This window comes from Streptomyces sp. NPDC045678, from assembly GCF_056432085.1.
Map to the genome: position 1 here is coordinate 1,038,020 of NZ_JBWKJS010000001.1, position 57,014 is coordinate 1,095,033.

Consider the following 57,014-nt stretch of genomic DNA (forward strand, 5'->3'; position numbering starts at 1 on the left):
GGTGGGCACCATTGGGTTGGTGGGGGGGGAGGGAGGGGGGGGGGGGGGTTCCTTAAGAGGAAAGAAGGGGTGTGCCCCCCCTCCAGGGGGGGGGTTCCCCCCCCCACTGTTCTGACGCTACGCCAGAGGATCGGCCGAGCGGTGCACACGCGGTGCGCGCTCAGGGTTGCCGTCCGGGTCGCCCGGACTACCCGATCTCTAGATGTCGAAGTAGAGCTCGAACTCGTGCGGGTGCGGGCGCAGCTGGATCGGGGCGATCTCGTTCGTGCGCTTGTAGTCGATCCACGTCTCGATCAGGTCGGACGTGAAGACGCCGCCGGCCTGGAGGTACTCGTTGTCCGCCTCGAGGGCGTCGAGGACCGCGGGGAGGGACGTCGGGACCTGGGCGACGTTCGCGTGCTCCTCGGGGGCGAGCTCGTAGAGGTCCTTGTCGATCGGCTCCGGCGGCTCGATCTTGTTCTTGACGCCGTCCAGGCCCGCGAGGAGCAGCGCCGAGAAGGCCAGGTACGGGTTCGAGGACGGGTCCGGCGCGCGGAACTCGACGCGCTTCGCCTTCGGGTTCGAGCCCGTGATCGGGATACGCATGGCCGCGGAGCGGTTGCGCTGCGAGTAGACCATGTTGACCGGGGCCTCGAAGCCGGGGACCAGGCGGTGGTACGAGTTCACCGTCGGGTTGGTGAAGGCGAGGAGGGACGGCGCGTGCTTGAGGATGCCGCCGATGTAGTAGCGCGCGGTGTCCGACAGGCCCGCGTAACCCTGCTCGTCGTAGAAGAGCGGGTCGCCGCCGGACCAGAGCGACTGGTGGACGTGCATGCCCGAGCCGTTGTCGCCGAAGATCGGCTTCGGCATGAAGGTCGCGGTCTTCTCGTTGCGCCAGGCGACGTTCTTCACGATGTACTTGAAGAGCATCAGGTCGTCGGCCGCGGCGAGCAGCGTGTTGAACTTGTAGTTGATCTCCGCCTGGCCGGCCGTGCCGACCTCGTGGTGCTGGCGCTCGACCTGGAGGCCGTTCTTGTCCAGCTCGAGGGAGATCTCGGCGCGGAGGTCCGCGAAGTGGTCCACCGGCGGGGCCGGGAAGTAACCACCCTTGTAGCGGACCTTGTAGCCGCGGTTGTTCTCGACGGCGCCCGTGTTCCAGGCGCCCGCCTCGGAGTCGATGTGGTAGAAGCTCTCGTTCGCCGACGTCTGGAAGCGGACGTTGTCGAAGACGTAGAACTCGGCCTCCGGGCCGAAGTACGCCGTGTCGGCGATGCCGGTCGAGGCCAGGTACGCCTCCGCCTTCTTCGCGACGTTGCGCGGGTCACGGCTGTACTGCTCGCCCGTGATCGGGTCGTGGATGAAGAAGTTGATGTTGACGGTCTTGTCCCGGCGGAACGGGTCCACGCGAGCCGTCGACAGGTCGGCGCGGAGCGCCATGTCGGACTCGTGGATGGCCTGGAAGCCGCGGATCGACGAACCGTCGAAGGCGAGCTCCTCGTCCGGGTCGAACGCCGCCGCCGGGATCGTGAAGTGCTGCATCACACCGGGCAGGTCGCAGAATCGGACATCGACGAACTTCACGTCCTCGTCCGCGATGTACTTCTTTGCGTCGTCGGCGTTCTGGAACAACATCCAACTCCTCCTACTCCCGCCCGAGGCGGGACGGGGTTGCAGCTCGTTGTGCGGCCAGTGCGGGTGGCACACGCTGGGACCCGACCATAAGGACGGGGGATTTCTCAAGCATGACCCATTTGTTTCGTCGAAGTTAACCGAGCCGGGTGTGGTGTGCACCCTTGCGCCCCTCGCGTGCCTTGTCCCCTGCCTCGCGTGCCTTGTCCCCTGCGCGGCATGTCCCACCCCGGCCGTCCCGGGGGGACGAGCCGCGCAGTACCGTGGACAGGTGGACAAGAGGCAAGCAATCGGATCGTGGCTGTCCGGCCCCCGCGCCGCCGCCGAGGACGCCGGAGTCGACTTCGGATACCGGGGCCAGCAGCTCGGCCTGCCCGAGGAGGGGCCGGGATCGATCGCACGCCCCGGCCGCCGCATCGGTGGCATCGCCGTGGACTGGGGCCTGTGCATGGTGATCGCATACGGTCTGTTCGCGGGCGGTGACCAGCAGGCCATGGGCAACTGGGCCCTCGGGATCTTCTTCGTCATGAGCGTGCTGACCGTCGGCACGGTCGGCTGCACCCCGGGCAAGGCCCTCTTCCGGCTCCGCGTCATCTCCGAGAGCGGCGGCCGCCTCGCCCCCGGCTGGGTCCTGCTCCGCAGCGTCCTGCTGTGCCTCGTCATCCCCGCCCTGATCTGGGACCGCGACGGCCGCGGCCTCCACGACCGCCTCTCCCGCTCCGTGCAGGTACGCGTTTAGAAGTCCCGCCACGAGGACGTCCCTCTGCGACGACGTCGCTCTACGACGATGAGGGCCCCGGAACCGATCGGTTCCGGGGCCCTCATCGTCGTAGAGAAGGAGTTACTTCGCCTTCGGGCCGCCCCTTGGCATGCGCATGCCCTTCGGCATGGGCCCCTTCGGGAGCGGCATGTTCGACATGAGGTCACCCATCGCGCGCAGGCGGTCGTTCGTCGCCGTGACCTGCGGGCCCGTGAGGACGCGGGGGAGCTTCAGAAGCGTCGTGCGGAGCTTCTTCAGGGAGACCGTGCCCTCCGTCGTGCCGACGATGACGTCGTGGACCGGGACGTCCGCCACGATGCGGGCCATCTTCCTCTTCTCGGAGGCCAGCAGGCTCTTCACGCGGTTCGGGTTGCCCTCGGCGACCAGGACGATGCCGGCCTTGCCGACGGTGCGGTGCACCACGTCCTGGCTGCGGTTCATCGCGACCGCGGGGGTCGTCGTCCAGCCGCGGCCGATCTTGTCGAGCACCGCGGCCGCCGCGCCGGGCTGGCCCTCCATCTGACCGAAGGCGGCCCGCTCGGCCCTGCGTCCGAAGACGATCGCCATCGCGAGGAAGGCGAGCAGGAAGCCGAGGATGCCCAGGTAGATCGGGTGTCCGACCCAGAAGCCGATTGCGAGGAAGACACCAAAGGTGACGATTCCCACAGCCGCGATGATGAGACCGATTTTGGAGTCGGCCCGCCGGGTCATCTTGTAGGTCAGAGCGATCTGCTTGAGTCGCCCTGGCTCCGCGGCCGCATCCGCCGCGGTGGATTCCTTCCTCGCCATGCGATGAAGTCTACGTGGCCCCGGCGGCGGCTACGACGTGCGGGTTGCCGTCCCGGCCTCTTCGAGCACCCGCAGGGTCTCGACCCGGTCCTTCGCGCGGCGCCGGTCCTCGAGGACGGAGGTCCAGGCGTTGCGCCGGGCCGTGCGCTGGCCGCCGCTCATCAGCAGTGACTCGACGGCGCGCAGAGCGTCGGCGACGGACGGAATCGCGGTGGCGCGGACGGGCGTGGCGGTCGTGCGGGCAGCCTGCCTGGCGGTCGTGGCGGTCGTGCGAACCTGCGTGGCGCGAACGGGCGCGGCCTGCATGATGGGGCCCTCCTGGAGAGCGGCTCGAGACGGGGGGAGCGGCTATGGGTAAGGCTGTACGTGCGGTAGTACCAGGGTCACTGATTGGTGTTACCAGGGCGTGACCGGGTGGTCAAACGCCGATGAAACGTTGACGCGGGGGACCGCGGGGGACCGCGGGGGGCCCAAAACGCTGACGCGGCCCATACGGTCCCGTTCACCTGCGGGGATCGTATGGGCCGCGTCATTACGGCCACTACTGGACGGTAGGAGCTTGTGCGCCGATTCACACGGTGTGTGGGGGCGCGGCATGTGCCCGCGTCACGGTGTCGGTGACGCCGTGACTCACACCGCCTGCGACGCCACGTACGCGCCGCGCTTCTCGATCGCCATCTGGTACAGGCGGCCGGCGCGGTACGAGGAGCGGACCAGCGGGCCCGACATGACGCCCGAGAAGCCGATCTGCTCGGCCTCCTCCTTCAGCTCCACGAACTCGGCGGGCTTCACCCAGCGCTCGACGGGGTGGTGCCGGGGGGTCGGGCGCAGGTACTGGGTGATCGTGACGAGCTCCGTGCCCGCCTCGTGCAGCTGGCGCAGCGCCTCGCTGACCTCTTCGCGGGTCTCGCCCATGCCGAGGATGAGGTTGGACTTGGTGACCAGGCCGGCCTCGCGGGCCTTCGTGATGACCTCGAGGGAGCGCTCGTACCGGAAGCCGGGGCGGATCCGCTTGAAGATGCGCGGCACCGTCTCGACGTTGTGCCCGAGGACCTCGGGCTCGGACGAGAAGACCTCGGCCAGCTGGTCGGGGTCGGCGTTGAAGTCCGGGATGAGCAGCTCGACCTTGGTGTAGCCCTCGGCGCGCTCGGCCGTCATCGCGTGGATCTGGCGGACCGTCTCCGCGTAGAGCCAGGCGCCGCCGTCCTCCAGGTCGTCGCGGGCGACGCCGGTGATCGTGGCGTAGTTCAGGTCCATCGTGACGACGGACTCGCCGACGCGGCGCGGCTCGTCGCGGTCGAGGGCCTGCGGCTTGCCGGTGTCGATCTGGCAGAAGTCGCAGCGCCGGGTGCACTGGTCGCCGCCGATGAGGAACGTGGCCTCGCGGTCTTCCCAGCATTCGTAGATGTTCGGACAGCCCGCCTCCTGGCAGACCGTGTGCAGGCCCTCGGTCTTCACGAGCTTCTGCAGGGCGTTGTACTCGGGGCCCATTTTCGCCCGGGTCTTGATCCACTCGGGCTTGCGCTCGATGGGGGTCTGGGCGTTCCGGACCTCCAGGCGCAGCATCTTGCGTCCGTCGGGTGCGACTGCGGACACATCGGCTCCCTGTAGCTTCGATTCTTCGGCGCACACCAGGGTACGCCCGTGATGTCGTTGGGCTTACTTCTGGCCAACCTCTGGCCAAGGGGGTCCATTCCCCGAGCCCGGTGTCGACCTAGGCGGAGGCGGGCTCCACGGAGGCGGGCTCCACAGTGGGTGCCGCGGCAGGCGGCGCTGCGGGCGCCGCGGCGGACTCCACCGCACGCGGCTTCAGCTCCGCGTTCTCCAGTACGTCCCGCAGATGCCGCTCCGCGACGGGCAGGACGTCGGCGATGGTGATCTCGCGGTCCAGCTCGTACGAGAGGGAGGTCACGCCCGCGTCGCGGATGCCGCACGGGATGATCCGGTCGAACCAGGTGTTGTCCGGGTTCACGTTCAGCGCGAAGCCGTGCATCGTCACGCCCTTGGCGACGCGGATGCCGATCGCCGCGATCTTGCGGTCCTCGCGGCGCTGGCCCGCGTTCGAAGGGGCGTACTCCGGACCGTTGAACCGGGCGTCGAACTCGTCGTCCTGCAGCCGCGGGTCGAAGTCGAGGGAGAGGCCGCCGAGCGCGGGGCGCCGCTCCACCGGGTCGCCGAGGACCCAGACGCCGCTGCGGCCCTCGACGCGCGTGGTGTCGAGGCCGAACTCCGCGCAGGTGCGGATGAGCGCCTCTTCCAGGCGGCGTACGTGCGCCACGACGTCCACCGGGCGCGGCAGCTTCTGGATCGGGTAGCCCACGAGCTGGCCCGGGCCGTGCCAGGTGATCTTGCCGCCGCGGTCCACGTCGACGACGGGGGTGCCGTCCAGCGGGCGCTCGCTGTCCGCGGTGCGGCGGCCCGCGGTGTAGACCGGCGGGTGCTCCAGGAGGAGACAGGTGTCGGGGACCTCGTCGGCGAAGCGGGCGGCGTGCACGCGGCGCTGCTCGTCCCAGGCCTCTTGGTACTCCACGGAGTCCGGGCCGAAGCCCAGCCGGACGAACCGAAACTCACTCACGGCAGGTGCCTCCCTGAACGTTCACCGTGCACATATCGCGCCCCTGCCACTGTACGGGCCCCCTCCGGCGGCAACCTCGGCCCGGGTTCCTCACACGATCGGATGAATGGCTCCGCAAGGTGCGTACACGGGCTGCCACGGCCGCTACATTCGCGCCGTTCACGAGGCCATAAGGGCTGCTCAAGGCAGGCCCGAAAGGCAGGAGACCGCACAGCCGATGACGGAACGACCCCCGCAGCGCACCCCGAACCGACAGCTAGCCGCGCTCATCTCGGAAGCCGGATTCTCCAATGCGGGCCTCGCCCGCCGCGTCGATCAGCTGGGCCTGGAGCACGGCCTCGACCTGCGATACGACAAGACGTCCGTGACCCGCTGGCTCCGCGGCCAGCAGCCCAGGGGCACCACACCCGCGCTGATCGCCGAGGTCTTCACGAGACGGCTCGGGCGTCGGCTCTCCGCCCAGGACCTCGGGCTCGACGCGTGTGCTCCGGTGTATGCCGGTCTCGAGTTCGCGGCCACCCCGGAGGAGGCCATCGACATCGTCGGCGGGCTGTGGCGCAAGGACTCGGGGAGCCACGCGGAGCTCCGGAAGATCGCGTTCACCCCGGCCGGGCTCGTGGTGCCGAGCCGCGACTGGCTGATCGGCCGCGCCGACGAACGCGTCGGCCGCGGGGACGTCGATCCGCTCCAGGCCCGCGTCCCCGTGCAGGGCCGCCCCGCCGTGCCCCGGCAGCGGCAGGGCCCCGAGCGGGGCCCCGGCCTGCGGGTCAGCAACGGGGACATCGCGGCGCTGCGCTCCGTGGGCGAGCTGTTCCGCGCCCTCGACCACGCGTACGGCGGCGGGCACGCCCGCCAGGCCCTCGTCCGCTATCTGGAGCACGAGGCCGAGCCGATGCTCCGCGGTGTCTACGGAGAGCAGGCCGGACGCAGACTCTTCGCGGCCGCCGCCGACCTGACCCGCCTCGCGGGATGGACCTCGTACGACATCGCGGCCCACGGCCTCGCCCAGCGGTACTACGTCCAGGCGCTGCGCCTCGCGCAGGCGGCGGGCGACCGGGCGTACGGCTCGTACGTCCTGGTCACGATGAGCCGCCAGGCCGTCTACCTCGGCCACGGACGCGAGGCCGTGCAGCTCGCGCGGGTCGCCCAGCAGGGCGTCGGCTCCGCGGCCCCGCACGTCGTGCAGTCCCTGCTGTACGCCGCGGAGGCGCGGGGCCACGGGGTGCTCGGCGAGGTGCGGGCCTGCACGGCGGCGCTCGTGCGGGCCGAACGGTCGCTGGAGGCGGCGCGGCCCGGCGACGAGGTGCCGCACTGGGCGCGGTTCTTCGACGAGGCACAGCTGGCGGACGAGTTCGGGCACAGCTACCGCGACCTGCAGCAGTACCGCGCCGCGGCCCAGCACGCCGAGCGCTCGCTTCAGTTGCGCGCCCCCGCCTTCGCGCGCAGCAGGCTCTTCTGCCGGGTGGTGCTCGCCACCGCGCGGCTCGGCCTCGGCGAGCTGGAGACGGCCTGCCAGCTGGGCTCCGAGGCCGCGCAGGCGGCGAGCGAGATGCGGTCCGCGCGGGCGTACGAATACGTGCGCGAGTTCGAGCGCCGCCTGGAGCCCTACCGGGACGCGGCGCCCGTGCGCGGGTACCGCGACAGGGTCGCGGCGCTCGGCTGAGGCCTCCCGGCGTCCCGCACGCCCCGCCCCGGCCGTCCGCTCATTCCAGGCGGGCGACCTCGGCGGGGCTCAACGCCTCGTCCCACGTCACCAGTTCGTCCAGGTCGCCTCGCAGGCCGGTCTTCTCCGTGCCGAGGGAGCGCAGGGGGAGGGGGATCGAGGCCGCGACCGACCCCACCCGCTCCCCGTCGGCGTACAGCGTCGTGCTGCCCGGCACGGCCACCCAGGTCAGCCGCGTCCAGCGGCCCAGTGGCAGTGTGTGGTCGAAGCTGAAGTCCGCGTCGCCGTACCGGGTGAAGCCGACCTCGCCCGTGCCGTGCTGCATCAGCTTGAGGGCGCCCGCCCTGGAGCTGAGCAGGACCTGGTCGGCGGTGCGTGCGCCGGCGCGGACCCGGACCGAGACGGTCCACGGCTCGGCGACGTCCAGGCCGCCGAAGCCCACGCCGTCCCGGTCGGAGTCGAAGCGCCAGGCCTGACCGCGCGGGCCCGGCACGGGTGTCGGGTTGTCGATGATGTACGAGGTGCCGGGCAGGTCGCCGGCCCGGTCCTCGGCGAAGATCGTGTTGCCTGGGCTGCCGGCGTACGTCCAGCCGCTCGGGTACGACGCGTCGTCGAAGGTCCAGTGGTGGCTAGGCCTGCCCTCGACGCGGGGCGGCACGGGCGCGGGCGTGGTGCCGGGAGGGTCGCCGACGCGGGCGGCGCGGGTCCGGAAGCCGGCGAGCGTGTCCGGGGTCGCCGAACCGTTCCACGCGCGGTCGGCGAGGATCGCGCGGGCGCCCGCCATGTGCTGTTCGAAGTAGCCGTCGTCGGCCCAGAAGTTGTAGTCCGCCCAGTTCGCGACGCCGGAGCCGAGCATGTCGGGGCTGGTGCTCGGCGCCCAACCGCCGTACATCCAGGGCTCGTCCGGATACAGGTGGTGGTAGTTGTTCGGCGTGGTGTAGAAGGGGCCGATCGCGATCTCGTCGTGGCCGGGGATCTCCGGCTCGGCGCCCGTGCCCTCCCAGGTGAGGAAGACGACCGGGGCGTGCACCTTCTGCCGGGGCGCGGGCAGGTGCTCGGAGCCGTTGTAGACGGCGGTGCGCCTGCCGTGCGAAGTGACCACGTCGTCGAGCGAGTTGATGTAGCGGTTCAGGAGATCGCCGAGGGTGGAGACGTCGGGCGAGGACGCCAGGTACTCCTTCACGCGCGGGCACTCCGCGAGCTGCCCCGGCACCTCCTCCGCGCCGATGGAGAAGAGCGGCGCGTCGAACCAGCCCGCGAACTCGTCGACGATCTCCTTCGACTTCGCGAGCGCCTTGTCGCTTGTCAGATCGACGACCCAGTCGGGCGTGAGGTGGGAGTGCGTGTGCGCGCCCGTGCAGGGGGAGGGGCCCGAGCCGAAGCCGATGCCGAAGGCCTGACTGATCGCGGTGGCGTGGCCGGGGAGTTCGAGGCCCGGCATCAGCTGCACGTGGTGGCGGGCGGCGAAGGCTTTGAGGTGCTCGATGTCGGCGCGGCTGTAGCTGTGCTCGGGGTCGGCGAGGCCGGGGAACCTGGGGCTGTGGAGGCGGAATCCCTCCGACTCGGAGAGGTGCAGCAGGAGCGTGTTGAGTTTCTGGTCGCCCATCCGGCGGATCAGGTTCTCCAGGTAGGGGATCCGCCAGTACTTGCGGCCCGCGTCGAGGTGCACCATGCGGATGGCCTGCGCGGGTCGGTCGGTGGCGGTGGCGCGGGGCACCTGGCGGTGGTCGTCGGCCGTGGCGCGCAGGAGCTGGAGGAGGGTGCGGGTGCCGTAGAAGAGGCCGTGTGTGGAGGCGGCCTCGATGCGGACGGGGCCCCTGCTGTCGAAGCGGTATCCCTCCGCGCCCGGCGCTCCCTTGTCGGTGAGGGTGAGCACGATGTCTCCGGGGGCTGGGCGACGGGCGTCGGAGACGCGCGGGGTGACGCCGGTGACCTGCCCGATCTCCGTACGCAGTTGGCCGGCGAGCCCGCGTACGGACTGCCGTGCCGGGCCCGGGAGTTCGGCGCGTCCGGCGGGCAGCGCGGTGGCGGAGGCGGTGCGCGGGTCGATGATGACGCGGGTGGCGCGGGTGAGCGCGGTGCGGCCGCCGTGTGCGGTCCAGTCGGTGGGGCGGGGGACGACCGAGGGCGGTGCGGCGGCACCGGACGGCTCCTCGCGGGGAGCGTCGGCTTGGGCGGAGGGCAAGGCCAGAGCTCCAATGAATAGGCCGAGGATGAGCGATGTCACCGGCAAGGTGCGACGCACTGCTGTCCTCCCGCTGCTGGTCGATCCGGCAGGACCGTAGCCCCGTACTACCGCATTGGCAAGGGAAGTTGCAGGGGCGGGAAGCGGCGGGAAGCCCCCGCGTGGGGGCACGGGGGCTTCCGGGGGGAGCGGGGCATAGATCGGATGGGTCAGGCGGCGGTGGGCAGCGCCTCCTGGGCGTACGAGGGCGCGATGCCGAAGTCCGTGAGGACGGCGTGGGCCGCGCGCCGCCCCGAGTGCAGGGCGCCCTGCACCGTGCTGGTGTCGCGGTGGTCCCCGCAGACGTAGAGCCCCGAGAGCAGCCGCACGGGCCGCCGGATGTCGTGCGGCGGCGCCATCACGGGCACGGCGTCGCGCGTGTGGTGGACGGCAAGGCGTTCCCAGCGGTCGGTCGGTGTGCCGTACAGCGCGGCGAGGTGCGCGCGGACGGCGGACTCCTCGGGAGGCGGGCCGAGGACGGTGGAGGAGACCAGGACGCGGTCCGCGGGCGCGCGCGACGGGTCGACCTGGCTGATGACCGCGGTGTGCGCGACCGGGCCCGCGCGGTCCGCGTCCAGGAGCAGCGCGGGCCCGTCGAGCGGCGGTTCGGGCGCGGCGTGGTGGACGACCGTCACCTCGTGGAACGGCGGTACGCGCAGGCCGGGAAGGAGTTCGGCGGCGGCGCGCGCGTCGGTGGCGAGGAGGACGGCGCGGCAGGTGAACTCGCCGTGCTCCGAGGTCCCGACGGAGCTCGTGGAGACCGAGGTGACGCGGACGCCGGTGCGGACCACGCCGGGCGGCAGGGCGGCGGCGAGGTGTTCCGGCAGGGCTTCGGCGCCGCCCTCGGGCAGGCAGAGGCGGCCGCGCGCGAAGGCGTGCAGGGCGAGGTCCGCGCACCGGCTCGACGTGGTGAGGCCGGGGTCGCAGAGCAGCGCGGAGAGCAGGGGGCGCAGGAAACCCTGGATGGTGCGGGAGGGCAGTCCGCGTGCGGAGAGGGCGTCGGCCGCGGGGAGTTCGGGACGGTTGAGGAGGCGGTCGACGGGCGTCGCGGCGATCCGGGCCAGGGCGGAGCCGAGCCGTGCCTGGTCGAGCGGGGTGCCGAGCGGGGCGGGGCGTGAGGGGGTGCCGGAGGCGGTCCGCGCCGGAGCGCGCGCTGCCAGCGGCGCGAGGGGGGCGCTCGCGAGGGCGCGTGCCGTGGTGAGTGCGCCCCTCGCGCTCCGTGCGGGCAGGCGCTCGGCCGCCCGGTGGTGGCGGCCGTCGCTGTGCACCAGGATGCCCGGCGCGAAGGGACGCAGCACGAGCGAGTCGAGCCCCGGGGTGCGGCGCAGTTCCGGATACGAGGTGGTGAGGAGCTGACCGATTCTGTCCAGCCGGAACCCGTCGACCTTCTCGGTCGACATCCGGCCGCCGACGCACGGGGTGGCCTCCAGGACGACGGTCGTCACACCGGCGCTGGTCAGCCGGTGTGCTGCCGAGAGGCCCGCGGCCCCGGCTCCCACGATGACGACATCCGCATGGTGCGCATGCTCTGGCACGTGCCCCTCCCGAGGTCGCGCGGCTGGTGGGGTGCTGATGCCCCCAACAGGGCTCCGGAATACCCGCGTCGGTCACGAGGGTAGGAGCGGTTCCGGTCAGCGGCAGTCGCGCATGCACCCGGGCACGGTCGCACGAAGGTCGCACGGCGCCCGGGCGGTCACCTCACCGCAGCGCCGCCCTGATCGCCTCGTCGATGCCGGGATACGCGAACGAGAAGCCCGAGTCCAGGAGCCGGGTCGGCAGCACCCGCTGGCTGCCGAGGACGTCCCCCGCCATCTCGCCGAGCACCAGGCGCAGCGCGGGTGCGGGCGCGGGCAGGAGCGCGGGCCGGCGCAGCACGCGTCCCATCGCGGCCGTGATCTCGCGGTTGGTGCGCGGATCGGGCGCCGTCAGATTGAAGGGCCCGGACAGCGTCTCCGTGTCGATGAGGTGGCGGAGCGCGGCCACCTCGTCGTGCAGCGAGATGTAGCTCCAGTACTGCCTGCCGTCGCCGAGGCGGCCGCCGAGCCCCGCCTTGAACAGCGGGAACATACGGCCCCAGGCGCCGCCCTCGCGGCCGATCACCAGGCCGTTGCGGGCGAGGACCGTGCGGACGCCGGCGTCCCGCGCGGCGGCCACCGAGTCCTCCCACTCCACGCACAGCTCGGGCAGGAAGCCGTGCCCCGCCGGGGCGTTCTCGTCGACCGCACGCCGGCCGGTGTCCCCGTAGTAGCCGATCGCGCTGGAGTTCACGAACACCCGCGGCGGCTCGTCGAGCGACGCCACGGCGGCGGCGAGCGCCTTGGTGCCCAGCACCCTGCTGTCCCGCAGCTCCCGCTTGTAGGCGTCCGTCCACCGGTGGTCGCCGATGCCCGCGCCCGCGAGGTTGACCACGGCGGTGCAGCCCGCGAGCCCGGCCGTGTCGACGTACCCCTCCTTGGGATCCCAGCGCACCTCGTCCTTGCCCCGTGGCGCCCTGCGCACCAGACGCACCACTTCGTGCCCGTCGGCGGCGAGGGAGCGGGTGAGCGCCGTACCGATGAGCCCGGAGGCGCCGGCCACGGCGACGCGCGACTGTGTGGTGTCCATGGCTCCCATCCTGCCCCGTGGAACCGGGAACGCGCCCGCCCCGTTGCGACGGGCGGGGCGCGCGGGCCCGGCCGCCGTAAAGTGGCGCCATGCCGGACATGCACATACGTACCGCACGGCCCGAGGACGACGACGCGCTCGCCCGTCTCGACCGCGCCACCTGGTCCACGCTCCACGCGGTCCAGCCCCGTCCCCAGCCGCCCTACGACCCCTTCTTCAACGACCGCTTCGGCCCCCGCGACCACCTGGTCGCCGAGGCGGACGGGCACATCGTCGGCTATGTGAAGCTCGGCTATCCCACCCCTCTGCTCGCCAACGCGCACGTGCGCCAGATCCAGGGCTTCGTCGTCGCCGAGGAGGCGCGCGGCCGCGGCGTCGGCAGGCGGCTGCTCCGGGCGGCCATGGACGAGGCCCGCCGCCAGGGCGCCGTCCGGATCACCCTGCGCGTGCTCGGCCACAACACTCCGGCCCGCAAGCTCTACGAGGCGGAGGGCCTTGTCATCGAGGGCGTGCTGCCCGGCGAGTTCCTGCTGGACGGCGCGTACGTCGACGACGTCCTCATGGGGCGACCTCTCTGACCTGACACCGGACGCGCATGACCCGCGGCGTCCGTGGCACCTGACGGACCGGCCCGACGTGCGGCGGCGCCGTGCGCGTAGGAGCGTGAAGAAATGATCAGGGCCGAGGCCAGACGGCGCGAGGCGGACCAGCGCGACTGGCTGTTGCGCGGTACGCCGCCCCCGCCCTGGGTGCGCTGGCCGCCGCCGTTGCTCCTGCTTGCGATCACCCTCGTCCAGCTGGTCACCCCCAGGACGCTGGACCTCGGTTTCCTGATCGCGGCCGTCCCGCCGCTCGCCGCCCTGTCGTACGGGCCCGCCCTGACCGCCCTCGTCGGCGCCGTCGTCCTCGTGCTGCTCTCCCTGCCGGTCTTCGGCCTCGGCCACCCGGGCAGCAGCGACGAGCTGACGATCAGCTTCATCGCGCTGCTCAGCGTGCTCTTCGCCTGGGTGCGCAGTCGCCGCGAGGCGCAGCTCGTCACGGTCCGCACGGTCGCGGAGGCGGCCCAGCTCGCGGTCCTGCCGCCGCTGGAGGAGAAGGTCGGCAGGGTGCGGTGCGCGGGCCTGTACGAGGCGGCGCAGCACGAGACGCTGGTCGGCGGCGACTTCTTCGACGTACGCAGAGGACCCTCCGGAGTGCGTGCCCTCATCGGCGACGTGCAGGGCCACGGTCTCGCGGCGGTCGGCACGGTCGCCGCGCTGCTCGGGGCGTTCCGCGAGGCGGTCCTCGACCAGGCGGACCTGGAGGGGGTCGCCGCCCAGCTGGACCGCAGGCTCGTCGTGGACTCGGCGGGGCAGGAGCACACGGAGCTGTTCGCGACGGCGGTGCTCCTGGAGTTCCCCGACGACGCCTCCGTGGTCCGCGTCGTCTCCTGCGGCCACCCGCAGCCCCTGCTCCTGCGCGGCACCGAGGTCACCGAGCTGGACGTGCCGTCCGGGGCACCCCTCGGCCTCGGCATCGCCGGGCTCGCCCCGCCCGAGGGCCTCACGGTCCCGCTGCTCGACGGCGACCTGCTGTTCGGCCTGACCGACGGGGTGTGCGAGGCGCGGGACGCCTCCGGCACGTTCTATCCGCTGGTCGAGCGCCTCACCGCCATGCTGGAGGCGGACACGGCGCCGGAGGACCCGGAGGGGCTCGCGGAGCGCGTGTGGGCGGACGTGCTCGACTACGCGGGGCGGGTACGGGACGACGTGACCCTGATGGTCTTCGCACCGGGGCCGCTCGCGAAGGCGGAACGGCAACCGGGTCCGGGGGCGCAGGACCTCACCTAGGAGCGCCTCGCCTCAGCCCGTCCCGCCCATGAGCCTCCGCAGGCACCGCGCCGCGAGCTCCGCGGGGGAGTCCGGGCCCGTGACGTCCGCGTCCGTCTCCGCCCAGGTCTCCAGGGCGATCCGGATGGCGTCCGTCGCCGCCGCGGCGGCCAGGCGGATGTCGAGGGGCTCCGCACCCGCGCCCACGAGCTCCGCCACGACCGGGCGCAGCTTGTCCTCGGACTCCTGGTTCACGCGGTACCAGACCGCCCGCAGCGCCGGATCGCCCGCGGCCGCGCGGAGCAGCCCGCGGGTCTGCCGCAGCCCGTCCGCCGCCGCCTCGTCCGGCACGGCCAGCGCCTTGAAGATCGCGCTCCGCAGGGCGTCGGGGAGCGGCGCGCCGGGACCGGCCGCGGCGAGGAGCGCGCGCCAGCGGTCGCCGCCGACGGCGAGCAGCGGGCCCACCGCGTCCTGCTTGGTGCGGAAGTAGCGGTAGAACGTGCGCAGCGCGACCCCGGCGCGGCCCGCGATGGCCTCCGCGGTGGTGCGGTCGGTCCCCTGCGCGGTGAAGAGTTCGGCCGCGGCACGGGCGATCTCCAGTTGGGTCGCCAGCTTGCGGCGCTCCGTGAGGGAGAGGGGCGGGGTGCTCATTCCAGGAAGCCTACGTCGAGTGCGTCAGAGTGGCACGACAAGGCAGAGTGGCACAACGTGCCACCCAGGCGTACCGTGGACGCAGAACGCGCGACACCCCCGCGCATCACCTGAGAGACCCGGAGACCGCCATGAGCGCCACGCAGACCCCGAACCGCTACGAAGGCCGCCGCGCCCTGGTCACCGGCGGCGGCTCCGGCATCGGCCAGGCGACCGTGCTGCGCATGCTCGCCGAGGGCGGCCGCGTCGTCGCCGCCGACGTCAGCGAGGACGGGCTGCGGGACACCATGGCCAGGGCGGGCGCCGACGCGGAGCGCCTCACCACCGTCGTCGTGAACATCGCGGACGAGGCCTCGGTCCGCGCGGGCGTCACCGCGGCGACCGACGCGCTGGGTGGCCTCGACGTCCTCGTGAACGCCGCGGGCATCCTGCGCTCCTCGCACACCCACGAGACCACCCTCGACGCCTTCAACCAGGTCATAGCCGTCAACCTCACCGGCACCTTCCTGGTGATCCGCGAGGCGATCCCGGCACTCCTGGGCGGCAACGGCCCCGCCGTCGTGAACTTCAGCTCGACGTCCGCGGCGTTCGCCCACCCGTACATGGCGGCCTACGCGGCGAGCAAGGGCGGCATCCAGTCCATGACGCACGCCCTCGCCGCCGAGTACGGCAAGCAGGGCATCCGTTTCACCGCCGTGCAGCCCGGCTCCATCTCCTCCGGGATGACCGACGGCTCGGGCGCCAGCAGGCAGAGCGTCGGACCCGGCCTGCCCGTGGACGCCGACATGAGCCTGTTCGTGAAGCTGGCGCCCGCCCTCGGCCAGGGCTTCGCGGGCCCCGAGACCGTCGCCTCCGTCGTCGCCATGCTCGCCTCGGACGACGGCCGCTTCATCACCGGCACCGAGGTCCGCGTCGACGGCGGCACCCACTTCTGAGCCCCCCGGCCGTCAGGGCGCCCGCAGCAGTCTGTTGATGGTCGGCGCGATGTCTTCGAGGTCGAGCACGAAGTCCGCGAAGCCCGTGCTGACCGCGGCCTTGGGCATGCCGTGGAACTCGGCGGACGCCGGGTCCTGCACGATGACCGTGCCACCCCGCGCCTTGACCTGCGCCACGCCCAGGGCGCCGTCGCCGTCGGCTCCGGTGAGCACGCAGGCGATGACCCGCGGCCCGAACGCCCGCACCGCCGACTCGAAGAGCGGGTCGGCCGCCGGACGCGCGTAGTTGACCGGGCCCGCCCGGCTGAGGGAGAGCTCCTTCGGGTTCTTCACGCACAGATGATGATCGGGCGGCGCGATGTACACCGTCCCCGACCGGAGACTCTCCCCGTCCTCCGCCAGTTTGACGTCGAGTCGGGTGGCGCGGGACAGGATCGCGGCGATGGCGGTCTCGCGTGACCGCCTGAGGTGCTGGGCCGCGAGGACGGGCACCGGAAGCGAGGGCTCCAGTCCGCCCATGAGGGTCTTCAGGGCGCCGATGCCACCGGCCGAAGCGGCGACGAGCACGACGTCGGCCCGCTCCGGATTCTCACTGCGTGGGCTTGCAGACACCCTGTCAGCCTATCCCCGTCAGTCCGCCATGAAGCGGTCCCACAGCTTGGGGTAGCGCCGCGCCATCACCGACTCGTCCTCGAAGTCGAGCGGCGTGCCCTCCGGTTCGGCCGGGGCGGGGGCGACGCCGAGTTCGGGCGCGATGACGCCGGTGAGCTGCTCGTACGCCTCGTCCGCGGCGTAGCCGAGCTCCTCGCCGTCGCCGTCGAGCTCCTCGTCGAAGTCGTCCAGGAGGTCGGCGAGCGCGTCCGGGTCGTGCACCGCACCCTCGAAGACCTCCCGCCCCTGGCCGATCAGCCAGCACCGGAACCAGTCGAAGGCGTCGTCGCTCGCGCCGCCGAGCAGCACCCAGGCCGCACCCCACAGGTCCCAGCGGTAGGCGCGGTTGTAGCGGGCCTCGAAGTGACGGGCGAAGTCGAGGACGGAGTCCGGGTCGGACTGCAGCAGTCTCTCGACGAGCAACTCGGCGTGGTCCTCGGGGTCGCCGTCGGCGGCCTCGCGGGTACGGTCCACGATCTCCCAGAACTCCGTCTCGTCCATCACGGGTCCAGCATCGGTCCTGCGGGGTGGGGGCGCACGCGGAGTGCGCCGGAATGCGGCTGTCTCGTTATCCGTGCACATGCCCGTGGAAAAGGCGACAGTGGTTGTCGGCTTTTGGTGGAAACCTCAAGGACATGGAGACCACGCAGAACCTGACCGGAAAGATCGCCCTCGTCGCGGGCGCCACCCGCGGCGCGGGCCGCGCCATGGCCGTGGAGCTCGGCCGCGCCGGAGCCACCGTCTACGTCACGGGCCGCACCACCCGCGCGCACACCAGCGAGACCGGCCGCAGCACCGAGACCATCGAGGAGACCGCCGAACTCGTCGACGCGGCGGGCGGCCGCGGCATCGCCGTCCCCACCGACCATCTGGAACCGGAACAGGTGGCCGCCCTGGTCGAACGGATCGACCGGGAGCAGGGCCGCCTGGACATCCTCGTCAACGACATCTGGGGCGGCGACGTCCACGTCGAATGGGACAAGAAGATGTGGGAGCACGACCTCGACAAGGGGCTGCGCATCCTGCGCCTCGGCATCGAGACCCACATCGTCACCAGCCACCACGCGCTGCCGCTGCTCACCAGGAACCCCGGCGGCCTCGTCGTCGAGGTCACCGACGGGACCGCCGAGTACAACGGCCCCACCTACCGCAAACCCTTCTTCTACGACCTCGCGAAGGCGGCCCCGCTGCGCATGGCGCGCGACCTCGCCGAGGAGCTGAAGGAGTACGGCTGCACCGCGCTCTGCCTCACTCCGGGCTGGCTGCGCTCCGAAGCGATGCTCGACACCCACTTCAAGGTGACCGAGGACGACTGGCTCGCAGGCTGCGAGCAGAACCCGCACTTCGCGATCTCCGAGACCCCGACGTTCGTGGGCCGCGCGCTCGTCGCGCTCGCCGGCGACCCGGACGTGGCCCGGCACAACGGGACGTCGCTCTCCAGCGGCGGCCTCGCCAAGGAGTACGGCTTCACGGACGTCGACGGCTCGGCGCCCGACGCCTGGCGGTACCTCACGGAGGTCGACCAGGAGAGCGCGACCGCCGACGTCACCGGCTACCGGTAGAGCGCGGCCGCCCTGGCGGTCGCCTCCGCGAAGCGTGCGCGCAGACTCGGCGGCTCCAGGACCTCCGCCTCCGGGCCGAGGGCCAGGAGCTGCGCGTACGCCACGTCCTCGTTCTCGACGGGCAGCGTGACCGTCACCCTGCCCGACGCGTCCGGCTCGCCCGCCGTCCCCATCGCCTCCCGTGCGACGGCGCGGTCCGTGGCGTACGGCAGCTGACGCACGCCCGCCTCCGAGAGTCGCACCACGGCCTCGGACCGCAGGATCGCCCGCGCGAACTGCTCGGCCCGCTCCTCCCAGAACCCCGGCAGGTCGAACTCCTCGTCCCGCGCGAACCGTTCGTCGCTCGCGTCGACCGCGGTGAACCGGTCGATGCGGTACACGCGGAACGCTCCCGACTCGGGCACCCGCGCGCACAAGTACCAGACCCCGGCCTTCAGCACGAGCCCGTACGGCTCCAGCTCCCGCTCCACCTCGGCCTCCTGGCGGCGGTAGCGGGCGCTCACCCGCCGGTCGTCCCACACCGCGTCCGCCACGGCGGGCAGCAGCTCGGGGGCGGGCGTCTCCCTGAACCAGCCCGGCGCGTCCAGATGGAACCGTTGCGACGCGTTCTGCGAGGCGTCCCGCAGCGACGGCATGAGCGCCGCCGACACCTTCAGGCGGGCCGCCGACGCCGCGTCCGCGAGCCCCATCTCCCGCAGCGCGCCCGGCACCCCGGACAGGAACAGCGCCTCCGCCTCGCTGCGGCCGAGCCCCGTGAGGCGGGTGCGGTAGCCGCCGATCAGCCGGTAGCCGCCGGCGCGGCCCCGGTCGGCGTAGACGGGCACGCCCGCCTCGGACAGCGCCTGAGCGTCGCGCGTGATCGTCCGCTCGGACACCTCCAGCTCGGCGGCGAGCTCGGCGGCGGTCATGGAGGGCCGGGCCTGGAGCAGCAGGACCATCTTGATGAGGCGGGCGGCACGCATGGGTTCATGATGCCGCGCGGACAGGCCGGTTCAGGCCGACCACGGGTCGTCGGTGCTGCCGGGCCCGCCGCGGCCCCGGGTGCCGTACCACTCCAGCTGTTTGCGGATCTCCTGCACGGCGTGGTCGGCCCTGTTCTTCATGAAGTCCAGGCCGCCGACCCATTCGTTGGTGGAGAGACCGATGACGATCGCGATCTCGTGCCCGGCCACGCCGATCTCGATGCTCTGCTCGGTCGTGACGTGCAGGGCGGTACCGGACCGGTCCCTGATCCAGTCGCCGCGGCGGACGACGTCCTTCGAGCCGCCCCCGGGGGAACCGGGAACGGTGATCCGGTTGTTCTTGGTGACGATCCTGTTGATGTGCTGATAGCCGTACGCCTGGCACTCCTCGTCCTGGAACGAGCCGGTGGCCATGTCCAGTTCGCACTGGAACGAGCTGATGTTCCAGTCGGTCATGTAGATCACGGCCACGGCATACGCCGAGAACCGGGTGACCCCGTCCTTGCCCGTGGCCATGACGACGTGCCGGGTGTCCGTGGGAATGCCGATGAGCGGCAGCGGTTGGGCGCCACCGGCGAGTCCGGGCCTGGCCCCGGCCAGCTGATCGCGGCTCAGGTTGAGCCGGTTCAGGCCTTCGTCGATGATCCAGCCGAGGGAGAGGTTCAGCCAGTCCTCCATCTGCTGGTCGGTCGGTTTGGGTTCGGCCAGGTCGTACTGCCTCCGGTACTCGCCCTGCCGGTACCGGTTCGTGCGCCGGATGTCGAGGAGGTTCCGTGCGGCGGAACCCCCGCCCCACAGCCCGCCGATGGCCAGTGCGACACCGAGCAGCACACCCAGCCCCGAGGTCGAGATCAGGACGAGTCCGAGGACGAGGCATCCGGCCCCGACGACGATGCCCGCCGTGGCCCCCGTCTCGCTCTCCAGGGGCGGCTTCGGCGGAGTCTGGCGGAAGTACTTGCCGACGCTCTCGGCCCGGTAGGTGTCCATGGCTATGCCCCTTTCGACGACACCAGCCGCCGCCAGGCGGGGGAGGCCGGGGCCGGGACGTGCTGCACGATCTCCTGTGCGTGTTCGGGGCCGCACTCACTCGCCCGAGTACGGATGCCGAGGGCGTGGGGGGAGGAGAGCCCCAGACCACGCGGAAGGTAGAAGTCCTCTTCGATGACGCCGAGGAGGCTTCTGGCGTGCCCGCACCCGTCGTCCAGACGCAGGGCCGCGTTCAGCTCCGCCACCACGGCGTCGATCCGCTCCGGGCGGTGGGCGTGCGGGCCCCGGCCCCGCAGCAGGGCGAGGGCGAGGTAGTAGCGGGCGTCCGGATTGCGCGGGAACCGGGACACGAGGCCTCTCAGCCGGGTGGCCGCGGCGTCGTACGAACGGTCGGCCAAGTCGTCCACGGCGGTGCGGAAATCGGGTTCGGCGGCCAGTTCGTCCGGCACGAGCCATCGCAGGGCCGGCCAATGCCGGGCGATGGTGAGCAGCGGGATCAGCCAGCCGATGCCGCGCCGTTCCATGTCCAGGGTCGGCATCGCGACCACGCGGCCGGTCCGTGTCTCCAGGGCCGGGCCGCCGCTGAACCCGCCGGTGATCGGGAACCCGCCCAGGGCGTCGTGCCGTACTTCCACGCACGTACCGGTGGCGTCAGGACCCGAACTGACCACGTCCGCCCAAGTGCCCTGCGCGTCCGTGCCCTTGGGGAATCCGAAGGCGCGCAGCGCGGTGCCGGGCGCCAGGGGCCGCAGTGGCCCGAGGGGGGCGGGGGACACACCGTGGGGGACCCGGCGCAGTTCGAGTACGGCGATGTCGGCCCCCGGACCCGCGTGTTCCCAATCCGGTACGGGCAGGGTGACGGTGCCCCGGACCGGGTCGGGCACGGTGGCGAACCCCACCGTGACCTCGTGCAGTTTCCCGACGACATGCGCGCAGGTCAGTGCCTGCGTCGGGCTGACCAGAAAGCCCGAGCCCCGTTCCGCACCCTCCACGCGCAGCCGCCAGGGCTGCGACTCGGCGGCCGTACTCATGGCTCTGGGGTGGGCGGAGAGTGGCGCCAGACCATTTCGACCGCGAGATGCCCCTCCGCGGACGCTTTCGCGATGACGGCTCCGGCCTCCGTCGTGAACTTGATGCCGAAGGAGACGGTGATCTCTTGCGGATCGAGGGAGTGGCGCAGGGTGCGGAGCGCCGAGCCGACCGCATCACGCACCGCGTCGAGCCGCTCCGCGAACTCACCGACGGCGACCACGACCGTGTCACCCCGGCCCGCCCTCTTCACCCGGTCTCCGGCGTCCTCGACCTCGACCACGACGGGTTCCCCGCCCGAGACGTCGAACCGTACGAGCTCAGTCATGTGCCCGCCCCCCTGGAAGTCATCCCAGTACAGCAGGCGGGGGCAGGCGCTTATAGAGGCCGAACGGCCCCGGCGTACCTACCGCCGGGGCCGTTCAGGTGCGGATGGGGCCTCAGAGGCCGTAGCGCTCGCGCGCCTCCTTCACCGCGGAGGCCGGCACCTCGCCGCGGCGGGCGAGCTGCGCCAGCGCGGCGACGACGATCGACTCCGCGTCGATGCCGAAGTGGCGGCGGGCGGCGTCACGCGTGTCGGACAGACCGAAGCCGTCCGCACCGAGCGAGGAGTAGTCCTGCTCGACCCACTGCGCGATCTGGTCGGGCACCTGGCGCATGTAGTCGGAGACGGCCAGGACCGGGCCCTGGGCGCCCTCGAGCGCCGTACGGATGTACGGGGTGCGCTCCTCGCCGCGCAGGAGGGCCTCGTCGGCCTCCAGCGCGTCGCGGCGCAGCTCCGTCCACGAGGTCGCGGACCACACGTCGGCGGCCACGCCCCACTCCTCGGCGAGCATCTTCTGCGCGGCGAGGGTCCAGTGGATGGCCGTACCCGAACCGAGCAGCTGGATGCGCGCGGCGTTGGCGGCGGGGGAGAGCCCGGCCGACTCGGCGGTGTTGAAGCGGTACAGGCCCTTGACGATGCCCTCGTCGACACCCGCGGGCTTCGCGGGCTGCGGCATGGGCTCGTTGTAGACGGTGAGGTAGTAGAAGACGTTCTGGTCCTCGCCCTCGTGGGCCTCGCCGTACATGCGGCGCAGACCCTCCTTGACGATCGCGGCGATCTCGTACGCGAAGGCCGGGTCGTAGGAGAGGGCGGCCGGGTTCGTCGCGGCGATCACCGGCGAGTGACCGTCCGCGTGCTGCAGACCCTCACCCGTCAGCGTCGTGCGGCCCGCCGTGGCGCCGACGAGGAAGCCGCGGCCGAGCTGGTCGCCGAGCTGCCACATCTGGTCGGCCGTGCGCTGCCAGCCGAACATCGAGTAGAAGATGTAGAACGGGATCATCGCTTCGCCGTGCGTGGCGTACGCGGTGGACGCGGCGATGAAGTCCGCCATCGAACCGGCCTCGGTGATCCCCTCGTTGAGGATCTGGCCGTCCTTGGCTTCCTTGTAGTACATCAGCTGGTCGCGGTCGACCGGCTCGTACGTCTGGCCCTTCGGCGAGTAGATGCCGAGCGACGGGAAGAGCGACTCCATGCCGAAGGTGCGCGCCTCGTCGGGGACGATCGGCACCCAGCGCTTGCCGGTCTGCTTGTCGCGTACCAGGTCCTTGACCAGGCGTACGAACGCCATGGTCGTCGCCACCGACTGCGAGCCCGAGCCCTTGTCGAAGGAGGCGAAGGTCTTGTCCGCGGCGGCGGGCAGCGGGGCCAGCGGCTGCGTGCGGCGGGCCGGGGCCGGACCGCCGAGCGCGGCACGGCGCTCCTGGAGGTAGCGGACCTCGGGGGAGTCGGCGCCCGGGTGGCCGTAGGGCACCTGGCCGTCGACGAAGGCGCTGTCCGGGATCGGCAGACCGAGCAGGTCGCGCATGTCCTTGAACTCGTCCACCGTCAGCTTCTTCATCTGGTGGTTGGCGTTCTTGGACTCGAAGCCCTTGCCGAGGGTGAAGCCCTTGACCGTCTGCGCGAGGATCACCGTCGGCGCACCCTTGTGGGTGAGCGCCGCACGGTAGGCCGCGTAGACCTTGCGGGCCTCGTGGCCGCCGCGCGAGAGGTGGAAACACTCGCTGATCTTGTCGTCGCTGAGCAGCTTGCCCAGCTCGACGAGCGCGGGCTCGGAGCCGAAGAAGTGCTCGCGGATGTACGCGGCGTCGCGCGTCGCGTACGTCTGGAACTGCGCGTCCGGCACCTCGCGGAGGCGGCGGACCAGGGCGCCGGTGGTGTCGAGCTGGAACAGCTCGTCCCAGGCGTTGCCCCACAGGACCTTGATGACGTTCCAGCCGGCACCGCGGAACTGGGCCTCCAGCTCCTGGACCACGCGGAAGTTGGCGCGGACCGGGCCGTCGAGGCGCTGCAGGTTGCAGTTGATGACGTACGTGAGGTTGTCGAGACCCTCACGCGCGGCCAGTGCGAGGGCCGCCGTCGACTCGGGCTCGTCCATCTCGCCGTCACCGAGGAACGCCCACACGTGGGAGGCGGAGACGTCCTTGATGCCGCGGTTGGTGAGGTACCGGTTGAAGCGCGCCTGGTAGATGGCGGAGAGCGGGCCCAGACCCATGGAGACGGTCGGGAACTCCCACAGCCAGGGCAGGCGGCGCGGGTGCGGGTAGGAGGGCAGGCCGTTGCCGCCGGCCTCCTGGCGGAAGTTGTCGAGCTGCGCCTCGTTCAGACGGCCGTCGAGGAAGGCGCGGGCGTAGATGCCGGGGGAGGCGTGGCCCTGGATGTAGAGCTGGTCACCGGAGCCGGGGGCGTCCTGGGATTCCTTGCCCTTGAAGAAGTGGTTGAAGCCGGTCTCGTACAGCCAGGCCGCGGACGCGAAGGTCGCGATGTGGCCGCCGACGCCGTGCTTGGAGCCGCGCGTGACCATGGCGGCCGCGTTCCAGCGGTTCCACGCCGTGATCTTCCGCTCCATCTCCTCGTCGCCGTCGACAGCCGGCTCGGCGGAGGTGGGGATGGTGTTGACGTAGTCGGTCTCGAGGAGCTTGGGCAGCGCCAGGCCCGCGCCCTCGGCGCGCTCCAGCGTGCGGCGCATGAGGTATGCGGCACGATGCGGCCCGGCCGCCTCGGTGACGGCGTCCAGGGAGGCCTGCCATTCGGCGGTCTCCTCGGGGTCGCGGTCCGGGAGCTGGTCGAGCTCGCTCGGCTGGATTGCGGAGGGGTCGGTCATGTCGCCGCCTTCCTGAGTCGGAGGGGGTCCCCTGTTCGGTAAGGGGTGGGGGTGCCCGGTGTCTTTGGCAGGACAGGGCGTGAAGCTCTGGTCTGAGCCCGTCGGAGACTGTAACTCCGTGATCGATGATCGATCAAAGGGTTGAAGAGGAAAACCTCTCAATCCCGAGAAAGTAGGCATCCGGTGCCAGTAAAGCGGGCACGCGGTGCCTTCGATTTGAAGGGTTTGCGCAGGTGAGAGCACGTTTGCAGTCAAGGCGCCACGGATGAGCGTGGGTGTCACGGGCGCGGCGCGCACCCGAGGACGTGGGACTTCACCAGGTCCGCGATGCCCGGATCGCGGCGCCGGAAGGCGGAGACCAGGGCCTCGTGCTCCTCCGCGTACGACTGCTGGACCGTGCCCAGCCAGCGGATGGAGAGCGCCGTGAAGACCTCGATGCCGAGGCCCTCCCAGGTGTGCAGCAGCACGGAGTTGTCCGCGGCGCGCACCAGCTCGCGGTGGAAACCGACGGTGTGCCGCACCTGGGCCGTGCCGTCCGAGGCCCGGTCCGCTTCGTAGAGGGCCGCGACGTGGGGCTCAAGGGCCGAGCAGTCCTCGGCGAGCCGCTCGGCCGCCAGCTCGGCGGCGATGGCTTCCAGGCCCGCACGGACCGGGTAGCTCTCCTCCAGGTCGGCGGCGGTCAAGTTGCGGACGCGCACACCCTTGTTGGGCGCCGACTCGATGAGCCGGAGCGTCTCCAGCTCCCGCAGCGCCTCACGTACCGGGGTCTGCGAGACCTCCAGCTCCACCGCGATCCGGCGCTCCACGATGCGCTCGCCCGGCTTCCAGCGCCCGCTGACGATCCCCTCCACGATGTGCTCGCGGATCTGTTCGCGCAGCGAGTGAACGACGGGCGCGGTCATGTGGGCTCCTCCGGCGGGGGCAGCGCCCCAGGGCGTTGTGACCCCTAGACAATACGGCGACGCCCCCGTCCGGAAACCTCCGAACGGGGGCGTACGCGCTGATGAGACGAGTCTTACAGCCGCGGGGGCCGCAGGACTACAGGCCGAGCTCGACCTCGAACTCGCCGGCCTCCAGGATCGCCTTGACCGCGGTCAGGTAGCGGGCGGCGTCCGCGCCGTCCACCAGACGGTGGTCGTAGGAGAGCGACAGGTACGTCATGTCCCGCACCGCGATGGTCTCGCCGAGGTCGGGGTGGTTGATGACGACCGGGCGCTTGACCGTGGCACCGATGCCGAGGATCGCGGCCTGGTTCGGCGGCACGATGACCGTGTCGAACAGGGCGCCGCGCGAACCGGTGTTGGAGATCGTGAAGGTGGCGCCGGACATGTCGTCCGGGGTGAGGCCACCGCCACGGGCCTTGCCGGCCAGCTCCGCGGTCTTCTTCGAGATGCCGGCGATGTTCAGGTCGCCCGCACCCTTGATGACCGGGGTCATCAGACCCTTCTCGGCGTCCACGGCGATGCCGATGTTCTCCGAGTCGAAGTACGTGATGGTGCCTTCGTCCTCGTTGATCCGGGCGTTGATGACCGGGTGGGCCTTCAGCGCCTGGGCGGCGGCCTTGACGAAGAACGGCATCGGGGAGAGCTTGACGCCCTCGCGGGCCGCGAAGGAGTCCTTCGCCTTGGCGCGCAGCTTCATCAGCTTGGTGATGTCGACCTCGACGACCGAGGTCAGCTGGGCCTGCGAGTGCAGGGCCTTCATCATGTTGTCGCCGATGACCTTGCGCATGCGGGTCATCTTGACCGTCTGGCCGCGCAGCGGCGAGACCTCGAGGGCCGGAGCCTTCGAGGCGGCCGGAGCGGCGGCGGCGGCCGGGGCCGGAGCCGACTTCTTGGCCTCGGCGGCGGCGATGACGTCCTGCTTGCGGATGCGGCCGCCGACACCGGAACCGGTGACCTCGGAGAGGTTCACGCCGTTCTCGGTGGCGAGCTTGCGGACCAGCGGCGTCACGTACGCACCGTCGTCGGCCGGGGTGGCCTGGGCCGGGGCGGCGGGCGCGGCCGGAGCCGGGGCGGCAGCGGCGGGCTGCGCCGGGGCGGCGGGGGCGGCGGGGGCGGCGGGGGCGGCGGCCGGAGCGGCCGGGGCCGCGGGCTGCGCGGGGGCGGCCGGGGCCGGAGCCGGGGCCTCCTCCTTGGCCGGGGCGGCCGGAGCCGGAGCCTCGGCCTGCGCCGGAGCGGCACCGGGCGCACCGATGACGGCGAGCTTGGCGCCGACCTCGGCGGTCTCGTCCTCACCGACGACGATCTCGAGCAGCACGCCCGCGACCGGCGAGGGGATCTCCGTGTCGACCTTGTCCGTCGAGACCTCGAGGAGGGGCTCGTCGGCCGCGACCTCCTCGCCGACCTCCTTCAGCCAGCGGGTGACGGTGCCCTCGGTGACGGACTCGCCGAGCGCGGGCAGGGTGACCTCGGTGCCCTCGGCGGAACCGCCGGACGGGGCGGGGGCGGCGGGTGCCTCGGCCTGGGCCGGGGCCTCCTCCTGCTTCGGGGCCTCCTCCTGCGCGGGGGCGGCCGGGGCCTCCTCCTGCGCCGGGGCGGCCGAGCCGCCCGCGTCGCCCGAGCCGTCGTCGATGACGGCGAGCTCGGCGCCCACCTCGACGGTCTCGTCCTCGGCGACCTTGATGGAGGCCAGGATGCCCGCGGCGGGGGAGGGGATCTCGGTGTCGACCTTGTCGGTCGACACCTCGAGCAGCGGCTCGTCGGCCTCGACGCGCTCGCCCTCGGCCTTCAGCCAACGGGTGACAGTGCCCTCGGTGACGCTCTCGCCGAGCGCCGGAAGGGATACGGAAACCGCCATGGTTTCGGTTACTCCTTACAGAATTGCGGAAGTCTGGTCGTCTCGTCGCGCCCGAATGACCGAGGGTCAGTCGTGGGAGTGCAGCGGCTTGCCCGCCAGGGCCAGGTGGGCCTCGCCGAGCGCCTCGTTCTGGGTCGGGTGGGCGTGGATGAGCTGGGCCACCTCGGCCGGCAGCGCTTCCCAGTTGTAGATCAGCTGGGCTTCGCCGACCTGCTCACCCATGCGGTCGCCGACCATGTGGACGCCGACCACGGCACCGTCCTTGACCTGGACGAGCTTGATCTCGCCCGCGGTCTTGAGGATCTTGCTCTTGCCGTTGCCCGCGAGGTTGTACTTGAGGGCGACGACCTTGTCCGCGCCGTAGATCTCCTTGGCCTTGGCCTCGGTGATGCCCACGGAGGCGACCTCGGGGTGGCAGTACGTCACCCGGGGCACGCCGTCGTAGTCGACCGGGACGGTCTTGAGACCGGCCAGGCGCTCCGCCACCAGCATGCCCTCGGCGAAGCCGACGTGCGCGAGCTGGAGGGTCGGCACCAGGTCGCCCACGGCCGAGATGGTCTCCACGTTGGTCTGCATGTACTCGTCGACGAGGACGTAGCCGCGGTCCATGGCGACGCCCTGCTCCTCGTAACCGAGGCCCTGCGAGACCGGGCCGCGGCCGATGGCGACCAGGAGGACCTCGGCCTCGAAGGTCTTGCCGTCGGCGAGGGTCACGCGGACGCCGTCCTGCGTGTACTCGGCCTTGTCGAAGAAGGTGCCGAGGTTGAACTTGATGCCGCGCTTGCGGAACGCGCGCTCAAGAAGCTTGGAGCTGTTCTCGTCCTCGACGGGCACGAGGTGCTTGAGGCCCTCGATGACCGTGACGTCGGCCCCGAAGGACTTCCAGGCCGAGGCGAACTCGACGCCGATGACGCCGCCGCCCAGGATGATCGCGGACTTCGGCACGCGGTCCAGGGTCAGGCCGTGGTCCGAGGAGATGATGCGGTTGCCGTCGATCTCCAGGCCCGGCAGCGACTTCGGCACGGAGCCGGTCGCGAGGAGGACGTGGCGGCCCTGGACACGCTGGCCGTTCACGTCCACGGAGGTCGGCGACGAGAGCTTGCCCTCGCCCTCGATGTACGTCACCTTGCGGGAGGCGACGAGACCCTGGAGGCCCTTGTAGAGGCCCGAGATCACGTCGTCCTTGTACTTGTGGACGGCCGCCATGTCGATGCCCTCGAAGGTGGCCTTCACGCCGAACTGGTCGGCCTCGCGCGCCTGGTCGGCGATCTCGCCGGCGTGCAGCAGCGCCTTCGTGGGGATGCAGCCGTTGTGCAGGCAGGTGCCGCCGAGCTTGTTCTTCTCGATCAGTGCGACGTCCAGGCCCAGCTGCGCTCCGCGCAGGGCCGCGGCGTAACCGCCGCTACCGCCGCCGAGAATCACTAGGTCGAAAACGGTGCTGGCGTCGTTCGCCACGTCACGTCCTCCATGCATGTGCGCCGTACGCCGGACCCCTTTTCGCGGGGGACGACCGGTCGGTCGGCTGGTATTCGGCCGCTCTTGTTTCGGCCCTTTGGTGGGGGCCCTGTCCTGCCGAGAACCCATCTTCGCACTTGTCGGCGGGAGACGGGACGCCGGGCCAGGCTGTGAGACGTCGGATCACCTGTCTCCAGGGCCATCTCTTGCGTACGAACGTACGGATTTCGTCCAGGGCGAAATCACACAGGGCCCCGGACACCAGACGGGTCCGGGGCCCTGTGCACGTCCGTGGGTCAGCCCAGGTCGCCCGCGGCGGTGTGCTCGGCGAGCCGGACCAGGGTGCGGACCGCGGAGCCGGTGCCGCCCTTGGGGGTGTAGCCGTACGGGGCGCCCTCGTGGAAGGCCGGGCCCGCGATGTCCAGGTGGGCCCAGGTGATGCCCTCGCCGACGAACTCCTTCAGGAAGAGACCGGCCACCAGACCGCCGCCCATGCGCTCGCCCATGTTGGCGATGTCGGCGGTGGGGGAGTCCATGCCCTTGCGCAGGTCGCTGGGGAGCGGCATCGGCCAGGACGGCTCACCGGCCTCCTCGGCGATCTCGTGGAGCGAGGCGCGGAAGGCGTCGTCGTTGGACATGATGCCGAAGGTGCGGTTGCCCAGCGCCACCATCATGGCGCCGGTCAGCGTCGCCACGTCGACGATCGCGTCCGGCTGGTCCTCGGAGGCCTTGGCGATGGCGTCGGCCAGGACCAGGCGGCCCTCGGCGTCGGTGTTGAGGACCTCGACGGTCTTGCCGCTGTACATCCGCAGGACGTCGCCGGGGCGGGTCGCGGATCCGGACGGCATGTTCTCGGCGAGCGCCAGCCAGCCGGTGACGTTCACCTCGAGGCCGAGGCGCGCGGCGGCGACGACGGCGGCGAAGACCGCGGCGGCACCGGCCATGTCGCACTTCATGGTCTCGTTGTGACCGGCGGGCTTCAGCGAGATGCCGCCCGAGTCGTACGTGATGCCCTTGCCGACGAAGGCGAGGTGCTTCGTGTTCTTGCCTGCCTTGGAGCTCGTGTACGAGAGCTTCACCAGGCGCGGCGGGGCGTCGGAGCCGGCGCCGACACCGAGGATGCCGCCGTAGCCGCCCTTGGTGAGGGCCTTCTCGTCGAGCACCTGGATCTTGATGCCGTGTTCCTTGGCGGCGGCCTGGGCGACGGCGGCGAAGGCCTCGGGGTTGAGGTCGTTCGGCGGGGTGTTCACCAGGTCACGGGCGCGGTTCAGCTCCTCGGCGACGGCGATGGCGCGCTCGACGGCGGCCTTGTACGCCTTGTCGCGGGGCTTGCCGCCGAGCAGGGCGACCTCGGCGAGCGGCGCCTTGGCGTCCTTGCCGTTCTTCTTCGTGGCCTTGGCGTCGGCCTGGCCCTTGTACGCGTCGAACGAGTAGGCGCCGAGCAGGGCACCCTCGGCCAGCGCGCCGGCGTCCTCGGCGTCCTCGACGGGCAGCGCGAACGCGGCCTTCTTCGAACCGGTGAGGGCGCGCGCGGCGGCACCGGCGGCGCGGCGCAGGGCGTCCGTGCCGTACGTCTCGTCCTTCTCCGGGACCTCGCCGAGACCGACCGCGACGACGACCGGGGCCTTGAAGCCGGACGGCGCGGGAAGCTTCGTCACCTCACCCTCGCCGCCCGAGGCGCCGAGGGTCTCCAGGACGGACGCGAGCTTGCCGTCGTACGCCTTGTCCACGGCCTCGGCGCCGGGGGCGACGACCAGGCCACCCTTGGATCCAGCGCCCTTCGCGACACCGACGACGATCGCGTCGGCACGGAGGCCGGTCGCGGCGGCGGTGCTGAGAGTCAGAGCAGTCACGGTGGTGAGGTCCTCTTTCAGTGAGTTTCGTCGGGCTGTGGGGTGGTGAGCCCGTCGCGAGCCTACGCCCGTGAGCGCTGCGGTGCGCCTCACTGTGTGTGTTCGGCGCGGTGTCAGCCCAGGGCGAGCACGACCAGGGCGCCGGTCGCCGCCGTCTCCGCGAGGCCGCCGAAGACGTCTCCCGTGACCCCGCCGAACCGCCGTACGCAGTGCCGGAGCAGCAACTCGGCGGCGCCGAGCGCGAGAACGACGGCCGCCGCGCCCCGCACGGCACCGGCCGCCCCGAAGAGCAGACCGGCGGCCGCGGCGGCGGCCACGGCGAGGACGGCGACCCCTGCCGCGCGGGCCCGCGGGACCACTCCGGCGACGGCGGCGCCGAGCCCTTCGGGGCGGGCCGGGGGCACGCCGTCGCGGGCGGCCAGGGTGAGGGCGAGGCGGGCCGCGGTCGCCGAGACGACGGCGGCGAAGGCGCCGCGGGTCCACGACGTCTCGTACAGCTGGAAGAGCACGGCCACCTGCGCGAGCAGCACGAAGAGCAGGGTGATGACGCCGAAGGGGCCGATGTCGGACTGCTTCATGATGCGCAGCGCGTCGTCGGCGGGCTTGGCGCTGCCGAGGCCGTCGGCGGTGTCGGCGAGACCGTCGAGGTGCAGGCCGCGGGTGAGGGCGGCGGGGGTCGCGGCGGTCGCGGTGGCGACGAGGAGGGGGCCCGCGCCGAGGGCCGTCAGGACGCCGCCGACGCCGGCCGCGCAGAGGCCGACGACCAGTCCCGCGAGGGGCGCGCACTGCATGCCGGCGCGGGCGGCTCCGCGGTCCCAGCGGGTGACGCGGACGGGCAGCGCGGTGAGGGTGCCGAAGGCGAAACGCATGCCGTCGGCGGGGGAGGTTCTGGACACCGCGGAAGGCTACCCCGCGGGAACGTTCCGGCCTGCGGATCACTCTTCGGGGGCGGAGGATGGGCGCATGAACGACGGGTGGGCCGCATGAACGACTGGTGGTACCGGAACATCGTCGAACCGGGGAAGCTGCCGCTGCTGCTCGCACTGCTCTCGTTCGTCGGGTCGTTCCTGGTCACCCGGACGATCACGCGGCTGATCAGGGCGGGCAAGGGGCCGTTCCGGAACATCAGCACGGGGGACGTGCACATCCACCACGTCGTGCCGGGCATCTTCCTGATGCTGGTCGGCGGGTTCTGGGCGGTGGCCGCGGGGCGGCACGGGGTGGGGCCGCTGTACGCCGCCGTCATCTTCGGGATCGGCGCCGGTCTCGTGCTCGACGAGTTCGCGCTGATCCTCCACCTCGACGACGTGTACTGGAGCGAGCAGGGCCGTAAGAGCGTGGAGGTCGTGATGCTCACGGCCGCCCTGGTCGTGCTCGTGCTCACCGGCTTCACGCCGTTGGGGGTGAACGACCTGACGCCGGTGGAGCGGCAGAACAGGGCGCTGTTCGCGCTGAACGTCGGCGTCAACTGTGCCTTCGCCCTGATCGCGCTCCTCAAGGGCAAGCTGCGCACCGCCCTGATCGGCATGGTGGTCCCGTTCGTGGCGCTGGTCGGCGCGATCCGGCTCGCCCGGCCGGGGTCGGCGTGGGCGCGGCGGTTCTACCGCAACCGGCACCGGGCACGCGCGCGTGCGGGACTGCGGGCCTTTCGGCACGACCGCCGCTGGTCGGGGCCGCGCCGCAAGCTTCAGGACTGGATCGGCGGCTTCACGCCGGGCCCGTCGTCCGGCTCGTCGTCCTCCGGCCCCGACCGGCCCGACCGGGTGTCGCCGCCCCGGTGACGCGGCGCCGGGACCGCGCACAGCACGAGCACGGCGGCGATGGCGGCCAGGTGCTCCTTGCCCGCGAGGTTGTCCTTGAACAGCACCTCGACGACCATCAGGACGGTGACCAGGGCGGCGGTGAAGTAGGCGCGGTGGCGCCAGCACACGAAGACGGCGAGGCCCACGACGGCGGCCGACGGGCCGGTGTCGACGACGTGCGCGTCGGACGCCGGGAGTCCGAGCGGGTTGTCCGGGCCCCATGCGATGCCCACGCGCGCGTAGAGCGTCCCGGCGAGGGTGGCCACGTACGCGATGAGGAGCGTGCGCCACCAGCCGAGGCAGATCTCCGCGATCCCGAAGACGAGCAGGATCTGCACCAGCGCGCCCCACACGGGCAGGTCGAGCGCGGGCACGAAGAGGGAGAGCGGGGTGCGGATCAGGGAGAGCCAGAGCGGGTCCTCCGCGCGCACGCAGCCGATGTTCTGGACGAACCGGTAACCCCAGGACTGGTTCTGCACGTACTGGAAGAGCGCGGTGAGGCAGACCGCCGCCAGCGTCATGGGCACGGCCCGCCACCGTCGGGCGGCGAGCGCCTCGCGCACGGTGGAGAAGAGTCCTCCCCACTCGGCGCGGGCGCGGCGGGCCAGGGTGCTCATCGTCTCGACTCCAGGTGTTTGCGGTGCAGCCACTTCGGCAGGCCCGGCGCTTCCAGGAAGCCCTCCGCGCGACCGGAGGCGATGCCGATGCGCAGCAGGTCGGCGCTCTTCTCGAAGAGAAGGAAGCGGGGTTCCCAGATGGGCCGGTACTTGGCGTTGGCGCGGTAGAGGGACTCGATCTGCCACCACCGGGAGAAGAAGCTGAGCAGCGACCGCCACAGGCGAAGGACCGGGCCCGCGCCGAGCCGCGAGCCACGTTCGAAGACCGACCTGAACATCGCGAAGTTGAGCGACACCTGCGTGATCTTGATCTCGGGGGCGCGTTGCAGGAGTTCGATGACCATGAACTCCATCAGGCCGTTCTCCGCGTCGCGGTCACGCCGCATCAGGTCGAGGGAGAGCCCGTGCGGCCCCCAGGGGACGAACGAGAGCAGCGCCCGCAACACGCCGTCGCCGTCCGTGCATTCGAGCATCACGCAGCGGCCGTCCGCCGGGTCGCCGAGCCGGCCGAGAGCCATGGAGAAGCCGCGCTCGGTCGCGCCGTCGCGCCAGTCGTCGGCGCGCTCCAGAAGGGCTGCCATCTCGTCGGCGGGGATGTCCTCGTGGCGGCGGATGCGGACCGTGTAACCGGCGCGCTTGACGCGGTTGTACGCCTGCCGGACGGTGCGCATGGCCCGGCCGTCCAGCGTGAACTCGTCGGTCTCCACGATGGCTTCGTCGCCCAGTTCCAGGGCGTCGAGGCCGTGGCGCGCGTAGATCGTGCCCGCCTCCTCGCTCGCGCCCATCACGGCGGGGATCCAGCCGTGCTCGCGGGCCTCGGCGAGCCAGGGCTCGATGGCGCCCGGCCAGGCCTCCGGGTCGCCGATGGGGTCGCCCGAGGCCAGGGAGACACCGCCGACGACGCGGTACGCGACCGCCGCCTTGCCGGTGGGGGACCACACGACGCTCTTCTCGCGGCGCAGCGAGAAGTAGCCGAGGGAGTCGCGGTCGCCGTGCCGGTCGAGCAGCGCGCGCAGCTTGTCCTCGTCCTCCTCGGTGAGGGGGTCGACGGCCCGCCGGGAGCGGAACGCCGCGTACAGCACGGCGCAGATCAGCAGCGTGCTCAGGATGTTGATGGCGACGTCGACCCAGCCGGGCGTGGTGATGCCCTCGAAGCGCTTGTCGTCTGCGGCCAGCGAGATCAGGCGCATGGTGCCGTAGCGCCACCGGTCGAGGAACGTCGAGCGGTAGTCGTCGTGGGCGGTGTTGGTGACAGTGACGAGCAGCGCGGCGGTCAGCGAGGCCACCAGGAGCCCGCCGGCCGCGACGGCGGAGGCCAGCTTCGGGTTGGAGCGGTCGCCCTTGGCGTAGAACTCGCGGCGGCCGACGACGAGCGCGGCGACGAAGGCGGCGGTCAGGATCAGGGAGATCCAGTTCTGCGCGTACGCACGGATCTCCGGGAAGATCATCACGAAGGCGAAGAGCAGCAGCAAGAGCCCGCTCAGCACGAGGTTGAGGATCCACGCGGCGCGCTTGCGGCGCCGCATGGTGATCGCCAGGAACAGCGTGAACACCCCCGGCGCGAAGCCGGCGGTCAGCAGGTACGGCGTGTAGTAGTTCTCCGTGTTGTGCTGCCGCACGTCCTGCCCGAGGGAGACCCAGACCGCGCTCAGGAAGTTGATGAACGTGACGGCTCTGAGGTACCAGACGGCGAACCCCGCGGCGCGGCGCTGTATGACGGTGCGTGACTTCTGTCGCCCGGCGGCGACCTGCTCATCTCCCATGAAAAGGGATCATATGGGCAGCTGACCCTTGGAGATGATCCGGCGGGTTCTGTCCGGTTCGCTCCCGCCGGACGACGCGGTCGTGCGCTAGCCCTCCGCGGGCGCCTCCACGGCCTCCGGCTTTCGCTCCGGCAGCTCCGCCGCCTCAGGCTTCCGCTCCGGCAGCTCAGCCGCCAGCGCGGCAGCGGCCTGCACCAGGGGCAGCGCGAGCAGCGCGCCCGCCCCCTCACCGACCTTCACGCCGTGCGAGAGCAGCGGCTCCAGTGCCATCCGGTCGAGGGCCTTGGCCTGCGCCGGCTCCCCGCTGTCGTGCCCCGCCAGCCACCAGTCCGGCGCGCGGAACGCGACCCGCTGGGCCACCAGCGCCGCCGCCGACGCGACGACACCGTCCAGGATCACCGGCGTACGCCGCACCGCGCACTGCAACAGGAAGCCCGTCATCGCCGCGACGTCGGCGCCGCCCACCGCGGCGAGCAGCTCCAGCTGGTCGCCGAGCACGGGCCGGGCCCGCCGCAGCGCGTCCCGCACCACCGCGCACTTGCGCATCCACGCCAGGTCGTCGATGGGTTCGCCGCCCCGCCCGGTCACCACCGACGCGTCGGTCCCGCACAACGCGGCGACCAGCGTCGCGGCGGGCGTCGTGCCGCCCACGCTCACATCGCCGAGGACGACCAGATCGGTGCCCGAGTCCGCCTCCTCGTCGGCGACGGCCATGCCCGCGCGCAGCGCCCGCTCCGCCTCCTCGGCCGTCAGCGCGTCCTCGACGTCGATACGGCCGGAGCCGCGCCGCACCCGGTGGCCCGCCACCTCGGCGGGCAGCTCCTCCGCGTCGCAGTCCACCGCCATGTCGACGACGCGGACCGGCACCTCCATGCGGCGCGCCAGGACGGCCGCCGGGGTCTCGCCGGCCAGCACGGAACGTACGAGACCGGCGGCGCCCCCCGCGGGACGTGCCGAGACACCCAGCTCGGAAACGCCGTGGTCACCCGCGAAGAGGACCACGCGCGGCCGCTCGACCGGCCGCACCGGCACCGCGGACTGGGCCGCCGCGAGCCACTCGCCGAGCTCGTCGAGACGGCCCAGCGAGCCGGGTGGCACGGACTGCCGCTCCCGGCGTTCCTCGGCGTCGCGGCGCACCCCGCCGTCGGGCCGCTCGATCAGGTCGGTGAAGTCGTCGAGATTCAGCGAGCTCATTCGCCGAACAGTACCGGGAGCGGTGCGGATGTCGCTCGAACGGCCCTGCGAGCCACGTCCGGCAGGGCATCACCGCATGACAGCACCGCATATGCGGGAATGGTCCATTACGTTCCTGTTTGTCTCGGCTTCTTCCAGGAGTGCGACCATGACCACGGATGCCGTCGCCCAGCGGGTCGCCGCCCGGCGCTCCCTCTACCTCGCCGAACTCGCCCAGGGCACCGAGCGGTTCCACGAGCCCCGCCGCCCCGACTGCCCCTGGTGCGGCTCCGGGCGTCTGCGGGCGCGGCTGCGCACCGCCGACCTGGTCCAGCACAAGCCGGGCAGCTTCAGACTCGACCGGTGCGGCGACTGCGGCCACTCCTTCCAGAACCCCCGGCTCACCCCCGAAGGCCTCGCCTTCTACCGCAGGGACGCCCGCGAGGGGCGCGCCCTGCCCCGGCTCTCCCACGCCCGCGTCCGCGCCCGCGCCCACGTCAGGGCCCGCGCGCTCGGCGCCCTCGACGAGCCCGAGTGCTGGCTGGACGTCGGCACAGGAGCGGCCCACTTCCCGGCCCTGGCCAGGCAGGTCCTGCCGTACACCTCCTTCGACGGCCTCGACGCGGGCACCGGCGTCCTTGAGGGGCTGCGGCGCGGCCGCATCGAGGAGGGCCACCGCGGCTCCCTCACCACGCTCGCAGCCCCCCTCGCGGGCCGCTACGACGCGATGAGCATGTTCCACACCCTCCAGCACGCCCCCGACCCGCGCGCGGAACTCAGGGCCGCCCGCACCGTGCTGCGCCCCGGCGGCCACCTCATGATCGAGGCCCCCGACCCCCAGTGCCGCTACGCCCGACTGCTCGGCAAGTGGTGGGCGTCGTACGGCCAGCCGCTCCACCTGCACCTCGTACCGCTCGCCGGCCTCCGCGCCGAGCTGGAGAAGCTCGGCTTCACGGTCGTCGGCGTCGAACGCCGCGCCCCGCACGTACCGCTCGACCTGGCCTCGGCCGTCGCGCTGTTCGTCAACGCCCGCATCCCCGGCCCCGACGTCCCGTGGCGCGCCAAGCCCACCTCCCCGCTCCGGCTGGGACTGCGACGGGCCGCCTGGTGGGCGACCGCGCCGCTGCTGGCCCTCGCCCGGGCCCTCGACACGCTCCTGAGCCCTCTGCTCACCCGCACCGGCTTCTCCAACACCTACCGGGTCATCGCGCGCAGGGGCGCCTGAGAGGCGTACGGGACATCAGCCCCGCAGCGCCAGCGCCTGCCCCGCCACCACGAGCAGCACATGTTCGCACTCGGCGGCGAACAGGGTGTTCAGGCGGCCCAGTTCGTCCCGGTAGCGGCGGCCCGACGCGGTCGCCGGGACGATTCCGGAGCCGACCTCGTTCGAGACGGCGACCACCGTGCGCCGGGTCGCCCGCACCGCATCCGCGAGTTCGACGACCCGCCGCCGCAGCTCCCGCTCACCGCCGCCCGCCCACTCGTCGTCGTCCCACGCCTTCACCTCGTCCATGACGTGGGTCAGCCACAGCGACAGACAGTCGACGAGCAGCGGGGGACCGTCCTCGGCGAGCAGCGGGACGAGGTCGCAGGTCTCCGTCGTACGCCAGGAACCGGGCCGGCGCTCGCGGTGCACGCTCACCCGCCGCGCCCACTCGGTGTCACCGTTCCTGGTCCCGCCCGTCGCCACGTACAGCACCTCGGGGAAGGCCTCCAGGCGCCGCTCGGCCTCCACCGACTTGCCCGAACGCGCGCCCCCGAGAACCAGCGTCCGGCGCGGTACGTCCGGTACGTCCTCGTAGGCGCCGATCACCAGCGTCGACCCGTCCGGCACGGCCCGCGCCCCCGCGGCGGCCAGACGGCGCGTCAGTTCCGGTCCTTGCGGCGCCTCGTGGCCGATGTGCACCGCGATCACGTCGGTGGTGGGCCCGACGGCCCCGGCCGCCCGCAGCCGGGCAAGACCGTCGGGACGCCCCAGGACGTCGGCGACGACCATCTCGTACGGGGACCGCGTGCCGCGTCCCTGCCCTGCCCCGTTCCCCTCGCCGAGCCCGGCGGGCGCCCCGCCCGGCGGCAGGTACAGCAGCCGCTCCCCGTCGGGACCCGTCACTTCGTACCCGGAACCCGGCGCGTCCAGCGCCACCGTGCGCACCCGGTGCCCGGTGAGCAGCGCGAGCTCCCGCCCGTCGGCGACCCGCCCCGGCTGCGGCAGCCCCGCCGGCACCTCGACGGCGGGCCCGTCGTGCGGATGGGAGAGGAGCACCTGGCGCACCCCGCCGAGCGAGTGCCCGGCGCGGGCGGCCGCGAAGGCGGCTCCGGGGGTGAGGTCGAGCAGCAGGACGCCGTCCACGAGGAGCGCGGTGGCGGCGCGCGCCGCGGGACCGAGCGCGGTCGCGCACGCCGCGCAGGGGCAGTCGGGGAGCGGCAGTCCGCCGGGGGCGCCGGTGCCGAGCAGAGTCAGTTCCACACGAAGATCCTCCCGCGTCGCGTCGAGAGCCGCGCGCCCGGCTAGGCTTCCAAAGGATTCAGGCGGTTCACACACCGCCACGGAACCTTCGGGAGGCTGACATGGCGGCATGGACGTGGCGGTTCGAGAAGGCGGACGGGACGGAGGTCCAGCCCGCGGTGCAGCCCGAGGAGTTCACCACCCAGGGCGACGCCGAGTCCTGGGTCGGTGAGTACTGGAAGGCGCTGGCCGAGGGCGGCGCCGACCAGGTGACCCTCTTCGAAGACACGCGTGAGATCTACGGACCGATGAGCCTGCACATGGAGGGCGCGGAGGAGTCCGAGGACGCCTCCGCCTGACGGGCGCGCGTACGACGGGAGGCGGCGGCCGGGCCACGGCCGCCGCCTCCCGCATGCGCGGGGCCGTCGCGGGCAGTCGTTGGGGGTGGCCGTCGCGGGCAGCCGTTGCGGCTAGATCTCCCCGAGGGTGACATCGGCCGTCTTCTCGGCCCCGTCCCGCACGTACGTGACCTTCGCCTTCTGGCCCGGCTTGTCCGAGGCGAGCGCCTCGGAGAGCGAGTTGATGGTGGTGATCCCGTCGTCGCCGAGCCGCGTGATGATGTCGCCGGCCCTCAGGCCCGCCTTCGCCGCGGCGCCGCCCTCGGACGCCTCGACGACGGCCACGCCCGCGGGCCGGTAGTCGTCGCCGAGGACGGTGCGGCCCGTGATGCCGAGCGCCGCCCGGCCCGAGTCGGTGACCTTGCCGCTCTTGACGATCTGGTCGGCGACGGTCTTCACCATCGACGACGGGATCGCGAACCCGATGCCGGGAGCGGCACTGTCACCCATCTGCGGATCGCTCGCGGCGAGCGTGGGGATGCCGATGACCTTCCCGTCGAGGTCGACGAGCGCGCCGCCGCTGTTGCCCGGGTTGATCGCGGCGGAGGTCTGCACCATGTTGGCGATCGTGGCCCCGGTCCCGCCGCCCGAACGTCCCTCGCTGACGGTGCGCCCGGTCGCCGACACGATGCCCTGCGTGACGCTGGAGGACAGGCCGAGCGGGGAGCCCATGGCCAGCACGATCTGCCCGACCTCGGCCCGTGCGGAGTCGCCGAACTCCGCGGCCTTCAGTCCGTCCGGCACGTCGCTCAGCTTGATGACGGCGAGGTCCTGCTCCGGGTAGGAGGCGACCAGGTCGGCGGTGAGCGCCTGCTCGCCGGTCGCCGTCGTCACCTTGAAGCGCTTCTCCTTGCCCACGACGTGGGCGTTGGTGACGATGTGCCCCTTGTCGTCGTAGACCACCCCGGAGCCCAGGCCTTCGGAGGCGTCGATCTGGACGACGGACGGCAGGACGTCCTTGATCACCTTCTGGTAGTCGTCCTGGAGATCGCTCGCGGCGGCCGGTGCGGCCTGCGTGGTGGACCTGCCGGAGTCGCCGGAACCGGAGGAGGCGCAGCCGCCCACGAGGGCCAGAGCGGCGAGGGCGGCGACACACGCCCCGGAGGCGGGGGCGATGCGGGAAGCAGGAGCGGTACGGGAGAAAGTGGCGATACGGGAGGCAGTCATGCCCCGAGTGTCGGATTTGTCGTCCGGGGTCGCCCTGAATTAGGGGGCCGAACAGGCGTCACCGGCACCGAGTAACACACTCCGGTGCCGGCATCGGCCCTCAGCAAGCCCCCAGCCCCCAGCCCGCTGCCCGCTAGTCCCGCACTCCGCAGAGGTGCAGCAACGCGGCCACCCGCCGGTACGGATCGGTCCGCCCCGCCCGCTCCTCCGCGGCGAGCAGCCCCTCCAACTCCCACTCCGGAGGCAGCGCCGCACCGTCGGCCACGGTGTCCGTGAAGACCCGCACGCCGTACCAGGCCTGAAGCGGCGCCGCGATCCCCGCCAGCGCGGAGGTCAGCGCGTCGAGCCGGTCCGCGCGGGCGTCGATCCCGAGCCGGTTGCGGTACGTCACGGAGTCGAACGCGGCGAGCGCCCCCGACCAGTCCCCGGCGAGCCCCGGCCGCATGGCCAGCGCCTCCGCGTTGCGCACGAGCAGCGAGAGCAGCCCGCCCGGCGCCAGCATCCGGGCGAGCCCGGCGAGGAGCGCGTCGGGCTCCTCCACGTACATCAGTACGCCGTGGCAGAGCACGACATCGAAGCTGCCGGGCAGGAAGTGCACCCCGGTCTGGTGCCCGTCGCCCTCGACGATCCGCACCCGCCCCTGAATGCCCTCGGGCTCGTCGGCGAGCGCCGCGCGGGCCGCCGCGATCATGGCGGAGTCCTGCTCGACGCCCGTCACCTTGTGACCGGCGCGGGCGAGCCGCAGCGCCTGAGTGCCCTGGCCCATGCCGACGTCGAGCACGCGGAGCCGCTGCCCCACGGGGAAGCGCCCGATTATCTGCTCGTCGAGCTGGCGCGCCACCAACTCCTGGCGAACGGCGTTGCGCAGGCCGCCCAGCTTCTCCAGCCAGGCCCCGGCCCCGCCGGTGAATCCGCTCAGGGCCGCTCTCCGCGCTTGACCTGCGGCTTCGGCAGGCGAAGCCGACGCATCTGGAGCGTACGCATCAGGCCGTAGGCGACGGCGCCCTTCTTGTTCTCGTTCGGGAAGCGCTCGTTCAGGCGCTTCTTCAGGCGGAACGCGGTGGCGATCGAGTCGACGATGATCAGGACGATCACGAAGAGCCAGGCCAGCAGCGCGACATTCTGCAGCTGAGGCACCTGGACGATGCTCAGGACGAGAATGATCACCGCGAGGGGCAGGAAGAACTCGGCGATGCAGAAGCGCGAGTCCACGAAGTCGCGCGCGAACTTGCGCACGGGACCCTTGTCACGAGCGGGCAGGAACCGCTCGTCGCCGCTCGCCATCGCCTCGCGCTGCTTCGCCATCTGCGTGCGGCGCTCGTCGCGCTGCCGCTTGGCGGCCTCCTTGCGCGTCGTCGGCGTGTTGGTCACGCTGCGGCGCTGGGACTGGGCCATGGCGCGCTTGGGGGTGGGGCGGCCCTTGGGGGCCTGCGGGTCACGGGGCTGGTTGGAGTCGGTCACCGGCGCCTGAACAGCCGGGGCCTTCTCTTCCTTGGATCGGCTACGGAACACAAAATCCAAGGGTACGGGGTGCGGGGACATGGACGTCCGCCCGGAGGGGAACGATCCGGCAACGCCGGGCGTCTTGATTACGTGCCCAATGGGACGTAGCAGGCGGTAAGCGCCCGGTTCGGCGGCTCCCGCTCCTCCTTCCCGGGGGTTCCCGGGGCCTTCCCGGGACCGGGTCCCAGGGGTGCACCTACTCCTTACGCCGGAGCGGTGCGGGACGCAGTCGTCCTTGGGGATGAGCGCATCCGCACGCGAACAGTGCGGTAATGGATGCAGGGCCCGTACTGTGGGTTCTGAGCAGTACCTGGAGCTGGAAGTCCGTCAGAAGGGGGCGCGCGAAGCCCATGAGCGGTGTCATGAAGCGTATGGGGATGATCTTCCGCGCGAAGGCGAACAAGGCCCTGGACCGGGCCGAGGACCCGCGCGAAACCCTCGATTACTCGTACCAGAAGCAGCTGGAGCTGTTGCAGAAGGTGCGCCGCGGCGTCGCCGACGTGGCGACGTCCCGCAAGCGTCTCGAACTGCAGCTGACCCAGCTCCAGAAGCAGTCCTCGACCCTCGAGGACCAGGGCCGCAAGGCGCTGGCGCTCGGCCGCGAGGACCTGGCCCGCGAGGCCCTGTCGCGCCGTGCGGCGCTCCAGCAGCAGGTGACGGACCTGGAGACGCAGCACCAGACCCTTCAGGGCGAGGAGGAGAAGCTCACCCTCGCGGCGCAGCGGCTCCAGGCCAAGGTCGACGCCTTCCGCACCAAGAAGGAGACGATCAAGGCCACGTACACCGCGGCGCAGGCGCAGACCCGCATCGGCGAGGCCTTCTCGGGCATCTCCGAGGAGATGGGCGACGTCGGCATGGCGATCCAGCGCGCCGAGGACAAGACCGCGCAGCTCCAGGCGCGGGCCGGCGCGATCGACGAACTGCTCGCCTCCGGGGCCCTCGACGACTCCTCCGGACTGGCCAAGGACGACATCCAGTCCGAGCTGGACCGGCTCTCCGGTGGTACAGATGTAGAGCTGGAGCTGCAGCGCATGAAGGCGGAACTCGCCGGAGGCTCCAGTGGCGGGCAGCAGGCGATCGAGGGCGGTCAGGGCCAGTCCCAGCCGCACTCCCAGCAGCCCCAGGACACACCGCGCTTCGACAAGCAGTAGCCCTACGCACGTCCTGAGGAGGACGACATGATCGTACGGATCATGGGGGAGGGGCAGGTGAAGCTGGCGGACGGCCACTTCGCCGAACTGAACAAGCTGGACGACGAGCTGCTCGAAGAGATGGAGAGCGGCGACGAGCCCGCCTTCCGCCGCACGCTCCACGCCCTCCTGGACAAGGTCCGGGAACTGGGCTCCCCCCTCCCGGACGACGCCCTGGAACCCTCCCAACTCATCCTCCCGTCCCCGGACGCAACCCTCTCCGAGGTCCAGGCCATGCTGACGAACGAGGGCTTGATCCCAGGCTGACCACCCCAGCACGGACACAGCCACGGTGGCGCAGCCCAGGGGCACGAGGAACGACGCGCCAAGCCCCCACCGCCCCGCACGGGCGGGCGCAGCCACAGGGGCGCAGCCCAGGGGGCGCGGGGAACGGCGCGCTCAGCCACAGCGATCCCGCGGACGGGGGCGCAGCCCAGGGGCGCGAGGAACTGCGCGCCAAGCCCCCACAACCCCGCACGGGCGGGCGCAGCCACAGGGGCGCAGCCCAGGGGGCGCGGGGAACGGCGCGCTCAGCCACAGCGATCCCGCGGACGAGGGCGCAGCCCAGGGGCGCGGGGAACTGCGCAAAACCCCCACCCCCCACCGGCCCGAGGTCAACGCACAACCGAGATTCCGCCCAAGGCCCCCCGCCGGCCCCCGTAACGTGAGCACGTGACCACACTCGTACGAGGCCGAGGCTGGGCCAGAACACACCCCCTCGCGGTGGACGCCGCGCTCGCCACCGCCGTCCTCGTCTGCATGGTCGTCGGCTCGTTCGCCGAGCCGAACGGAGAGCACGGCCCCACCTGGGGCACCCGCACCCCCGACGCCCCCAGCCTCGTCCTGATGGTGCTCGGCGCGCTCGCCCTCGTCTTCCGCCGCCGCGCCCCCTGGAGCGTGCTCGCCGCGACCTGCGCCGCGGCCATCGTGGAGCTGCTCACCGGCCAGCCCCGCGCCCCCGTCGTGATGTGCGCGGTCATCGCGCTGTTCACCGTCGCCGCCCGCACGGACCGCTCCACGACCTGGCGGATCGGCCTGGTCACGATGACGGGCCTCACCGGCGTCGCGATGCTCTCGGGCGGCCCCCTGCCCTGGTACGCGCAGGAAAACCTCGGCATCTTCGCCTGGACCGGCATGGCCGCCGCCGCGGGCGACGCCGTGCGCAGCCGCCGCGCGTTCGTCGACGCCATAAGGGAGCGCGCCGAGCGCGCGGAACGTACGAGGGAGGAAGAGGCCCGGCGCCGCGTAGCCGAGGAACGGCTGCGGATCGCCCGCGACCTGCACGACGTGGTCGCCCACCACATCGCCCTGGTCAACGTGCAGGCCGGCGTCGCCGCGCACGTCATGGACCGGCGGCCCGACCAGGCCAAGGAAGCCCTCGCGCACGTACGGGACGCCAGCCGCTCCGCACTCAACGAACTCCGCGCCACCGTGGGCCTGTTGCGGCAGACCGGCGACCCGGAGGCCCCCACCGAGCCCGCCCCGGGCCTGCACCGCCTCGACGAACTCGTCGACACGTTCCGCAACGCGGGCCTGCCCGTGGAGCTCGCCCTCGGCCAGGTCGGCCTGGAGCTCCCGGCGGCCGTCGACCTCGCCGCGTTCCGGATCATCCAGGAGGCCCTGACCAATGTGCAGAAGCACGCAGGGCAGGACGCCAAGGCAGAGGTGAGCGTCGTCCGCGTCGGCCCGAACGTCGAGGTCACCGTCATCGACGACGGTCCCGGCCACGGCAAGGGCGACGGACCCAACACCGACGGCGGCGGCCACGGCCTGCTCGGCATGCGCGAACGCGTCACCGCCCTCGGCGGCAGCTGCTCCGCGGGGCCCCGCTACGGAGGCGGCTTCCGCGTCCATGCGATCCTGCCCGTCACCACGGTAAAGGGAGGGACCGAGTGACGATCCGCGTACTGCTCGCCGACGACCAGGCGCTGCTGCGCAGCGCGTTCAAGGTGCTCGTCGACTCCGAGTCCGACATGGAGGTGGTCGGCGAGGCGTCCGACGGGGCGGAGGCGGTCGGGCTCGCCAAGTCGGAGCGCGCCGACGTGGTCCTGATGGACATCCGGATGCCCGGCACCGACGGACTCGCCGCCACCCGCATGATCAGCGCGGACCCCTCCCTGGCCCACGTCCGCGTGGTGATGCTGACGACCTTCGAGGTCGACGAGTACGTGGTGCAGTCGCTGCGCGCGGGCGCCTCCGGGTTCCTCGGCAAGGGAGCGGAGCCCGACGAACTGCTCGGCGCCATCCGCATCGCGGCGGCCGGCGAGGCGTTGCTGTCACCGGTCGCCACCAAGGGGCTCATCGCCAAGTTCCTCGCGCAGGGCGAGGGGCAGGACGGTGACGGTCCCGCGCGCGGCGAGCGGCTCGACGCGCTCACCGGACGCGAGCGCGAGGTCCTCGTGCAGGTCGCGGGCGGCCACTCGAACGACGAGATCGCCGAGCGCCTCGAAGTCAGCCCGCTCACCGTGAAGACCCACGTGAACCGGGCGATGGCGAAGCTCGGCGCACGCGACCGGGCTCAACTCGTCGTCATTGCGTACGAATCGGGCCTGGTGCGTCCAAGGGTGGAGTGACGCGTGGGGCGGCGTACTGCGGGCGCAGTATGCGTGGCCTATGAAATGGTCCTCTGAGCGGGGCGTCGCGTACCGGCCATGGCCGAGAGTGTGAGGGCGGGCGAAGCTTGCCGCAGGCACCCACTTTCCGGAACCCGGCCGTGGCCGTCGCCATGACCCTGCCCGGCTGCCTGTCCGGCCTCGTCCGCCCCTGCCGCGCACGCCACAGAGAGAGACCACCATGTCCTGGCTGTCCAGGTTCAGCCTTGCCCAACGGGCACTCGTAGGGCTGATGTCGATCATCGCGATCGTCTTCGGCGCCATCGCGATACCGCAGCTCAAGCAGCAGCTGCTGCCCTCCATCGAACTGCCCATGGTGTCCGTGCTCGCCCCTTATCAGGGCGCGTCTCCCGATGTGGTCGAGAAGCAGGTCGTCGAGCCGCTCGAGAACACCATCGACGCGGTCGACGGCATCACCGGCATCACCTCCACGGCGAGCGAGGGCAACGCCGTGATCATGGCCTCGTTCGACTACGGCAACGGCTCCAAGCAGCTCGTCGCCGACGTCCAGCAGGCCGTGAACCGCGCTCGCGCCGAACTCCCCGACGACGTCGACCCGCAGGTCGTCGCGGGCTCCACCGACGACATCCCGACCGTCGTCCTGTCCGTCACCTCCGACAAGGACCAGCAGGCCCTCGCCGACCAGCTGGACCGCACCGTCGTGCCGTCCCTCAAGGACATCGACGGCGTCGGACAGGTCACCGTCGACGGCGTGCGCGACCTCCAGGTCGACGTCACACCCGACGACCGGAAGCTGGCGAAGGCGGGTCTCACCCCGGCCGCGCTCGGCAAGGCGCTCCAGGCGGGCGGCGCCACCCTGCCCGCGGGCTCCTTCGACGAGGCGGGCAAGAACCGGGCCGTGCAGGTCGGCGGCGGCTACACCTCGCTGCGGCAGATCGAGAACCTGCGGGTCGTGCCCGAGGCCGCGCCCGGCGAGCGGGCCGGCAAGCCGGTGCGGCTCGGCGACGTCGCCACGGTCGAGCAGAAGCCGTCCACCGCGACGTCGATCACGCGCACCGACGGCGAGCCGAGCCTCGCGGTCGCCGTCACCATGGACCACGACGGCAGCGCCGTCGCCATCTCCGACGCGGTCAAGGACAAGCTGCCCGACCTGCGCAAGGACCTGGGCTCCGGCGCGACCCTGACCGTCACGAGCGACCAGGGCCCGGCCGTCGCCAAGTCCATCGAGGGCCTCACCACGGAGGGCGCGCTCGGCCTGGTCTTCGCGGTCGTCGTCATCCTGGTCTTCCTGGCGTCGATCCGCTCGACGCTGGTCACCGCGGTCTCCATCCCGCTCTCCGTCGTGCTCGCCCTGATCGTCCTGTGGACCCGCGACCTCTCCCTCAACATGCTCACGCTCGGCGCGCTGACCATCGCGATCGGCCGCGTCGTCGACGACTCGATCGTGGTCCTGGAGAACATCAAGCGCCACCTCGGCTACGGCGAGGAGCGCGAGCAGGCGATCCTGAAGGCGGTCCGTGAGGTGGCGGGCGCGGTCACGTCCTCCACCCTCACCACGGTCGCGGTGTTCCTCCCCATCGGCCTGGTCGGCGGCATGGTGGGCGAGCTCTTCGGCTCGTTCTCGCTGACGGTCACGGCGGCGCTCCTCGCCTCCCTGCTCGTCTCGCTCACCGTCGTGCCGGTCCTCTCGTACTGGTTCCTGCGCGTCCCGAAGGCGATCCAGGGCGTGGACCCGGAGGAGGCCCGCCGCAAGGCGGAGGAGAAGGAGAGCCGCAGCAGGCTCCAGCGGATGTACGTCCCCGTCCTGCGCTTCGCGACGCGCCGCCGCCTCACGAGCCTCGGCATCGCGCTGGTGATCCTGGTCGGCACGTTCGGCATGGCGCCGCTCCTGAAGACGAACTTCTTCGACCAGGGAGAGCAGGAAGTCCTCACCATCAAGCAGGAGCTGAAGCCCGGCACGAGCCTGTCGGCGTCGGACGCCGCGGCGAAGAAGGTCGAGAAGATGCTCTCCGGCATCGACGAGATCAAGGACTACCAGGTCACCGTCGGCTCCTCCGGCTTCATGGCGGCGTTGGGCGGCGGCACGGACACGAACCAGGCCTCGTACACCCTCACGCTCAAGGACAAGTCCTCGTACGACACGACGCAGGACCTCGTCGAGCAGGAACTCGGCAAGCTCTCCGGGATCGGCAGGACCACCGTCTCCGCGGGTGACGGCTTCGCCAACCAGGACCTGAGCGTCGTGGTGAAGGCCGCCGACGCGAAGGTGCTGCGCGAGGCCTCCGACGACGTGCGGGACGAGGTCGCGAAGCTCGACGACGTCACCGACGTCCAGAGCGACCTGGCGCAGAGCGTTCCGCGCATCTCGGTCAGGGCCAACGCGAAGGCGGCCGCGGCGGGATTTGACGACACCACCCTCGGCCAGGCCGTCGCCCAGTCGGTACGCGGCACCACCAGCGGCAAGGCGATCCTCGACGACACCGAGCGCGACGTCGTGATCAAGTCGCCGAAGCCGGCGAAGACCCTCGGCCAACTGAGGAACCTGACCCTGCGCCCCGGCGTGCGGCTCGGCGACATCGCCGACGTCCGACTGGTCGACGGACCGGTCTCGATGACCCGCATCGACGGCGCCCGCGCGGCGACGATCACGGCGAAGCCGACCGGGGACAACACGGGTGCGGTCAGCGCGGACCTCACCAAGAGGCTCGACGCGCTGAAGCTCCCCGACGGCGCGACGGCCTCGATCGGCGGCGTTTCCGAGGACCAGGACGAGGCGTTCGCCAAGCTGGGCCTCGCGATGCTCGCGGCCGTGGCGATCGTCTTCATGCTGCTGGTCGCGACGTTCCGCTCGCTGGTCCAGCCGCTGATCCTGCTGGTCTCCATCCCGTTCGCGGCAACGGGTGCGATCGGTCTCCTGGTCGCCACGGACACGCCGATGGGCGTCCCGGCGATGATCGGCATGCTGATGCTCATCGGCATCGTGGTCACGAACGCGATCGTGCTGATCGACCTCATCAACCAGTACCGCGGGCAGGGCTACGGAACGGTCGAGGCGGTCATCGAGGGCGGCCGCCACAGGCTCCGCCCGATCCTCATGACGGCCCTGGCGACGATCTTCGCCCTCCTCCCGATGGCCCTGGGCATCACGGGCGAGGGCGGCTTCATAGCCCAGCCGTTGGCGGTGGTGGTGATCGGCGGCCTGATCACCTCTACGCTCCTCACGCTCCTCCTGGTCCCGACGCTGTACGCGATGGTGGAACTCCGCAAGGACCGCAGGCGCGCGAAGCGCGAGGCAAAGCGAGAGCAGAAGGCGGCCCCCCGCCCCACGGACACCCCCACCCCGGAGCCGTCCCAGCCCTGAAAACCGGGCAAGCCCGCAACCCGGATGGGCGACCCCTTCAAAAGAAGGGACCGCCCATCCGTCTCCACCACGCCGACTGCCATAGCGACGAACTGCCATCGCGGGATGCGCCGGGTCGCCCTAAGGGGCGCGGGGAACGGCGCGAGCAACCACGACGCGCCCGCACCCGACAGCGGCCAACTGTCATCGCGGGACGCACCGGAAAGCAGCCCGAACCCGAAGGTGAAGGTGAGGCCGTAACCCACGTACAACCGGTCGCCCAGAACCCCCCGCACCGCTCCCGCCGCCCCGGCGAGCAACGGGCCCCGCCTGCCGTACCGGTCGGACAGCGGCCCGAAGACGAGATGTCCCGCCGTCATCCCGGCGAGGAACGCGGTCAGCGTGAGCTGCACCCCGGACGCGTCGGTGCCGAACTCCTCCGCCATGCGCGGAAAAGCGGACAGATACATGTCGGTCGACAGCGGACCGACGAACGAGAGCAGGCACAGAAGAAGGGGGGGAGGTCCGGACGACGGCCGGGAGAAGCGGGAGAAGTACGCGATGTACGCGAAGTACTGAAGAAGCACCCGACGTACCGAAGGTGCGCCAGGAGCCTAGAACGCCGTAAGGGGCACCTGCAATAGCAGGCGCCCCTTACGCCGAGGTCAAGCCCGCACTGGCGAGGCCAAGACCGCCGCCCTACGGCAGCGCCAGCATCCGCTCCAGCGCCAGCTTCGCGAACTGCTCGGTCTCCCGGTCCACCTCGATCTGGTTGACGAGCTTGCCGTCCGCGAGGGACTCCAGCGTCCAGACCAGGTGCGGCAGGTCGATCCGGTTCATGGTCGAGCAGAAGCAGACCGTCTTGTCGAGGAAGACGATCTCCTTGTCCTCCGCGGCGAAACGGTTCGCCAGCCGCCGCACGAGGTTCAGCTCGGTGCCGATCGCCCACTTGGAGCCGGCGGGCGCCGCCTCCAGGGTCTGGATGATGTGCTCCGTGGAACCCACGTAGTCCGCCGCGGCGACGACCTCGTGCTTGCACTCCGGGTGCACCAGCACGTTCACGCCGGGAATGCGCGCCCGGACGTCCTCCACGCTCTCCAGCGAGAAACGCCCGTGCACGGAGCAGTGCCCGCGCCACAGGATCATCTTCGCGTCACGCAGCTGCTCGACGGTCAGGCCGCCGCCCGGCTTGTGCGGGTTGTAGACGACGCAGTCGTCCAGCGAGAGGCCCATGTCCCGCACCGCCGTGTTGCGGCCCAGGTGCTGGTCGGGCAGGAACAGGATCTTCTCGCCCTGCTCGAAGGCCCACTCCAGCGCGCGCTTGGCGTTGGACGACGTACAGATCGTGCCGCCGTGCTTGCCCGTGAACGCCTTGATGTCGGCCGAGGAGTTCATGTACGAGACGGGCACGACCTGCTCGGCGATCCCGGCCTCGGTCAGCACGTCCCAGCACTCGGCGACCTGCTCGGCGGTGGCCATGTCGGCCATCGAGCAGCCGGCGGCCAGGTCGGGCAGCACGACCTTCTGGTCGTCCGTCGTCAGGATGTCCGCGGACTCGGCCATGAAGTGCACACCGCAGAAGACGATGTACTCGGCGTCGGGCCGCGCGGCCGCGTCACGCGCCAGCTTGAAGGAGTCACCGGTGACGTCCGCGAACTGGATGACCTCGTCGCGCTGGTAGTGGTGACCCAGCACGAAGACCTTGTCCCCGAGCCTCTCCTTGGCGGCGCGGGCGCGCTCGACCAGGTCCGGGTCGGAGGGGGACGGCAGATCGCCGGGGCACTCCACGCCACGCTCGCTCCTGGGGTCGGCCTCGCGGCCGAGGAGCAGCAGGGCGAGGGGCGTGGGCTGTACATCGAGGGTCACGCTGTCCGCGCGGGACTGGGCGGTGGTCACAACACGCACCCTTTCTGACTCTGCAGACGATTCTTTTCGTCTAACTGACGTTATCTATCATAACCGCTTTGTGTCAGCTTGACGATGGCCATAGTGTCGATGTGACGCATTCGCCGTCCGGCGGCCCGCTGTTCCCCGCCGCGCCATGTGCGAGCATGAAGGGGTAAGACGTAAGCGCTCGGCCCGGAATGAATCCGCGGCCCCGCCGGTTGCAACCGTCGGCAAGCAGTCTCCGTACAACCCGGGAGAGAAGCAGATGTCCGTATCGGACGAGACCACCACCGTGAGCGACGGCATCCTCCTGTCGGACGCCGCCGCGGCCAAGGTGAAGGGCCTGCTGGAGCAGGAGGGCCGGGACGACCTGGCGCTGCGCGTCGCCGTTCAGCCCGGCGGCTGCTCGGGCCTGCGCTACCAGCTGTTCTTCGACGAGCGCTCGCTCGACGGCGACGTCGTCAAGGACTTCGACGGCGTGAAGGTCGTCACGGACCGGATGAGCGCTCCCTACCTGGGCGGCGCCTCCATCGACTTCGTGGACACCATCGAGAAGCAGGGCTTCACGATCGACAACCCCAACGCCACGGGCTCCTGCGCCTGTGGCGACTCCTTCAGCTGAGGCTGCGAGGCACCCACGTCGAAGGCGGCGGCCCCCTGAGATTCCAGGGGGCCGCCGCCTTCGTGTGTACCGCCCGCGGTGCGGGAACCGGCGCGTTACTTCCGCCGGACCGTGTCGCCCGCGGAGTCCACGACCTTGCGGTCGCCCAGCGGCTTGTCCAGGGTGACCTTCTTCTTGAGCTCCTTGGCCATCATGATGCAGACGTCACCGCTCTTGCCGGTCTCGGTGACCGTGACCTTCACGCGGTCGCCGCCCTCCTGTGCCCACGCGGAGTACTCACTGCACGCGCTGCCCCAGAAGTGCACGGTCAGCGTCTTGCCGTCGGCGTTGTAGGACGTCAGGCGCGTCTTGTCCGTGCCGCCGCCCTGATCGCCGCCGTCACCCTTGTCGCCCGGCTGCTTCGTGGGCGTAGGGGTGCCCGGCGTGCTCGGCGATGTCAGGTACTCGGGCGCGACCGCCGGGTGCGTCACCGTGGACGTGTCCTGCGCGCCCTGCGGCTTCACGTCGAACAGCCAGGACGGTACGAGGGTCTGCTTGCCGTCCACGAAGTGCGTCGCGAGGCCGAACGTGGCGCCGCTGACGGCGACCGGCTGCGGCTTCGGCGCCTCGGGCGAGGGCTCGCAGGGCGCCTGCTTCGCGCCGCTGCCGCCCTCGTTCTTCGTCGCGTCGTCGGCGTGCGGCACCGGAGTCGCGCAGCCGCCGATGCCGACGCGGCCGTCGCCGCCCGACTCGTTCAGCCGGTCCAGGGCCTCCTGGGCGCCGATGACCGGGTACTTCGCGCCCTTTTCCGGCGCCTTCAACTGGCCGCTGCCGCCGACCACTTCGCCGCCCGCGCCGACCTGGATGCCGGTCGACCAGCCGTACGTCGGCAGGCCGTCCACCTTCGGGTCGGCGTTCACCACCCGTACGGCGCCCATCAGCTGGCTCGCGTCCAGCTTCGCGTCGTCCTGGCCGAGGGCCTTCAGGACGGGTGCCGCGGCGTCCTTGGCCGCCTGCTCGCCGACCGCGTCGCCCGTCTCGCCGTTGGGCGCGGTGGAGGTGCTGGAACAGGGCTTGCCGCGGGAGCAGTTGTCGGTGCCGCCCGTGCCGTGCCCCGCGTAGGTCCAGGTGCCGGGCGCCTGCTTGTTCACCTGCAGCGAGGGCCCGGAACCGTCGTTGGAGTGCCCCACCCTCCAGGTGCCGTCCTGCGACGTCGGCGTCCCGTCCACACCCAGCGCCTCGGCGAGCCTGCTCACCTCGGCAGCGGTGACCTCGCCGCGTGCGTGGTAGACCGCAGCGGACTCAGGCCCTTGGGGCAGCTTGGTGGTCGCCCTGTACCGCACGCCGTTCGGGTCGGGCTCGCCGGGCGCGATGCCGTTGGAGTCCCCGGTGCCGCCGGTACCGCTCTTGCCGTCGCCCTGTCGGTCGGCGGCCGGATAGCCGTCCAGGGCGAGGGGCGGCGGATTGCCGCCGTCCCCCGCGGGTGCCCCGTCACTGCCGCCGTTGCCGCCACCGCCGGACGCGGACGCCGCGAAGTACGCCCCACCGCCGCCGACCAGCAGCACGGTGGCCGCGACCGAGGCGACGGCCAGGCGGGACCGCCGCCGCTGCGGCTCGGACGCCTCTTGATCGGATCGCTCGGTGCTCACCGCATCGCTCCTTCGACTGCACTGCTGTCCCGGACATCCCACAGGTGACTGCCACCGGCGGGCTTCGTCGTATCCCAGTTCCCCTTTACGGGGGACGGCGATGGGACGCAGTAGGGGAGCGCTCGGTTCCCTTCGGCGCGCGCCGGGACCCTGCGATCAGTCTCCCTCAGCCTCCGTACGCCGACATTTCGCCGATCAGGCGCGCGGAGGAGGGCGGGACGGTGATGCCGTGGATCAGCGAGGGCGGCACGGGGGCGGCCGTGGCGGCGGCGGGCACCGCCCAGTGCGGTGCCATGCGGGCACAGTCGCCGCGCAGCGACTCCATGGTCTCGGCGGCCTCCGCGGTGGACGCGGCGCGATGCTTCAGGACGACATCCTTCGGGATAACGGTCATAACGGCACCGTATGCATCCGGACGCTCACGAAAAAAGCCCTACTATCGGGTAGTTTTGGCACTTCAGGCGGGGTGCCTCGACCCGGTAGCGTGAACTGTCAATCCTCGCCTCTCCTCCACAGGAGCACCCAGCCGTGCGTATCGCAGTCACCGGCTCCATCGCCACCGACCACCTGATGACCTTCCCCGGCCGCTTCGCCGACCAGCTGGTCGCCGATCAGTTGCACACGGTCTCCCTCTCCTTCCTCGTCGACGCCCTCGATGTGCGCAGGGGCGGTGTCGCCGCCAACATCACCTTCGGCATGGGGCAGCTCGGCACCCGCCCGATCCTGGTCGGGGCCGCAGGCTCCGACTTCGACGAGTACCGCGCCTGGCTCGACCGGCACGGCGTGGACACGGCCTCGGTCCGCATCTCCGAGACGCTGCACACCGCGCGCTTCGTCTGCACCACGGACGCCGACCACAACCAGATCGGCTCCTTCTACACGGGCGCGATGAGCGAGGCCCGCCTCATCGAACTGAAGACCGTCGCGGACCGCGTGGGCGGCCTCGACCTCGTCTCGATCGGCGCCGACGACCCCGAGGCGATGCTCCGCCACACCGAGGAGTGCCGCTCCCGCGACATCCCGTTCGCCGCGGACTTCTCGCAGCAGATCGCGCGCATGGAGGGCGAGGAGATCCGCACGCTCCTCGACGGAGCGACGTACCTCTTCTCCAACGAGTACGAGAAGGGGCTCATCGAGTCCAAGACGGGCTGGACCGACGCCGAGATCCTCTCGCGGGTCGGCCACCGCGTGACGACCCTCGGCGCGAACGGCGTCCGCATCGAGTCCGCCGGCAAGGACCCGATCGAGGTCGGCGTCCCCGAGGAGGAGGCGAAGGTCGAGCCGACCGGCGTCGGCGACGCGTTCCGCGCGGGCTTCCTCTCGGGCCTCGCCTGGGGCGTCTCCCACGAGCGTGCGGCGCAGGTCGGCTGCATGCTCGCCACCCTGGTCATCGAGACCGTCGGCACGCAGGAGTACGAGCTGCGCCGCAGCAACTTCATGGACCGCTTCACCAAGGCGTACGGCCACGAGGCCGCCGCCGAGGTCAAGCCGCACCTGGCCTAGCGCCCAGCCGTCACGAGCTCCGGCGGACCACGTACGCGACACCGCGGTCCGCCGGCCGCTCGCCCACGTACTCCTGCTCCTGCGTCCAGCACCAGGCGGGGATGTCCACGGCCGCGACCTCGTCGTCGGCGAGGACGGTGACGGTGCCGCCCACCCGTACCCGCCCGATCGCCTTGGCCAGCTCGATGACCGGCAGCGGGCAGCTCATCCCGAGCGCGTCGACGGTCACGGCCTCCGCGGCCCCCTCCCCGCCCCCGGCCGGCGCCCCCAGGGTCTCCCGCACGCCCCGCACCACCCCGGGCAGCACCTCCAGGAACCGCTCGACCTCCGCCTCCTCGGCCCCGAACGGCAGCGAAACCCGTACGTTCCCCTCGCTGACCACGCCCATGGCGCGCAGCACATGGCTCGGTGTCAGCGTCGAGCTGGTGCACGAGGACCCGGACGACACGGAGAAACCGGCCCGGTCGAGCTCGTGCAGCACGGTCTCCCCGTCGACATAGAGACAGGAGAAGGTGACGAGGTGCGGCAGGCGCTGCACCGGATCGCCCACCACCTCCACGTCCGGCACGAGCTCCGACACCCGCACCCGGATCCGCTCCGTCAGCTCCCGCAGCCGTACGCCCGCCGCGTCCGCCTCGGCCCGCACCGCCCGCAGCGAGGCGGCCGCCGCCACGATCGCCGGAATGTTCTCGAAGCCGACGGCACGCCCGGACTCCCGCTCGTCGACGGGACCCTGCACGGCGAAGCGCACACCCTTGCGTACGACGAGAAGCCCGACTCCCGCCGGACCACCCCATTTATGGGCACTCCCGGTCAGCAGCGACCAGTCCCCGTCGACGCGCCCCCAGGGCAGTGACTGCGCCGCGTCCACCAGGAGCGGCACCCCGGCGGCCCGGCAGACCTCCGCGACCCGGGCGACCGGCTGTTCCGTGCCGACCTCGTGGTTGGCGGACTGCAGACAGGCGAGCGCGGTGTCCTCCCGCAGCGCCGCGGCGTACGCCTCCGGGTCCACCGCCCCGCCACGGTCCACCCCCACTTCGGTCACCGCCCCGCCGTCGCCCTCGTGGGCCTCGGCCGAATGGAGTACCGACGAGTGTTCGACGGCCGACACGATCAGGTGGCGTCCGACGCGCCGCCGGCCGGCCAGCGCCCCGGCCATCCCGGAGTGCACGGCACGGGTGCCCGAAGAGGTGAAGACGAGCTCGTCGGGGCGGCAGCCCACCGCTTCGGCGGCCGCCTCGCGCGCGGCGTCGAGGAGCAGCCGGGCCCGCCGCCCCTCGCGGTAGAGCCGCGCCGGATCGGCCCACCCCTCGTCCAGCGACGCGTGCAGCGCCTGCCGCGCGACGGGGTGAAGAGGAGCGGAGGAAGCAACATCGAAGTAGGCCACACGCCAACGCTAAGACGTCGGCTCGCCGAGACGCTCCGGGGGAGTGCCCGAGGGAGCCGCCCCGCAAGGGGCGCTCCCCAGGGGTGCGGGGAACTGCCTGACGTGCCCCCACCGGCCCACACCCGCGGACCAGCGGATTCCGCCGAGCTCGTGGGCGTTCCAAGACTCCGTCAGAAACCCGTCGACGAGCGGACGTCCCACCCTTCGGAGTGACCCGCGGCGCGTTAGGCACCCTCCCCGCGCGACCCCAAATAGCGTCCAGTAGGGTTTGGTCCGCATAAACATCCAAACCCCTGCCCGCCGCAGGGCGGCGACCGACCAGCGTGAAGGCCGCAGCCGACAGCGCGGGCGAGACTCTCGGGAAGGCGCTACGTGAGTCCCAACGGCTCCGACCGCTCGTCGCGGCGCCCGATGCGGCGGAAGCTGCCGCAGGTGCTGACTGCGGGCCTGATCCTGGCGACCGCCACCGGTTGCACATACAAGGATTTCCCCCGCCTTGGAATGCCCACCCCGGTAACGGAAGAGGCTCCGCGGATTCTCTCCCTCTGGCAGGGCTCGTGGGCGGCAGCGCTCGCCACGGGCGTGCTGGTCTGGGGTCTGATCCTGTGGAGCGTCATCTTCCACCGGCGCAGCCGCACCAAGGTGGAAGTACCGTCGCAGACGCGTTACAACATGCCCATCGAGGCGCTCTACACGGTGGTTCCGCTCATCATCGTGTCGGTCCTCTTCTACTTCACGGCACGTGACGAGTCGAAGCTCCTCAAGCTCGAAGACAAGCCGGCCCACACGGTCAACGTGGTCGGCTATCAGTGGAGCTGGGGCTTCAACTACATCGAGGACGTGCCGGGTTCCGACAAGGGCGACGCCAAGACGTCCAAGGACCTGGAAGCCATTCCGGACCGCTTCCGCAAGGACTTCCCGGCCAACGCCGGCGGTGTCTACGAAGTCGGCACGCCCGGCGAGCGGAACCCCCAGAACGGCAACCCCGGACCGACCCTCTGGCTCCCCAAGGGCGAGAAGGTCCGCTTCGTTCTGACTTCGCGTGACGTCATCCACTCCTTCTGGGTGGTGCCGTTCCTCATGAAGCAGGACGTCATCCCGGGCCACACCAACGCCTTCGAGGTGACTCCCAACAAGGAGGGCACCTTCATGGGCAAGTGCGCCGAGCTCTGCGGCGTCGACCACTCCCGGATGCTCTTCAACGTCAAGGTCGTCTCTCCCGAGCGCTACAAGCAGCACCTCGAGGACCTCGCGAAGAAGAACCAGACCGGTTACATCCCGGCCGGCATCGAGCAGACGGGCCACGAGAAGAACCGGGAGACGAACAACCTGTGAGCATCCTCAACGAACCCCAGGGTGCCGCGGCAGCAGACTCGTACGAGGACGAGCTGCCGGTCAGGCGCAAGCAGCCGGGCAACGTCGTGATCAAGTGGCTGACCACCACTGACCACAAGACGATCGGCACGCTCTATCTGGTCACGTCGTTCGCGTTCTTCTGCATCGGCGGCGTCATGGCGCTCTTCATGCGCGCCGAACTCGCCCGTCCCGGCACGCAGATCATGTCGAACGAGCAGTTCAACCAGGCGTTCACGATGCACGGCACGATCATGCTGCTGATGTTCGCGACGCCGCTGTTCGCCGGCTTCGCGAACTGGATCATGCCGCTGCAGATCGGTGCTCCCGATGTGGCCTTCCCGCGGCTGAACATGTTCGCCTACTGGCTGTACCTGTTCGGCTCGCTGATCGCGGTCGGCGGCTTCCTCACCCCGCAGGGCGCGGCCGACTTCGGCTGGTTCGCGTACAGCCCGCTGTCGGACGCGGTCCGCTCGCCGGGCATCGGCGCGGACATGTGGATCATGGGTCTGGCGTTCTCCGGCTTCGGTACGATCCTCGGCTCGGTCAACTTCATCACCACCATCATCTGCATGCGCGCTCCGGGCATGACGATGTTCCG

50 protein-coding genes and 1 pseudogene (1 of these 51 cut by a window edge) are annotated in these 57,014 nt (G+C 71.6%); 18 read left to right on the plus strand and 33 right to left on the minus strand.

Translation table 11 applies throughout. The features are described from left to right. Window positions 1-198: 198 nt before the first annotated feature. On the minus strand, window positions 199-1,608 hold the full coding sequence (gene glnA, locus AC07DO_RS04555) for a type I glutamate--ammonia ligase (protein WP_479057522.1): 1,410 nt from the start codon (window positions 1,606-1,608) through the stop codon (window positions 199-201). A gap of 271 nt (window positions 1,609-1,879) precedes the next feature. On the opposite strand from glnA, the gene AC07DO_RS04560 reads away from it, so the two are divergent. Beyond that, window positions 1,880-2,347, plus strand: a complete 468-nt coding sequence (locus AC07DO_RS04560; protein ID WP_479057008.1) for an RDD family protein — start codon at window positions 1,880-1,882, stop codon at window positions 2,345-2,347. A 102-nt stretch (window positions 2,348-2,449) separates the two neighbouring features. Here the strand turns inward: AC07DO_RS04560 and AC07DO_RS04565 are convergent, their stop codons facing one another. The 4 genes from AC07DO_RS04565 to lipB form a co-directional block, all read right to left on the minus strand. After that, window positions 2,450-3,157 carry a DUF4191 domain-containing protein gene (locus AC07DO_RS04565; RefSeq protein WP_479057009.1) on the minus strand — a complete coding sequence of 236 codons (708 nt, stop codon included), beginning with the start codon at window positions 3,155-3,157 and terminating at the stop codon, window positions 2,450-2,452. Window positions 3,158-3,187: 30 nt separating this feature from the next. Next, the gene (locus tag AC07DO_RS04570; RefSeq protein ID WP_479057011.1) at window positions 3,188-3,463 is read right to left on the minus strand and encodes an SCO2195 family GlnR-regulated protein; all 276 of its coding nucleotides are present in this window, start codon (window positions 3,461-3,463) and stop codon (window positions 3,188-3,190) included. A gap of 324 nt (window positions 3,464-3,787) precedes the next feature. Beyond that, a complete protein-coding gene (locus AC07DO_RS04575) occupies window positions 3,788-4,753 on the minus strand; it encodes a lipoyl synthase (protein WP_150219043.1) in 966 nt (321 codons plus the stop codon). Between the two features lie 118 nt (window positions 4,754-4,871). Beyond that, entirely contained in the window at window positions 4,872-5,732 is an 861-nt protein-coding gene (lipB, locus tag AC07DO_RS04580; protein ID WP_479057012.1) for a lipoyl(octanoyl) transferase LipB, read from the minus strand. Between the two features lie 217 nt (window positions 5,733-5,949). Between lipB and AC07DO_RS04585 the strand changes: the two genes are divergently transcribed. Then, complete coding sequence (locus tag AC07DO_RS04585; protein ID WP_479057013.1) at window positions 5,950-7,395, plus strand: regulator; 1,446 nt, start codon at window positions 5,950-5,952, stop codon at window positions 7,393-7,395. 40 nt (window positions 7,396-7,435) lie between these two features. On the opposite strand, the gene AC07DO_RS04590 is transcribed toward AC07DO_RS04585, so the two are convergent. From AC07DO_RS04590 to AC07DO_RS04600, 3 genes are all read right to left on the minus strand, one after another. Beyond that, a complete protein-coding gene (locus tag AC07DO_RS04590; RefSeq protein ID WP_479057015.1) occupies window positions 7,436-9,580 on the minus strand; it encodes a family 20 glycosylhydrolase in 2,145 nt (714 codons plus the stop codon). Between the two features lie 209 nt (window positions 9,581-9,789). Continuing rightward, window positions 9,790-11,154 carry an NAD(P)/FAD-dependent oxidoreductase gene (locus AC07DO_RS04595; RefSeq protein WP_479057017.1) on the minus strand — a complete coding sequence of 455 codons (1,365 nt, stop codon included), beginning with the start codon at window positions 11,152-11,154 and terminating at the stop codon, window positions 9,790-9,792. A gap of 163 nt (window positions 11,155-11,317) precedes the next feature. Beyond that, window positions 11,318-12,232, minus strand: a complete 915-nt coding sequence (locus AC07DO_RS04600; RefSeq protein ID WP_479057018.1) for a TIGR01777 family oxidoreductase — start codon at window positions 12,230-12,232, stop codon at window positions 11,318-11,320. Between the two features lie 80 nt (window positions 12,233-12,312). Between AC07DO_RS04600 and AC07DO_RS04605 the strand changes: the two genes are divergently transcribed. Beyond that, window positions 12,313-12,801, plus strand: a complete 489-nt coding sequence (locus tag AC07DO_RS04605; protein ID WP_479057020.1) for an N-acetyltransferase family protein — start codon at window positions 12,313-12,315, stop codon at window positions 12,799-12,801. A gap of 93 nt (window positions 12,802-12,894) precedes the next feature. Beyond that, window positions 12,895-14,052 carry a PP2C family protein-serine/threonine phosphatase gene (locus tag AC07DO_RS04610; protein ID WP_479057022.1) on the plus strand — a complete coding sequence of 386 codons (1,158 nt, stop codon included), beginning with the start codon at window positions 12,895-12,897 and terminating at the stop codon, window positions 14,050-14,052. A 12-nt stretch (window positions 14,053-14,064) separates the two neighbouring features. On the opposite strand, the gene AC07DO_RS04615 is transcribed toward AC07DO_RS04610, so the two are convergent. Then, window positions 14,065-14,682 (minus strand): TetR family transcriptional regulator, encoded by a 618-nt coding sequence (locus AC07DO_RS04615; RefSeq protein WP_479057023.1) that lies wholly within the window; start codon window positions 14,680-14,682, stop codon window positions 14,065-14,067. Between the two features lie 131 nt (window positions 14,683-14,813). Between AC07DO_RS04615 and AC07DO_RS04620 the strand changes: the two genes are divergently transcribed. After that, on the plus strand, window positions 14,814-15,617 hold the full coding sequence (locus AC07DO_RS04620) for an SDR family NAD(P)-dependent oxidoreductase (protein WP_479057025.1): 804 nt from the start codon (window positions 14,814-14,816) through the stop codon (window positions 15,615-15,617). Between the two features lie 12 nt (window positions 15,618-15,629). Here the strand turns inward: AC07DO_RS04620 and AC07DO_RS04625 are convergent, their stop codons facing one another. Then, window positions 15,630-16,229, minus strand: a complete 600-nt coding sequence (locus AC07DO_RS04625) for a chemotaxis protein CheB (RefSeq protein ID WP_479057027.1) — start codon at window positions 16,227-16,229, stop codon at window positions 15,630-15,632. An 18-nt stretch (window positions 16,230-16,247) separates the two neighbouring features. Further along, window positions 16,248-16,769: a DUF4240 domain-containing protein gene (locus tag AC07DO_RS04630; protein ID WP_479057523.1), complete on the minus strand. Its 522-nt coding sequence runs from the start codon at window positions 16,767-16,769 to the stop codon at window positions 16,248-16,250. Between the two features lie 134 nt (window positions 16,770-16,903). On the opposite strand from AC07DO_RS04630, the gene AC07DO_RS04635 reads away from it, so the two are divergent. Further along, window positions 16,904-17,830, plus strand: a complete 927-nt coding sequence (locus AC07DO_RS04635) for an SDR family oxidoreductase (RefSeq protein ID WP_479057028.1) — start codon at window positions 16,904-16,906, stop codon at window positions 17,828-17,830. Here AC07DO_RS04635 and AC07DO_RS04640 read toward each other — a convergent pair. The 10 genes from AC07DO_RS04640 to AC07DO_RS04685 all read right to left on the minus strand — a co-directional run bounded on the left by AC07DO_RS04640 (window position 17,821) and on the right by AC07DO_RS04685 (window position 30,930). Next, a complete protein-coding gene (locus AC07DO_RS04640) occupies window positions 17,821-18,792 on the minus strand; it encodes a helix-turn-helix transcriptional regulator (RefSeq protein ID WP_479057030.1) in 972 nt (323 codons plus the stop codon). The genes AC07DO_RS04635 and AC07DO_RS04640 overlap by 10 nt on opposite strands. A gap of 30 nt (window positions 18,793-18,822) precedes the next feature. Then, complete coding sequence (locus AC07DO_RS04645; RefSeq protein ID WP_479057031.1) at window positions 18,823-19,779, minus strand: hypothetical protein; 957 nt, start codon at window positions 19,777-19,779, stop codon at window positions 18,823-18,825. Window positions 19,780-19,781: 2 nt separating this feature from the next. Further along, entirely contained in the window at window positions 19,782-20,810 is a 1,029-nt protein-coding gene (locus tag AC07DO_RS04650; RefSeq protein WP_479057033.1) for a trypsin-like peptidase domain-containing protein, read from the minus strand. Beyond that, window positions 20,807-21,136, minus strand: a complete 330-nt coding sequence (locus tag AC07DO_RS04655; protein WP_479057035.1) for a CU044_2847 family protein — start codon at window positions 21,134-21,136, stop codon at window positions 20,807-20,809. The genes AC07DO_RS04650 and AC07DO_RS04655 overlap by 4 nt, the downstream gene beginning before the upstream one ends. Window positions 21,137-21,248: 112 nt before the next feature. Then, complete coding sequence (gene aceE / locus AC07DO_RS04660; protein WP_479057037.1) at window positions 21,249-23,954, minus strand: pyruvate dehydrogenase (acetyl-transferring), homodimeric type; 2,706 nt, start codon at window positions 23,952-23,954, stop codon at window positions 21,249-21,251. A 278-nt stretch (window positions 23,955-24,232) separates the two neighbouring features. Then, window positions 24,233-24,856 carry a GntR family transcriptional regulator gene (locus tag AC07DO_RS04665; RefSeq protein WP_479057038.1) on the minus strand — a complete coding sequence of 208 codons (624 nt, stop codon included), beginning with the start codon at window positions 24,854-24,856 and terminating at the stop codon, window positions 24,233-24,235. 136 nt (window positions 24,857-24,992) lie between these two features. Next, a complete protein-coding gene (gene sucB / locus AC07DO_RS04670) occupies window positions 24,993-26,753 on the minus strand; it encodes a 2-oxoglutarate dehydrogenase, E2 component, dihydrolipoamide succinyltransferase (protein WP_479057040.1) in 1,761 nt (586 codons plus the stop codon). 66 nt (window positions 26,754-26,819) lie between these two features. Further along, entirely contained in the window at window positions 26,820-28,208 is a 1,389-nt protein-coding gene (gene lpdA, locus AC07DO_RS04675) for a dihydrolipoyl dehydrogenase (protein WP_479057042.1), read from the minus strand. A gap of 296 nt (window positions 28,209-28,504) precedes the next feature. Continuing rightward, complete coding sequence (locus AC07DO_RS04680) at window positions 28,505-30,061, minus strand: leucyl aminopeptidase (protein ID WP_479057043.1); 1,557 nt, start codon at window positions 30,059-30,061, stop codon at window positions 28,505-28,507. A 113-nt stretch (window positions 30,062-30,174) separates the two neighbouring features. Then, window positions 30,175-30,930 (minus strand): adenosylcobinamide-GDP ribazoletransferase, encoded by a 756-nt coding sequence (locus AC07DO_RS04685; RefSeq protein WP_479057524.1) that lies wholly within the window; start codon window positions 30,928-30,930, stop codon window positions 30,175-30,177. A 114-nt stretch (window positions 30,931-31,044) separates the two neighbouring features. On the opposite strand from AC07DO_RS04685, the gene AC07DO_RS04690 reads away from it, so the two are divergent. Continuing rightward, window positions 31,045-31,842, plus strand: a complete 798-nt coding sequence (locus tag AC07DO_RS04690) for a hypothetical protein (RefSeq protein WP_479057045.1) — start codon at window positions 31,045-31,047, stop codon at window positions 31,840-31,842. Here AC07DO_RS04690 and AC07DO_RS04695 read toward each other — a convergent pair. The 3 genes from AC07DO_RS04695 to cobT form a co-directional block, all read right to left on the minus strand. Next, the gene (locus AC07DO_RS04695; protein ID WP_479057047.1) at window positions 31,749-32,480 is read right to left on the minus strand and encodes a hypothetical protein; all 732 of its coding nucleotides are present in this window, start codon (window positions 32,478-32,480) and stop codon (window positions 31,749-31,751) included. The genes AC07DO_RS04690 and AC07DO_RS04695 overlap by 94 nt on opposite strands. After that, window positions 32,477-34,243 carry a phosphatidylglycerol lysyltransferase domain-containing protein gene (locus AC07DO_RS04700; RefSeq protein ID WP_479057049.1) on the minus strand — a complete coding sequence of 589 codons (1,767 nt, stop codon included), beginning with the start codon at window positions 34,241-34,243 and terminating at the stop codon, window positions 32,477-32,479. Before AC07DO_RS04700 ends, AC07DO_RS04695 begins: the two co-directional genes overlap by 4 nt. A gap of 87 nt (window positions 34,244-34,330) precedes the next feature. Next, window positions 34,331-35,437: a nicotinate-nucleotide--dimethylbenzimidazole phosphoribosyltransferase gene (gene cobT / locus AC07DO_RS04705; RefSeq protein ID WP_479057050.1), complete on the minus strand. Its 1,107-nt coding sequence runs from the start codon at window positions 35,435-35,437 to the stop codon at window positions 34,331-34,333. Window positions 35,438-35,585: 148 nt separating this feature from the next. Here cobT and AC07DO_RS04710 point away from each other — a divergent pair, with 148 nt between their 5' ends. Beyond that, entirely contained in the window at window positions 35,586-36,641 is a 1,056-nt protein-coding gene (locus AC07DO_RS04710) for a class I SAM-dependent methyltransferase (RefSeq protein ID WP_479057052.1), read from the plus strand. A 15-nt stretch (window positions 36,642-36,656) separates the two neighbouring features. On the opposite strand, the gene AC07DO_RS04715 is transcribed toward AC07DO_RS04710, so the two are convergent. After that, window positions 36,657-37,883 (minus strand): bifunctional adenosylcobinamide kinase/adenosylcobinamide-phosphate guanylyltransferase, encoded by a 1,227-nt coding sequence (locus tag AC07DO_RS04715; protein WP_479057053.1) that lies wholly within the window; start codon window positions 37,881-37,883, stop codon window positions 36,657-36,659. A gap of 101 nt (window positions 37,884-37,984) precedes the next feature. On the opposite strand from AC07DO_RS04715, the gene AC07DO_RS04720 reads away from it, so the two are divergent. Beyond that, complete coding sequence (locus AC07DO_RS04720) at window positions 37,985-38,221, plus strand: hypothetical protein (protein WP_268770792.1); 237 nt, start codon at window positions 37,985-37,987, stop codon at window positions 38,219-38,221. Window positions 38,222-38,332: 111 nt separating this feature from the next. On the opposite strand, the gene AC07DO_RS04725 is transcribed toward AC07DO_RS04720, so the two are convergent. The 3 genes from AC07DO_RS04725 to AC07DO_RS04735 form a co-directional block, all read right to left on the minus strand. Beyond that, entirely contained in the window at window positions 38,333-39,427 is a 1,095-nt protein-coding gene (locus tag AC07DO_RS04725; RefSeq protein ID WP_479057054.1) for a S1C family serine protease, read from the minus strand. Between the two features lie 133 nt (window positions 39,428-39,560). After that, window positions 39,561-40,268: a class I SAM-dependent methyltransferase gene (locus tag AC07DO_RS04730; RefSeq protein WP_479057055.1), complete on the minus strand. Its 708-nt coding sequence runs from the start codon at window positions 40,266-40,268 to the stop codon at window positions 39,561-39,563. 74 nt (window positions 40,269-40,342) lie between these two features. After that, a complete protein-coding gene (locus AC07DO_RS04735) occupies window positions 40,343-40,969 on the minus strand; it encodes a DUF3043 domain-containing protein (RefSeq protein WP_479057056.1) in 627 nt (208 codons plus the stop codon). 311 nt (window positions 40,970-41,280) lie between these two features. Here AC07DO_RS04735 and AC07DO_RS04740 point away from each other — a divergent pair, with 311 nt between their 5' ends. From AC07DO_RS04740 to AC07DO_RS04760, 5 genes are all read left to right on the plus strand, one after another. Further along, complete coding sequence (locus tag AC07DO_RS04740; RefSeq protein WP_479057057.1) at window positions 41,281-42,081, plus strand: PspA/IM30 family protein; 801 nt, start codon at window positions 41,281-41,283, stop codon at window positions 42,079-42,081. 27 nt (window positions 42,082-42,108) lie between these two features. Further along, on the plus strand, window positions 42,109-42,387 hold the full coding sequence (gene pspAA, locus AC07DO_RS04745; RefSeq protein ID WP_479057059.1) for a PspA-associated protein PspAA: 279 nt from the start codon (window positions 42,109-42,111) through the stop codon (window positions 42,385-42,387). Between the two features lie 405 nt (window positions 42,388-42,792). Then, complete coding sequence (locus AC07DO_RS04750) at window positions 42,793-44,016, plus strand: sensor histidine kinase (protein WP_479057060.1); 1,224 nt, start codon at window positions 42,793-42,795, stop codon at window positions 44,014-44,016. Next, the gene (locus AC07DO_RS04755; protein ID WP_479057062.1) at window positions 44,013-44,693 is read left to right on the plus strand and encodes a response regulator; all 681 of its coding nucleotides are present in this window, start codon (window positions 44,013-44,015) and stop codon (window positions 44,691-44,693) included. Before AC07DO_RS04750 ends, AC07DO_RS04755 begins: the two co-directional genes overlap by 4 nt. 220 nt (window positions 44,694-44,913) lie before the next feature. Beyond that, window positions 44,914-48,054 carry an efflux RND transporter permease subunit gene (locus tag AC07DO_RS04760; protein ID WP_479057064.1) on the plus strand — a complete coding sequence of 1,047 codons (3,141 nt, stop codon included), beginning with the start codon at window positions 44,914-44,916 and terminating at the stop codon, window positions 48,052-48,054. A 326-nt stretch (window positions 48,055-48,380) separates the two neighbouring features. Here AC07DO_RS04760 and AC07DO_RS04765 read toward each other — a convergent pair. Both AC07DO_RS04765 and nadA read right to left on the minus strand, forming a co-directional pair. Beyond that, window positions 48,381-48,503, minus strand: a pseudogene (locus AC07DO_RS04765) (Bcr/CflA family drug resistance efflux transporter); the annotation flags it as partial. A 229-nt stretch (window positions 48,504-48,732) separates the two neighbouring features. Beyond that, window positions 48,733-49,938 carry a quinolinate synthase NadA gene (nadA, locus tag AC07DO_RS04770; RefSeq protein WP_479057066.1) on the minus strand — a complete coding sequence of 402 codons (1,206 nt, stop codon included), beginning with the start codon at window positions 49,936-49,938 and terminating at the stop codon, window positions 48,733-48,735. A 247-nt stretch (window positions 49,939-50,185) separates the two neighbouring features. Here nadA and AC07DO_RS04775 point away from each other — a divergent pair, with 247 nt between their 5' ends. Then, entirely contained in the window at window positions 50,186-50,542 is a 357-nt protein-coding gene (locus tag AC07DO_RS04775; protein WP_030933606.1) for a HesB/IscA family protein, read from the plus strand. Window positions 50,543-50,637: 95 nt separating this feature from the next. Here the strand turns inward: AC07DO_RS04775 and AC07DO_RS04780 are convergent, their stop codons facing one another. Both AC07DO_RS04780 and AC07DO_RS04785 read right to left on the minus strand, forming a co-directional pair. Continuing rightward, window positions 50,638-52,170 (minus strand): hypothetical protein, encoded by a 1,533-nt coding sequence (locus AC07DO_RS04780; protein ID WP_479057068.1) that lies wholly within the window; start codon window positions 52,168-52,170, stop codon window positions 50,638-50,640. A gap of 166 nt (window positions 52,171-52,336) precedes the next feature. Continuing rightward, on the minus strand, window positions 52,337-52,564 hold the full coding sequence (locus AC07DO_RS04785) for a hypothetical protein (protein ID WP_479057555.1): 228 nt from the start codon (window positions 52,562-52,564) through the stop codon (window positions 52,337-52,339). 134 nt (window positions 52,565-52,698) lie between these two features. Here AC07DO_RS04785 and AC07DO_RS04790 point away from each other — a divergent pair, with 134 nt between their 5' ends. Beyond that, window positions 52,699-53,673 (plus strand): carbohydrate kinase family protein, encoded by a 975-nt coding sequence (locus AC07DO_RS04790; RefSeq protein ID WP_399535161.1) that lies wholly within the window; start codon window positions 52,699-52,701, stop codon window positions 53,671-53,673. Between the two features lie 10 nt (window positions 53,674-53,683). Here AC07DO_RS04790 and AC07DO_RS04795 read toward each other — a convergent pair whose 3' ends face one another. Then, entirely contained in the window at window positions 53,684-55,060 is a 1,377-nt protein-coding gene (locus AC07DO_RS04795) for an aminotransferase class V-fold PLP-dependent enzyme (protein WP_479057069.1), read from the minus strand. 372 nt (window positions 55,061-55,432) lie between these two features. Here AC07DO_RS04795 and ctaC point away from each other — a divergent pair, with 372 nt between their 5' ends. Then, entirely contained in the window at window positions 55,433-56,395 is a 963-nt protein-coding gene (gene ctaC, locus AC07DO_RS04800; protein WP_150166935.1) for an aa3-type cytochrome oxidase subunit II, read from the plus strand. After that, window positions 56,392-57,014: the 5' portion of an aa3-type cytochrome oxidase subunit I gene (gene ctaD / locus AC07DO_RS04805; RefSeq protein ID WP_479057070.1), read on the plus strand. It continues 1,114 nt past the right edge of the window; the window shows 623 of its 1,737 coding nt (coding positions 1-623); it begins with the start codon at window positions 56,392-56,394; its stop codon lies beyond the right edge, outside the window. The genes ctaC and ctaD overlap by 4 nt, the downstream gene beginning before the upstream one ends.

Coding starts and splice junctions, on each gene's coding strand:
- AC07DO_RS04565 (WP_479057009.1), bottom strand. CDS start 3,157: ATGGCGAGGAAGGAATCCACCGCGGCGGATGCGGCCGCGGAGCCAGGG.
- AC07DO_RS04570 (WP_479057011.1), bottom strand. CDS start 3,463: ATGCAGGCCGCGCCCGTTCGCGCCACGCAGGTTCGCACGACCGCCACG.
- AC07DO_RS04585 (WP_479057013.1), top strand. CDS start 5,950: ATGACGGAACGACCCCCGCAGCGCACCCCGAACCGACAGCTAGCCGCG.
- AC07DO_RS04600 (WP_479057018.1), bottom strand. CDS start 12,232: ATGGGAGCCATGGACACCACACAGTCGCGCGTCGCCGTGGCCGGCGCC.
- AC07DO_RS04605 (WP_479057020.1), top strand. CDS start 12,313: ATGCCGGACATGCACATACGTACCGCACGGCCCGAGGACGACGACGCG.
- AC07DO_RS04610 (WP_479057022.1), top strand. CDS start 12,895: ATGATCAGGGCCGAGGCCAGACGGCGCGAGGCGGACCAGCGCGACTGG.
- AC07DO_RS04615 (WP_479057023.1), bottom strand. CDS start 14,682: ATGAGCACCCCGCCCCTCTCCCTCACGGAGCGCCGCAAGCTGGCGACC.
- AC07DO_RS04620 (WP_479057025.1), top strand. CDS start 14,814: ATGAGCGCCACGCAGACCCCGAACCGCTACGAAGGCCGCCGCGCCCTG.
- AC07DO_RS04630 (WP_479057523.1), bottom strand. CDS start 16,769: ATGGACGAGACGGAGTTCTGGGAGATCGTGGACCGTACCCGCGAGGCC.
- AC07DO_RS04635 (WP_479057028.1), top strand. CDS start 16,904: ATGGAGACCACGCAGAACCTGACCGGAAAGATCGCCCTCGTCGCGGGC.
- AC07DO_RS04640 (WP_479057030.1), bottom strand. CDS start 18,792: ATGCGTGCCGCCCGCCTCATCAAGATGGTCCTGCTGCTCCAGGCCCGG.
- AC07DO_RS04645 (WP_479057031.1), bottom strand. CDS start 19,779: ATGGACACCTACCGGGCCGAGAGCGTCGGCAAGTACTTCCGCCAGACT.
- AC07DO_RS04650 (WP_479057033.1), bottom strand. CDS start 20,810: ATGAGTACGGCCGCCGAGTCGCAGCCCTGGCGGCTGCGCGTGGAGGGT.
- AC07DO_RS04655 (WP_479057035.1), bottom strand. CDS start 21,136: ATGACTGAGCTCGTACGGTTCGACGTCTCGGGCGGGGAACCCGTCGTG.
- aceE (WP_479057037.1), bottom strand. CDS start 23,954: ATGACCGACCCCTCCGCAATCCAGCCGAGCGAGCTCGACCAGCTCCCG.
- AC07DO_RS04665 (WP_479057038.1), bottom strand. CDS start 24,856: ATGACCGCGCCCGTCGTTCACTCGCTGCGCGAACAGATCCGCGAGCAC.
- sucB (WP_479057040.1), bottom strand. CDS start 26,753: ATGGCGGTTTCCGTATCCCTTCCGGCGCTCGGCGAGAGCGTCACCGAG.
- AC07DO_RS04685 (WP_479057524.1), bottom strand. CDS start 30,930: ATGCGTTTCGCCTTCGGCACCCTCACCGCGCTGCCCGTCCGCGTCACC.
- AC07DO_RS04690 (WP_479057045.1), top strand. CDS start 31,045: ATGAACGACTGGTGGTACCGGAACATCGTCGAACCGGGGAAGCTGCCG.
- AC07DO_RS04695 (WP_479057047.1), bottom strand. CDS start 32,480: ATGAGCACCCTGGCCCGCCGCGCCCGCGCCGAGTGGGGAGGACTCTTC.
- AC07DO_RS04700 (WP_479057049.1), bottom strand. CDS start 34,243: ATGGGAGATGAGCAGGTCGCCGCCGGGCGACAGAAGTCACGCACCGTC.
- cobT (WP_479057050.1), bottom strand. CDS start 35,437: ATGAGCTCGCTGAATCTCGACGACTTCACCGACCTGATCGAGCGGCCC.
- AC07DO_RS04710 (WP_479057052.1), top strand. CDS start 35,586: ATGACCACGGATGCCGTCGCCCAGCGGGTCGCCGCCCGGCGCTCCCTC.
- AC07DO_RS04720 (WP_268770792.1), top strand. CDS start 37,985: ATGGCGGCATGGACGTGGCGGTTCGAGAAGGCGGACGGGACGGAGGTC.
- AC07DO_RS04725 (WP_479057054.1), bottom strand. CDS start 39,427: ATGACTGCCTCCCGTATCGCCACTTTCTCCCGTACCGCTCCTGCTTCC.
- AC07DO_RS04735 (WP_479057056.1), bottom strand. CDS start 40,969: ATGTCCCCGCACCCCGTACCCTTGGATTTTGTGTTCCGTAGCCGATCC.
- AC07DO_RS04740 (WP_479057057.1), top strand. CDS start 41,281: ATGAGCGGTGTCATGAAGCGTATGGGGATGATCTTCCGCGCGAAGGCG.
- pspAA (WP_479057059.1), top strand. CDS start 42,109: ATGATCGTACGGATCATGGGGGAGGGGCAGGTGAAGCTGGCGGACGGC.
- AC07DO_RS04760 (WP_479057064.1), top strand. CDS start 44,914: ATGTCCTGGCTGTCCAGGTTCAGCCTTGCCCAACGGGCACTCGTAGGG.
- AC07DO_RS04775 (WP_030933606.1), top strand. CDS start 50,186: ATGTCCGTATCGGACGAGACCACCACCGTGAGCGACGGCATCCTCCTG.
- AC07DO_RS04785 (WP_479057555.1), bottom strand. CDS start 52,564: ATGACCGTTATCCCGAAGGATGTCGTCCTGAAGCATCGCGCCGCGTCC.